At 63.5% G+C, this 55,872-nt stretch carries 55 protein-coding genes (2 of these 55 only partly in view); 29 read left to right on the top strand and 26 right to left on the bottom strand.

Annotated features, from left to right (window positions below):
* Positions 1-980: the 5' portion of an aldo/keto reductase gene (locus A1D30_RS10850; protein WP_063460668.1), read on the bottom strand. 133 nt of this gene lie to the left of the window's left edge; 980 of the gene's 1,113 nt are visible here — the first part of the coding sequence; its start codon is at positions 978-980; its stop codon lies beyond the left edge, outside the window.
* Between the two features lie 137 nt (positions 981-1,117).
* Between A1D30_RS10850 and A1D30_RS10845 the strand changes: the two genes are divergently transcribed.
* The 9 genes from A1D30_RS10845 (at position 1,118) to A1D30_RS10805 (ending at position 11,111) form a co-directional block, all read left to right on the top strand.
* Complete coding sequence (locus A1D30_RS10845) at positions 1,118-2,137, top strand: amidohydrolase family protein (protein WP_063460667.1); 1,020 nt, start codon at positions 1,118-1,120, stop codon at positions 2,135-2,137.
* A complete protein-coding gene (locus tag A1D30_RS10840; protein WP_063460666.1) occupies positions 2,134-3,027 on the top strand; it encodes a DMT family transporter in 894 nt (297 codons plus the stop codon). Before A1D30_RS10845 ends, A1D30_RS10840 begins: the two co-directional genes overlap by 4 nt.
* Positions 3,028-3,186: 159 nt before the next feature.
* Positions 3,187-4,587: an aromatic ring-hydroxylating dioxygenase subunit alpha gene (locus A1D30_RS10835; RefSeq protein WP_063460665.1), complete on the top strand. Its 1,401-nt coding sequence runs from the start codon at positions 3,187-3,189 to the stop codon at positions 4,585-4,587.
* Between the two features lie 37 nt (positions 4,588-4,624).
* Positions 4,625-5,194, top strand: a complete 570-nt coding sequence (locus A1D30_RS10830; protein ID WP_063460664.1) for a 3-phenylpropionate/cinnamic acid dioxygenase subunit beta — start codon at positions 4,625-4,627, stop codon at positions 5,192-5,194.
* A 33-nt stretch (positions 5,195-5,227) separates the two neighbouring features.
* Positions 5,228-6,508: a cytochrome P450 gene (locus A1D30_RS10825; RefSeq protein ID WP_060987181.1), complete on the top strand. Its 1,281-nt coding sequence runs from the start codon at positions 5,228-5,230 to the stop codon at positions 6,506-6,508.
* Positions 6,509-6,661: 153 nt separating this feature from the next.
* Complete coding sequence (locus tag A1D30_RS10820; RefSeq protein WP_060987180.1) at positions 6,662-7,972, top strand: amidohydrolase family protein; 1,311 nt, start codon at positions 6,662-6,664, stop codon at positions 7,970-7,972.
* A 60-nt stretch (positions 7,973-8,032) separates the two neighbouring features.
* A complete protein-coding gene (locus A1D30_RS10815; protein WP_242421852.1) occupies positions 8,033-8,947 on the top strand; it encodes a zinc-binding dehydrogenase in 915 nt (304 codons plus the stop codon).
* A 184-nt stretch (positions 8,948-9,131) separates the two neighbouring features.
* A complete protein-coding gene (locus A1D30_RS10810) occupies positions 9,132-10,532 on the top strand; it encodes an aromatic ring-hydroxylating dioxygenase subunit alpha (RefSeq protein ID WP_063460928.1) in 1,401 nt (466 codons plus the stop codon).
* Positions 10,533-10,574: 42 nt separating this feature from the next.
* A complete protein-coding gene (locus tag A1D30_RS10805; RefSeq protein ID WP_063460663.1) occupies positions 10,575-11,111 on the top strand; it encodes a 3-phenylpropionate/cinnamic acid dioxygenase subunit beta in 537 nt (178 codons plus the stop codon).
* Positions 11,112-11,125: 14 nt separating this feature from the next.
* On the opposite strand, the gene A1D30_RS10800 is transcribed toward A1D30_RS10805, so the two are convergent.
* A complete protein-coding gene (locus A1D30_RS10800; RefSeq protein WP_063460662.1) occupies positions 11,126-11,866 on the bottom strand; it encodes a DUF2889 domain-containing protein in 741 nt (246 codons plus the stop codon).
* A gap of 122 nt (positions 11,867-11,988) precedes the next feature.
* Between A1D30_RS10800 and A1D30_RS10795 the strand changes: the two genes are divergently transcribed.
* A complete protein-coding gene (locus tag A1D30_RS10795; protein ID WP_060987175.1) occupies positions 11,989-12,789 on the top strand; it encodes an SDR family oxidoreductase in 801 nt (266 codons plus the stop codon).
* A gap of 17 nt (positions 12,790-12,806) precedes the next feature.
* Here the strand turns inward: A1D30_RS10795 and A1D30_RS10790 are convergent, their stop codons facing one another.
* Complete coding sequence (locus tag A1D30_RS10790; protein ID WP_063460661.1) at positions 12,807-14,438, bottom strand: ATP-dependent acyl-CoA ligase; 1,632 nt, start codon at positions 14,436-14,438, stop codon at positions 12,807-12,809.
* A 143-nt stretch (positions 14,439-14,581) separates the two neighbouring features.
* Between A1D30_RS10790 and A1D30_RS10785 the strand changes: the two genes are divergently transcribed.
* Positions 14,582-15,361, top strand: coding sequence for a TetR/AcrR family transcriptional regulator (locus A1D30_RS10785; protein WP_199726994.1), 780 nt, complete (start codon positions 14,582-14,584; stop codon positions 15,359-15,361).
* Between the two features lie 35 nt (positions 15,362-15,396).
* Here A1D30_RS10785 and A1D30_RS10780 read toward each other — a convergent pair whose 3' ends face one another.
* A complete protein-coding gene (locus A1D30_RS10780; RefSeq protein WP_063460926.1) occupies positions 15,397-16,416 on the bottom strand; it encodes a universal stress protein in 1,020 nt (339 codons plus the stop codon).
* A 218-nt stretch (positions 16,417-16,634) separates the two neighbouring features.
* On the opposite strand from A1D30_RS10780, the gene A1D30_RS10775 reads away from it, so the two are divergent.
* The 10 genes from A1D30_RS10775 to A1D30_RS10730 all read left to right on the top strand — a co-directional run bounded on the left by A1D30_RS10775 (position 16,635) and on the right by A1D30_RS10730 (position 24,833).
* The gene (locus A1D30_RS10775) at positions 16,635-17,723 is read left to right on the top strand and encodes an amidohydrolase family protein (RefSeq protein ID WP_060987172.1); all 1,089 of its coding nucleotides are present in this window, start codon (positions 16,635-16,637) and stop codon (positions 17,721-17,723) included.
* Positions 17,720-18,565 (top strand): fumarylacetoacetate hydrolase family protein, encoded by an 846-nt coding sequence (locus tag A1D30_RS10770; protein ID WP_060987171.1) that lies wholly within the window; start codon positions 17,720-17,722, stop codon positions 18,563-18,565. Before A1D30_RS10775 ends, A1D30_RS10770 begins: the two co-directional genes overlap by 4 nt.
* 19 nt (positions 18,566-18,584) lie before the next feature.
* Positions 18,585-19,490 carry a 3-hydroxyacyl-CoA dehydrogenase gene (locus A1D30_RS10765; RefSeq protein WP_063460660.1) on the top strand — a complete coding sequence of 302 codons (906 nt, stop codon included), beginning with the start codon at positions 18,585-18,587 and terminating at the stop codon, positions 19,488-19,490.
* Positions 19,487-20,662 (top strand): thiolase family protein, encoded by a 1,176-nt coding sequence (locus tag A1D30_RS10760; protein WP_063460659.1) that lies wholly within the window; start codon positions 19,487-19,489, stop codon positions 20,660-20,662. The genes A1D30_RS10765 and A1D30_RS10760 overlap by 4 nt, the downstream gene beginning before the upstream one ends.
* On the top strand, positions 20,659-21,192 hold the full coding sequence (locus A1D30_RS10755) for a carboxymuconolactone decarboxylase family protein (RefSeq protein ID WP_242421851.1): 534 nt from the start codon (positions 20,659-20,661) through the stop codon (positions 21,190-21,192). Before A1D30_RS10760 ends, A1D30_RS10755 begins: the two co-directional genes overlap by 4 nt.
* Positions 21,189-21,737, top strand: a complete 549-nt coding sequence (locus A1D30_RS10750) for a glutathione peroxidase (protein WP_063460658.1) — start codon at positions 21,189-21,191, stop codon at positions 21,735-21,737. Before A1D30_RS10755 ends, A1D30_RS10750 begins: the two co-directional genes overlap by 4 nt.
* A complete protein-coding gene (locus tag A1D30_RS10745; protein ID WP_242421850.1) occupies positions 21,724-22,920 on the top strand; it encodes an MFS transporter in 1,197 nt (398 codons plus the stop codon). Before A1D30_RS10750 ends, A1D30_RS10745 begins: the two co-directional genes overlap by 14 nt.
* A gap of 67 nt (positions 22,921-22,987) precedes the next feature.
* Positions 22,988-23,566, top strand: a complete 579-nt coding sequence (locus A1D30_RS10740; protein WP_063460924.1) for a glutathione S-transferase — start codon at positions 22,988-22,990, stop codon at positions 23,564-23,566.
* A 60-nt stretch (positions 23,567-23,626) separates the two neighbouring features.
* On the top strand, positions 23,627-24,403 hold the full coding sequence (locus A1D30_RS10735; protein WP_060987167.1) for an SDR family oxidoreductase: 777 nt from the start codon (positions 23,627-23,629) through the stop codon (positions 24,401-24,403).
* 1 nt (position 24,404) lies between these two features.
* Positions 24,405-24,833: a dihydroneopterin aldolase gene (locus tag A1D30_RS10730; RefSeq protein WP_060987166.1), complete on the top strand. Its 429-nt coding sequence runs from the start codon at positions 24,405-24,407 to the stop codon at positions 24,831-24,833.
* Here A1D30_RS10730 and A1D30_RS10725 read toward each other — a convergent pair.
* The 8 genes from A1D30_RS10725 to A1D30_RS10690 all read right to left on the bottom strand — a co-directional run bounded on the left by A1D30_RS10725 (position 24,827) and on the right by A1D30_RS10690 (position 32,707).
* On the bottom strand, positions 24,827-26,047 hold the full coding sequence (locus A1D30_RS10725) for an MFS transporter (protein ID WP_063460656.1): 1,221 nt from the start codon (positions 26,045-26,047) through the stop codon (positions 24,827-24,829). The two genes, A1D30_RS10730 and A1D30_RS10725, sit on opposite strands and share 7 nt — an antisense overlap.
* A 55-nt stretch (positions 26,048-26,102) precedes the next feature.
* Complete coding sequence (locus A1D30_RS10720) at positions 26,103-26,939, bottom strand: SDR family NAD(P)-dependent oxidoreductase (RefSeq protein ID WP_063460655.1); 837 nt, start codon at positions 26,937-26,939, stop codon at positions 26,103-26,105.
* Positions 26,936-27,361, bottom strand: a complete 426-nt coding sequence (locus A1D30_RS10715; RefSeq protein ID WP_063460654.1) for a hypothetical protein — start codon at positions 27,359-27,361, stop codon at positions 26,936-26,938. Before A1D30_RS10715 ends, A1D30_RS10720 begins: the two co-directional genes overlap by 4 nt.
* Positions 27,362-27,620: 259 nt before the next feature.
* Positions 27,621-27,803, bottom strand: a complete 183-nt coding sequence (locus A1D30_RS26415) for a hypothetical protein (RefSeq protein WP_242421849.1) — start codon at positions 27,801-27,803, stop codon at positions 27,621-27,623.
* A gap of 182 nt (positions 27,804-27,985) precedes the next feature.
* On the bottom strand, positions 27,986-29,017 hold the full coding sequence (locus A1D30_RS10705; protein WP_060987162.1) for a hypothetical protein: 1,032 nt from the start codon (positions 29,015-29,017) through the stop codon (positions 27,986-27,988).
* Positions 29,018-29,037: 20 nt separating this feature from the next.
* Positions 29,038-30,327 carry a cytochrome P450 gene (locus A1D30_RS10700; protein ID WP_060987161.1) on the bottom strand — a complete coding sequence of 430 codons (1,290 nt, stop codon included), beginning with the start codon at positions 30,325-30,327 and terminating at the stop codon, positions 29,038-29,040.
* Positions 30,328-30,374: 47 nt separating this feature from the next.
* Positions 30,375-31,952, bottom strand: a complete 1,578-nt coding sequence (locus tag A1D30_RS10695; protein WP_060987160.1) for an NAD(P)/FAD-dependent oxidoreductase — start codon at positions 31,950-31,952, stop codon at positions 30,375-30,377.
* A 29-nt stretch (positions 31,953-31,981) separates the two neighbouring features.
* Entirely contained in the window at positions 31,982-32,707 is a 726-nt protein-coding gene (locus tag A1D30_RS10690; RefSeq protein WP_063460653.1) for a TetR family transcriptional regulator, read from the bottom strand.
* Between the two features lie 337 nt (positions 32,708-33,044).
* Between A1D30_RS10690 and A1D30_RS10685 the strand changes: the two genes are divergently transcribed.
* Genes A1D30_RS10685 through A1D30_RS10675 form a run of 3 tightly spaced genes read left to right on the top strand, consistent with a single transcriptional unit; the run spans position 33,045 to position 36,103 of the window.
* Positions 33,045-34,316 carry a cytochrome P450 gene (locus A1D30_RS10685; RefSeq protein WP_063460652.1) on the top strand — a complete coding sequence of 424 codons (1,272 nt, stop codon included), beginning with the start codon at positions 33,045-33,047 and terminating at the stop codon, positions 34,314-34,316.
* A 10-nt stretch (positions 34,317-34,326) separates the two neighbouring features.
* Entirely contained in the window at positions 34,327-35,313 is a 987-nt protein-coding gene (locus tag A1D30_RS10680; RefSeq protein WP_157891323.1) for a tripartite tricarboxylate transporter substrate binding protein, read from the top strand.
* 10 nt (positions 35,314-35,323) lie between these two features.
* Complete coding sequence (locus A1D30_RS10675; RefSeq protein WP_063460651.1) at positions 35,324-36,103, top strand: SDR family oxidoreductase; 780 nt, start codon at positions 35,324-35,326, stop codon at positions 36,101-36,103.
* Here the strand turns inward: A1D30_RS10675 and A1D30_RS10670 are convergent.
* From A1D30_RS10670 to A1D30_RS26220, 10 genes are all read right to left on the bottom strand, one after another.
* Entirely contained in the window at positions 36,100-36,513 is a 414-nt protein-coding gene (locus tag A1D30_RS10670) for a VOC family protein (protein WP_063460922.1), read from the bottom strand. The genes A1D30_RS10675 and A1D30_RS10670 overlap by 4 nt on opposite strands.
* 119 nt (positions 36,514-36,632) lie before the next feature.
* Positions 36,633-36,953 carry a 2Fe-2S iron-sulfur cluster-binding protein gene (locus A1D30_RS10665; RefSeq protein ID WP_060987152.1) on the bottom strand — a complete coding sequence of 107 codons (321 nt, stop codon included), beginning with the start codon at positions 36,951-36,953 and terminating at the stop codon, positions 36,633-36,635.
* Between the two features lie 27 nt (positions 36,954-36,980).
* Complete coding sequence (locus A1D30_RS10660) at positions 36,981-38,105, bottom strand: acyl-CoA dehydrogenase family protein (RefSeq protein ID WP_063460921.1); 1,125 nt, start codon at positions 38,103-38,105, stop codon at positions 36,981-36,983.
* A 29-nt stretch (positions 38,106-38,134) separates the two neighbouring features.
* Positions 38,135-38,950 carry a crotonase/enoyl-CoA hydratase family protein gene (locus tag A1D30_RS10655; RefSeq protein ID WP_060987151.1) on the bottom strand — a complete coding sequence of 272 codons (816 nt, stop codon included), beginning with the start codon at positions 38,948-38,950 and terminating at the stop codon, positions 38,135-38,137.
* A gap of 11 nt (positions 38,951-38,961) precedes the next feature.
* Complete coding sequence (locus A1D30_RS10650) at positions 38,962-40,059, bottom strand: acyl-CoA dehydrogenase family protein (RefSeq protein ID WP_063460650.1); 1,098 nt, start codon at positions 40,057-40,059, stop codon at positions 38,962-38,964.
* Between the two features lie 10 nt (positions 40,060-40,069).
* Positions 40,070-41,239 carry an acyl-CoA dehydrogenase family protein gene (locus A1D30_RS10645; protein ID WP_060986061.1) on the bottom strand — a complete coding sequence of 390 codons (1,170 nt, stop codon included), beginning with the start codon at positions 41,237-41,239 and terminating at the stop codon, positions 40,070-40,072.
* A gap of 39 nt (positions 41,240-41,278) precedes the next feature.
* Positions 41,279-42,586 carry an amidohydrolase family protein gene (locus A1D30_RS10640; RefSeq protein WP_060986060.1) on the bottom strand — a complete coding sequence of 436 codons (1,308 nt, stop codon included), beginning with the start codon at positions 42,584-42,586 and terminating at the stop codon, positions 41,279-41,281.
* Positions 42,587-42,951: 365 nt separating this feature from the next.
* Positions 42,952-44,751, bottom strand: coding sequence for an EAL domain-containing protein (locus tag A1D30_RS10635; RefSeq protein ID WP_063460649.1), 1,800 nt, complete (start codon positions 44,749-44,751; stop codon positions 42,952-42,954).
* Between the two features lie 147 nt (positions 44,752-44,898).
* On the bottom strand, positions 44,899-45,633 hold the full coding sequence (locus A1D30_RS10630) for a tripartite tricarboxylate transporter substrate binding protein (RefSeq protein ID WP_082836398.1): 735 nt from the start codon (positions 45,631-45,633) through the stop codon (positions 44,899-44,901).
* Complete coding sequence (locus A1D30_RS26220) at positions 45,634-45,870, bottom strand: hypothetical protein (RefSeq protein ID WP_131798447.1); 237 nt, start codon at positions 45,868-45,870, stop codon at positions 45,634-45,636. It abuts the gene before it with no gap.
* Between the two features lie 160 nt (positions 45,871-46,030).
* On the opposite strand from A1D30_RS26220, the gene A1D30_RS25500 reads away from it, so the two are divergent.
* Positions 46,031-46,477 (top strand): hypothetical protein, encoded by a 447-nt coding sequence (locus tag A1D30_RS25500; RefSeq protein WP_131798446.1) that lies wholly within the window; start codon positions 46,031-46,033, stop codon positions 46,475-46,477.
* 129 nt (positions 46,478-46,606) lie between these two features.
* Here the strand turns inward: A1D30_RS25500 and A1D30_RS10625 are convergent, their stop codons facing one another.
* The gene (locus tag A1D30_RS10625; protein ID WP_082836396.1) at positions 46,607-47,443 is read right to left on the bottom strand and encodes an IclR family transcriptional regulator; all 837 of its coding nucleotides are present in this window, start codon (positions 47,441-47,443) and stop codon (positions 46,607-46,609) included.
* A gap of 275 nt (positions 47,444-47,718) precedes the next feature.
* Between A1D30_RS10625 and A1D30_RS10620 the strand changes: the two genes are divergently transcribed.
* The gene (locus A1D30_RS10620) at positions 47,719-48,003 is read left to right on the top strand and encodes a ferredoxin (protein ID WP_347336234.1); all 285 of its coding nucleotides are present in this window, start codon (positions 47,719-47,721) and stop codon (positions 48,001-48,003) included.
* A gap of 118 nt (positions 48,004-48,121) precedes the next feature.
* Positions 48,122-49,069 carry a VOC family protein gene (locus A1D30_RS10615; protein WP_063460648.1) on the top strand — a complete coding sequence of 316 codons (948 nt, stop codon included), beginning with the start codon at positions 48,122-48,124 and terminating at the stop codon, positions 49,067-49,069.
* Positions 49,070-49,122: 53 nt separating this feature from the next.
* On the opposite strand, the gene A1D30_RS10610 is transcribed toward A1D30_RS10615, so the two are convergent.
* The 3 genes from A1D30_RS10610 to A1D30_RS10600 all read right to left on the bottom strand — a co-directional run bounded on the left by A1D30_RS10610 (position 49,123) and on the right by A1D30_RS10600 (position 51,737).
* Positions 49,123-49,860 carry an SDR family oxidoreductase gene (locus A1D30_RS10610; protein ID WP_063460647.1) on the bottom strand — a complete coding sequence of 246 codons (738 nt, stop codon included), beginning with the start codon at positions 49,858-49,860 and terminating at the stop codon, positions 49,123-49,125.
* 11 nt (positions 49,861-49,871) lie between these two features.
* Positions 49,872-50,726 carry an SDR family oxidoreductase gene (locus tag A1D30_RS10605; RefSeq protein ID WP_063460646.1) on the bottom strand — a complete coding sequence of 285 codons (855 nt, stop codon included), beginning with the start codon at positions 50,724-50,726 and terminating at the stop codon, positions 49,872-49,874.
* 66 nt (positions 50,727-50,792) lie between these two features.
* On the bottom strand, positions 50,793-51,737 hold the full coding sequence (locus A1D30_RS10600; protein ID WP_063460645.1) for a LysR family transcriptional regulator: 945 nt from the start codon (positions 51,735-51,737) through the stop codon (positions 50,793-50,795).
* Between the two features lie 114 nt (positions 51,738-51,851).
* Here A1D30_RS10600 and A1D30_RS10595 point away from each other — a divergent pair, with 114 nt between their 5' ends.
* Both A1D30_RS10595 and A1D30_RS10590 read left to right on the top strand, forming a co-directional pair.
* Complete coding sequence (locus A1D30_RS10595) at positions 51,852-55,337, top strand: indolepyruvate ferredoxin oxidoreductase family protein (RefSeq protein ID WP_063460644.1); 3,486 nt, start codon at positions 51,852-51,854, stop codon at positions 55,335-55,337.
* Positions 55,338-55,380: 43 nt separating this feature from the next.
* Positions 55,381-55,872: the 5' portion of an electron transfer flavoprotein subunit beta/FixA family protein gene (locus A1D30_RS10590; RefSeq protein WP_063460643.1), read on the top strand. It continues 264 nt past the right edge of the window; only the first 492 of its 756 coding nucleotides appear in the window; it begins with the start codon at positions 55,381-55,383; its stop codon lies off the right edge, out of view.

Below are 55,872 nucleotides of genomic sequence, written 5' to 3'. Positions count from 1 at the left end.
CTCACCTGATCAAGCCGGGTACGGAGTTCGGAAGGCAACTCGAAGTCCAGCGCGCCCAAGCTGTCCTGCAGCTGTTCGAGCCGGGTGGCGCCCAGGATCACCGAACTGAGCGCCGGGCGGCCCGACAGCCAGTTGATGGCCACCCTGGCCATGGGCTGCCCCAATTCATTGGCGACGGATTCGAGCGCCGCGACGATCTCCCAGTTGCGCGGCGTCAGCTTGTTCAGCGCGGGTGTCGCCACCGCGGCGGTGGCCCTGATGCGCCCAGCCTGCTGTGCTTGTGCCTCCACATTGGGCTGGTACTTGCCGGACAGCAGGCCGCCGCCCAAAGGACTCCAGGCCACCAGCCCGAGGCCCACTTCCTGGCACATGGCGGGAAACTCGTACTCGATGCCGCGCTGCACCAGCGAATACTCGAGCTGCACCGCGCAAGGACCTTCGAGGCCATGGTACTGCGCCAGGGTGGTGATGCGCGCGGCATACCAGGCGGGCACGTCCGAGAGCGCCCAGTGGCGGATCTTGCCGGCGCGCACCAACTGATCCATGCTGCGCAGAACCTCCTCCGCCGGCGTGATGCCATCCCATGCATGGAGGTAGTAGAGATCCACATAGTCCGTCTTCAGCCGCGCCAGCGAGGCATCCAGGGAACGGATCAGATTCTTGCGGCCGTTGCCCGCGGCGTTCGGGTTGCCTTGCGGGTTCTGGTGATTGAAGCTGTACTTGGTGGCCAGAACGACGCGATCGCGCATACCCGTTTCCGACATAAATTCGCCCAGCCAGGTCTCGGCGGTGCCTTGCGTGTAGATGTCCGCCGAATCGATGAAATTCCCCCCGGATGCCAGGTAGGTGTCGAACATCGCGCGTGCGGTCTCCCGATCGCAGCCCCAACCGTTCTCGGTGCCAAAGGTCATGGTACCCAGGGACAGGCGCGAGACGCGCAAACCGGTACGGCCAAGCAGGTGGTATGTGGTGGGTTGCATCGGGTCTCTCAGGTTCTTGCTGAAATTGAAACACATTGACAATAAGTGTTCAAACATTAGACTGTGCTGGCTCGGCTGATGTCAAGTCCGGGCGGCTGTCCCGGGGGCCATTCCCCGTCCCATCACCCTGACGACCTATGCTGATCGACGCCCACGCACACCTGCTGACTCCTGGAATGCTCAACCGCCACGATTTCTGGGGGCCTTTCATGAAGATGCAGGGGTTCACCGTCGGGCACTTCGCGCTGGGAACCAAGCAAAAATCGAAGGCCGCCTCGGACCAGCAGGCGGAGGCGAACCTGCTGGCAAAGATGACGCATGCCGCGCGCCGCGAACTGATGGCCCAGCGCGGCGTGGACCAGATAGTGGTGTCCACGCCCTCGCATGCATTCATGTACTGGGCGGACGACTTCGGAAGCGAATACGCGCGCATCTGCAACGACGAGATGTCCGCCTACTGCGCCCAGGACCCGGCGCACTTTGCTTTCTGGGCACACGCCAACCTGGCCGATCCGGTCGCGGCTGCACGCGAGATCGAGCGCGCCGTCACGCAACTCGGGGCCAAGGGGGTCTGCGTGGGGGGCGCCAATTTCAAGGGCCTGCAGGCCTATAGCGAGGAATTGTTCCCCGTTTGGGAGGCTGTCACGCGGCTGGATGTGCCACTGATGGTGCATGGTTACAACCAGTCCGTATGGTGGGGCGACAAGCATGCGGAAGACCGTTTCGAGACCACCTCGATCGTGGGCGATTGCGTCGATGAAACCCTATTCTTCTGGTACCTGATCTGCGGCGGCGCGCTGGACGTGTTCCCCACGCTGAAAACCTACATCAACCACGCCGGTGGCATGGCTGTGTTCCAGCTCGGGCGCCTGGCCGAGCTGAACAAGTCGATGGCGCCCGACGCACGCAACAAGCGCCCGTTCATGGACTACCTGTCCAACTTCTGGTTCGACCTGGACGTGCACCATCCGGCGCTGCGCCGCGCCGTGGTGGAGGTGGTGGGTGCCGATCAGATCCTCTACGGCACCAACTTCGGGGGGGCCTACGACAATGGCGACCTGACCGCCGGACTGGGCCTTTCCGACGCCGACGTGGCCAAGATCCGCAGCCGGAATGCGCGCCGCCTGCTGAAGCTCGATACCTCCGTCGCGGCATGACGGGTTTTGTCCTGAGCCGACGCCAGGTCTGGCTGCTCGTGTTCGTCACCCTGTTCTGGGGGGTGAATTGGCCCATCATGAAATCAGCCGTCGGCGCCTATCCCGCGATGGCGTTCCGGGCCTGGTCCATGGTATTGGGCCTGCCGTGCCTGTGGGTGGGACTGAAGCTGCTGCGGGTGCCCCTGCAGGTACCACGACGGTACTGGGGCGAGTTGCTGCTGCTGGCAACCACCAACATGGTGGCCTGGCACCTGTGTCTGATGTGGGCTTTGCCGGGCCTGAGTTCCGGCCGGGCGGCGATCATCGGCTACACCATGCCCGTGTTTTCGGCGCTCTGGGGCATGTTGCTGTATCGCCAGCGCCTGTCCCGGCCGCAATGGGTGGGCGTGGGAAGCGCTACTGCAGGCGTGGTGTTGCTGCTGTGGCATGAATTCTCGCGCCTCAGCGGGGTTCCCTTGGCCGGGCTCACCCTGCTGGCCGGAACCGCGGTGTGGGCCCTGGGAACCCAGCAACTGCGGCGCAGCGCCATGGATGTGCCTGTGCTCGCGATCGGGTTCTGGATGACGGCGATCACGACAGTCGCGGTTCTGCTGTATGTGGGGAGCACCGATGGCCTGCCCGCGAACCAGCCTTCGCCACGGGTCTGGGCAGCGATCGCCTACAACGCACTGTTGATTTTTGGGTTTTGCCACGTGGCGTGGTTCGCCCTGGCCCGCGCCTTGCCGCCAGTCGCAGCGAGTGTCAGCATTTCCCTGATCCCCGTGCTCGGGCTGCTGTCGGGCGCGCTGTGGCTGAACGAGGCGCTGCATTGGCAAGACGGGGCCGCGGTGCTCTTGATCATGCTGGCGATTGGCGTTGCCTTGCATCCGGCGGGAACGGAGACTTCTTGAAGGCGCCTTTCACGGCCATCCCCCCCTGGTAATTTGCGATAGATCAACAGGGCAGGCGTTTCGGCTTCGGGTAAACCTCTAGAAGTTGAACACAAATAGAAAAACTGTCCTAAATTGTCTCCATGCCGGCAATCGTGCCGGTCCCAAGGAGACGATGAAATGTTGACGCGTAGCAATCCGGTGTTGTCCGACGGAACCAGGATCTCGGACCTCATCAATCTGGACACCCGTGAAGTGAAGATGCGGGTCTTGTCCGATGCCGAGCTGTACCAGCTCGAGATGGAAAAGATCTTCGCCAAGACCTGGGTCTTCCTGGCCCATGAAACGGAAATACCCAACTCGGGAGATTTCGTCCAGCGGGATATGGGTTCGGATTCGGTCCTCGTCACGCGTGACCGCGAGGGCCAGGTGCACGTGGTGCTCAACGTCTGCACCCACCGGGGCATGAAGGTCTCCACGCTGGACGTGGGCAACACCCAGGCCCACATGTGCATCTACCACGGCTGGGCATTCAAGCCCAATGGGGACTTCATCGGCGCCCCCGTCGACAAGGAGTGCATGCACGGGAAGATGATGAGCAAAGAGCAACTCTCGCTCACCAAGGCCCGCGTGGCGGTCTACGGCGGCATGATTTTCGCCACCTGGAACCTCGACGGCCCTTCCTTCGACGAGTTCCTGGGAGACGCAAAGTTCTACTACGACACCATGTGGTGCCGTACCACCAGTGGCATGGAGGTTTTGGGGCCGCCGCAGCGCTTCATCATCAAGGCCAATTGGAAGACAGCTGCCGAGCAGGGGGCATGCGATGGCTATCACACGCTGACCCTGCACCGCTGGCTGGGTGAGATCGGCCCCTATGCGAAGAAGCCCAATGCCGAAGGAGGTGGGGCGGACCTGACACCGGAAATGTATGGCGTTGAAGTCTGGACTGACCATGGCCACACCATGCGTTGTATCGATCTGGGCCGTAAGGTTCACCGGATCACAGGCAGGGATCCAGCCGAGCTTTCGGCCCAGGAAAAGCTCACTGTCCTGCCCCCCCCGGGCTTGACGGCCGAGATGATCCCCGATGTGGTGAGCCGCCTCTCGCCTGAGCAGATCGAGATCATGAGCTCCAACCCGCCGCAAGTGGGCAACTTCTTTCCCAACGGACTGTTCGAGTTCATCTACCTGCCGACGGCCGATGGCAAGGTGACGGGCGCGATGGCCCTGCACACCTATGTGCCCATGGGGCCGGATAAGTTCATGTTCATGAACTGGATCCTGGCAGAAAAGGATACGCCGCCCGAGCAGAAGGCCGCGATGCTGCGCATTTCCTGCCAGTTCCTGGGCACTTCCGGCATGGTGGAGCAGGACGACTCGGACACCTGGCCGCACCAGACCATCGTCTCCAAAGGGGCGATGAGCAAGAACATCACGCTCAAATACCAAGCCAAGTATGAGACCGGCAAGCCTGACGGCTGGCCGGGTCCCGGTCATGTTGGCAGCGGCTTCACCAAGGACGACACCAACTGGAGCTTCTGGCAGTACTGGCACGAGCTGATGACTCGCGAGTCTTGAGCCGCCGATGCCAACCCTTCACCACCAGGAGATCACCATGCTTGCCAACCTGCTCGAACCCACACCTCTGCCATCCACCGTGCGCGGCAACCGCATGCCTGTCGGCAGTCCCCTTTACAACGAATGCGTCGAATTCCTCATTGACGAGGCGGAGATGCTCGATGAACTGCGCTTTGACGAATGGCGCGCGCTGCTGGCGCAGGACATCGAATACAACGTCCCGCAGCGCTTGACACGCCCTGTGCGCATGCAGGACGGCACGACCATTCGAACCGTTCAGCACATGCACGACAACTATGCCTCGTTGATGCTGCGCGTGCGCCGTATCACGGAAACCCGCAGCGCCTGGTGCGAAGACCCTCCCTCGCGCACGCGCCGGATGGTCAGCAACGTGCGCGTCTACAAGACCGACAAGCCGAATGAATTCAAGGTGCAGAGCTACATGCTTCTCACCCGGAACCGATTCGATTTTGACTATTTTGACCTGATCCCCTGCGACCGCCATGACGTGTTGCGCAAGGAGGGCGGCGCCTTGCAACTGGCGCGGCGCGAGGTCCTGATTGACCAATCCGTGCTCGGCACGCCCAACCTCGGCATTTTTCTGTGACCTGCGGTGTCGCCTTCCACCTTTGAGGAAAAAATGAAAACCACCTATCGTTCCGAGAAGCTCGAAGAGGCTTTCGCTGCACTTTCGGCCAACTACCGAGGGACCGACATCGACCTGTACGCGGTGTGCCGCGACAGGCGCGCGACGTCGCCGGTCGCGACCGGCGACTTCATGAACAGCATCGGCGTGCCCACGCATGCCGGTGCCAACCACGGCCACCCGACCTTCACCCTGTTCAAGTACAACGACGTCAAGAACGTGCTGCAGGACTCCGCCACCTTCAACAGCCGCTTCATGGCCAAGGGCTTCGGCAGCTTTTTCAGTGCCGACGGACTGGTCATCACGGCCATGGATGGCGAGGCGCACCGCAAGGCCCGCGGGCTGCTGCAGCCGGTGTTTGCACCCGATGCCGTGCTGCCCTGGCGCGCCGCGATAGAGCACCAGATCCGCGACGAGTTCATCCTGCCCCTGGTGCCCGACAAGCGCGCCGACCTGCTGGACTTCGGCCTGTACTTCCCGATCCGCGTCATCTACGGATTGATCGGCTTTCCCGACGAGGAACTGGGCAATTTCTACGAGTACGCGGCGATGGGCCTGACCGTGCTGGCTGGCCCGAAGATCGACCCGGCCGAGGAGGCCGCGTCCCGCGAGCGCGCGATGAAGGCCACCAACACCTTGTATGAGACCGTGATGGCGCTGGTCAAGCGCCGCCGCGCCGAAGGAGCTCCCGGAGACGACCTGGTGTGCCGCCTGCTGCGCGCCGAATTCGAGGGGCGCAAGCTCGACGACCACGAAATCACGACCTTCGCGCGTTCGATGGTGGCCGCCGGCGGCGAAACCACCACCCGGACCTTCAGCTCAATCATGACGCTGCTGCTGCAGCGTCCCGCCCTGGTCGAACGGGTCCGCAACGATCGCAGCCTGGTGTCCAAGCTGATCGACGAGGGGGTGCGCTTCGAGCCCGTGTCCACCGTCAAGGTGCGCCAGGCCGTTCGCGATGTCGAGATCCGGGGCGTGCAGATCCCAAGGGATGCGATGGTGCAGTGCGTGGTCGCCTCCGCCAACCGCGACGAAGAGATCTTCGATAACAGCGACACCTTCGACATCGACCGCCGCCAGAAGCCGTCCTTCACCTTCGGCTTCGGCCCGCACATGTGCATCGGCCAGTACCTGGCGAAGATGGAGCTTTCCATCGCCATCAACGCGGTGCTCGACCTGTTCCCCAACATCCGGCTCGATCCGGATCGCCCCGCGCCCGTGATCGCCGGCAGCATGCTGCGCGGCGCGTCCTCTGTGCCCGTGATCTGGGACTGAAGCCCCAGGCCGTCAAATCAGCCGCACGGTATTCCCCGCCGGACGTGCCCGCCGCGATGTGCGGCGCGGCCGGCGCGGCGCAGATTCCCGATCGTCCCAGGCGCGATCGGGGTTTCATCTTTTGTTTGCATATTCCTTTATCTGGAGTCCATCATGAAACTCGACGACCTCATTCTTGTCAGCGTTGACGACCACGCGATCGAGCCGCGCGGGGCTTTTGATCGCCACATGCCAGCCAAATTCAAGGGCCGCCAGCCCAAGGTGGTTCAAAGCAGGGGCCGTGACGTCTGGGTCTTCGAAGACCGCGCGACAGGCTACATGGGCCTGAACTCCGTGGTGGGGCGCCCCAAGGACGAATACGGCATGGAGCCTTTGGGCTACGAGCACATGCGCCGCGGGACGTGGGACATCAAGGCCCGGGTGGACGATATGAACGCCAATGGTGTGCTGGGCTCCATCTGCTTCCCGACCTTTCCCGGTTTCGCGGGGCAGCGCTTCCAGCAGTACAGGGATGCGCGGGAGGTTTCGTTCGCCGCCATCCAGGCCTACAACGACTGGCACCTGCACGACTGGTGCAATGCAGCGCCGGGGCGGTTCATTCCGCTGAGCCTGATTCCATGGTGGGATGGTGAACTGGCTGCCCAGGAGATCCGCCGCATGGCCAAGCTGGGGGTTCACGCGATCTCCCTCTCGGACAACCCCGCGCTGCATGGGTTCCCCTCGATCCACTCCGACCATTGGGATCCGGTGTGGAAGGCTTGCGCGGACAATGACGTGGTGATCTGCTGCCACATCGGCACCGGCGTCAAGGCCGAGCATGCCTCGGACCTCACGCCGATCGATGCCTGGATCACCTCGATGCCGATCTCGATCGCCAACTCGGCCGCCGACTGGATATGGGCCCCCATGTGGAAGAAGTACCCCAATCTGCGCATGGCCCTCTCCGAGGGCAGCATCGGATGGATTCCATACCTGCTGGAGCGTGCCGACTTCACCTACCGGCACCATCACGAGTGGACCATGACGGACTTCGGCGGCGGCAAGCCCAGCGACGTCTTCAGGCAGCACATCATCACCTGCTTCATCGAAGACGAGTTCGGCTTGCGCAATCTGGCCGACATCGGCGAAGACAAGGTGACCTGGGAGTGCGACTACCCGCACTCCGACTGCACCTGGCCGGGTTCGCCGGAGATCTTCCATGCGCAGACCCGGCACCTGACGGACGCGCAGATCGACAAGATCGGCCACCTCAACGCCATGCGCGAGTTCTCCTACGACCCGTTCTCCATCCTGGGACGCGAGAACTGCACCGTGGGAGCGCTGCGGGCGCAGGCCAAGCACGTGAGTGTCGAACCGATGCTGGGCATGGGGGGGGCCAAGCCGGTGCGGCAGACGGGCAAGCCGGTGACCTCGGGCGACATCAACAAGATGTTCGCTGATGCGGACGCAGAGACCGCGCTGTAGCCTTTGGGAGCATCAGATGAGCCATCTCTACGATCTGGGGGCTGCATGATGCGGGCGGCCGTGATTGCCGAGCGCGGACTGCCGCCGGTTCTGCAGGACTTTCCCGAACCACAGGCTCGCGAGGGCGCGACCTTGATCAAGGTCGATACCGCGGGGCTGGGAGGCTGGGATGTTCTGGGGGCCTACCGCCTGGGCGTGCAATTCCCGTGCGTGATTCGGGGCGAGGGGGTAGGCCACGCCCCGGACGGGCGCCGGGTCTATTTCGGCGAGCGCTCGGTGGCGCCCTTCGGGGCCTGGGCCGAACGCACCTTGGTACCTACCGAAGAGGTGTGGGACGTTCCCGACGATGTCGACGATGCGCTGGCCATCACCATGGGCATCGCGGGCACCGGCGCACTGCTGCCGCTGGAACAGGCCCGCATCCAGCCTGGCGAAACCGTGCTGATCTTGGGGGCCACGGGAACGCTCGGGCAGCTCGCCCTGCAGCTCGCGCGCATTCTGGGCGCTGGCCGTGTGGTGGGGGCGGCCCGCGATGCGGCCGCCCTGGAGCGCTTGCGCGCGCGGGGCCTGGCCGACGCGGTGGTGGCCCTGGGCGGCACCGACGATGCCGTGGCCCTGAAGGCCGTGGCGGGCGAGGGGTTCGACGTGGTTCTCGACGGCGTATGCGGTGCGCCCATGCTCGCGGCGCTGAAGGCCACGCGCTGGGGCGCGCGCATCCTCACCGTCGGCACGGGGGGCGGGCGCGAAGTGAAGCTCGATATCGCCGACCTGCTGTTCCGCACGCTCAGTTGCGTGGGTACGGGGCAGCGCTCGGCCAGCGATCGCGAGGCCACCTGGCGCCGGCTCCTGCGGATGGCGCACGAGCATCGCATCACCTTTGACCATGTCGGGTATCGCTTCGACCAGATGCCGGACGCCTGGGCAAGCCAGGTGGCGGGGCCACATGCCAAGATCACCGCTTCTCTCAAGGCCTGATCGGAATTCGGCACGAACCAGAAGGATGGCGCGGATGCCAGGCTGGGAGGGTATGCGCGAACCTAGTGTTAACCCTGGTTTTTGGCCGCATTTGGGCCACTGGAACGGGCTTTATATGTACAGACTTTGCTAGGTTGTTTATATTTCGTCCCCACAGCTGCCCAAACAGATGAAGGAGACGCGCATGCTAAGCCCCACCCCCCCCACGCTTTCCGATGGAACCAAGGTCGTTGATCTGGTCAATGTGAACACACGGGAGGTGCAGATGCGCGCGCTCTCGGACCCCGAGCTCTACGAGCTGGAGATGGAGCGGATCTTCGGCAAGATCTGGGTTTTCCTCGGCCATGAGTCCGAGATTCCCAACTCGGGGGACTTCGTCACTCGCGACATGGGTTCCGACTCGGTGCTGGTCACGCGCGATAAGTCGGGCGAGGTTCACGTGCTTCTCAACCTGTGCACGCACCGGGGCATGCGGGTTTCGACCCTGGATGCGGGCAACACGCAGATCCACACCTGCATCTACCATGGCTGGGCTTTCCGTCCGAACGGAGCCTTTCTCGGCGCGCCGGTCGAGAAGGAGACGATGCACGGCAAGATGATGAGCAAGGAGGAACTGGGGTTGAAGAAGGCCCGGGTCACCTTGTATGGCGGGCTGATCTTTGCAACCTGGAACATCGATGGCCCCTCGTTCGAGGAATTCCTTGGCGACGCCAAGTGGTACTACGACATCCTTTTCAAGCGCACCGACAAAGGCATGGAAGTGCTGGGGCCGCCGCAGCGCTTCACGGTGCGTGCCAACTGGAAGGCAGCAGGGGAGCAGTCTGCCGCCGACGGCTACCACACGCTGACCCTGCACCGCTGGCTTGGCGAGGTCGGCAACTATTCCAAGAAGGGCGAAGGGGAGGGCAGCGGTGGCGACCTGAGCCCAGAGATGTACGGGGTGGAAGTCAGTTCGCCGCACGGGCACGCGTTGCGATGCATCGACCTGGGGCGGAAGATTCGCCGCATGACCGGGCTCGATCCCGACGTGCTGAGCGTGGACGAAAAGCTCAATGCGCTCCCGCCAGCCGGCATGACGAAGGAGATGGTCGAGCAGCTCAAGCGCAACCTCACGCCCGAACAGCTGCATGTGCAGACCAGCATGCCGCCGCAGGTCGGCGGCATCTTCCCGAACGTGCTGTTTGGCTTCGTCTACATCCCACAGGCCGATGGCTCGGTGGTCGGCTCGATGACCATGCATGCCTACGTCCCGAAGGGGCCCGACAAGCTGGAGTTCGTGAACTGGATCTTTGCGGAAAAGGACGCCCCGCAGGAGTTGCGCGACAAGATGCTCAGGCAGACCATCCAGCTGTTTGGCACATCAGGCATGGTGGAGCAGGACGACTCCGACACCTGGCCGCACATGACCCTGGCCGCCAAGGGCGCGCAGGGCAAGAAGATGACCCTGAAGTACCAGGCTGTCTATGAAACCGGGGCGCCCAAAGGCTGGCCCGGCCCGGGCATCGTCAACGAAGGCTTCACCAAGGACGACACGCAGTGGCACTGGTGGTTGTACTGGCGCCAGCTCATGGGCGACGCGGTCTGATCCTTCCTTGCAACTCGATACCATCCAATCTCGGAGACTCCCATGAGTGAAGCCCAAGGCGCCCTGGTGCCTATCGGATCGCCGGTTTACAACCAGATCCTTCAATTTCTGTACGTCGAGGCGCGCCTGCTTGACGAAATCCGCCTCAAGGAATGGGGCGCCCTGCTCGCGCAAGACCTGATCTACTCCGCTCCCTTGAGGGAAACACGGCCGGTCAACCAGCAGGCGGCATCGGTGGTGCGCACCATGCAGCACTACCACGACGATTGGCGCTCCGTGATGGGGCGCATCGTGCGCCTTACCGGCACCAAGAGCGCCTGGGCGGAAGATCCACCATCGCGCACGCGCCGACTCGTGACCAACGTTCTGGTCGAAGAGACGGACAAGCCCCAGGAATACAGTGTGCGCAGCTATCTGCTAGTGACGCGCAGCCGGTTCAACTTCGATGAATACGACCTGATCAGCGCGGAACGCAGGGACATCCTGCGGGCTGATGGCGAGGGGTTCAAGCTGGCCAAGCGCGAGATCCTGCTGGACCAGGCCGTGCTGGGTACGCCGAATCTGGCCATCTTCCTTTGACCTCGCGCTTGCCTTCAAGCCTTGAACGCGAGCCATTCCTGGTCATCGCGGCATAGCTGGCCGGGCTGCCACGTGAAATTCCAGGTCGAGCCCACTTGGCGCAAAGCCAGAGGGGCTCTTCCAGGCTGCTGCGCATAGCAGGCCCCGGTCGTTCTGGCATGGCGCTGTGCATCGAGGGGACGATTCTTCCCCATGGAAATCACGGCACATCGCCGCAATACCAGTGCTGCTTCGGCCATGTCTTCGGTCAGGTGGGCAAACGCCCAGCGCGCCATGCCCTGGCGCAACCCGATGCCTTCGTAAGGGGGAGGCCCTACGATGTCCAGGTCCTGGATATCCCAGGCCAGCAGCCGGATGCCGTCGCGATCGAGGGTCGCGTATGTGCGTCCTTCGATTCTCAGTGGCACCTCGATGTCATAACGGCGTCGCGGCAAGGCCCGGGACGCGGCGGCCGCGGCCAGGCCGCTGAGTTCCAGCATGTGGGTGCATTGCTCGCTGGGATCGACTTGGCGCATCACGCCGTGAGCGCTTGTCGCAGGGGGAGTGCCGACCAGCTGTTGGAGTTGGCCAGCCGCCGAAGGACACAGGCTGTAAGGGTGGCGAGGAGCTTCGCCACGCACGAAGGCGATGAGCCCATCCCGGACGACGAGTTCGACCCGGAAATGATGGAAGTCATCCTCCAGCGCGGCCCGGCAGCGAAAGCCGGCTTCCACGGGATCGGTTGCGATCAGAATGCGGCGTCGGAATACAGGCATGGGTACTTTCTTTCGGGGCCTCTGCCGTCGGCTGGCAACGCGCGAAGCCTGATTTTTCCGGCTGACACGAAGTGTCTTAAAGTGTACGATAAAAAGAATTCTGTCTAATATAAGGAGATTCAATGGGCTTGCTGAAAGACAAGGTGGCGCTGATCACCGGAGCGGGCGGTGGTATCGGACGCGGCATTGCACGCTGCTATGCGCGAGAAGGCGCTGCGGTACTGATTGCCGAGCTCGATCCCGTGACCGGCGCCGAGGCCGAGGCCGAACTCCAGCAGATGGGCGCGCGCGCCCTGTTCGTGCCCACCGACGTGCTCCGCAAGGACAGCGTGGAAGCCGCTATTCAGGCCGCAGCGGATAGCTTTGGCGGGCTCGACATTCTCATCAACAATGCCTTCGTCCCATCCGAGAACGTGTTGCTGGAGGACAAGACGGATGCGATGCTGGAGCGTACGCTGACATCTACCGTCTGGGCGTCCTGGTGGGCCATGCGCGCTGCCTTGCCGCACATGCGTGCGCGCGGTGGTGGGCGCATCATCAATTTCACGTCGATCGACGTGGACATCGGAGCCTGGCAGCATGCCGACTACAACACGGGCAAATCCGGTGTCGTCGGACTGACGCGCAGCGCGGCGGCCGAATGGGGCCGGTTCAACATCACTTGCAACGCCATTGCACCGACAGCCATGGGGGCGACATTCCATAAGCTGGCCGCCGAAATCCCCGGTTTCGCCGAGCGCTCGGCCGCCGCCCGGCCCATGGGTCGCTCGGGTGATCCGGAACTGGATATCGGGCCAGTGGCCGTCTTTCTGGGCTCGGAGATGGCGCGGTTCGTGACTGGAATCACCATGCACGTGGACGGTGGGCTGCATTTGCCAGGCTACAACTCGCGCCCGGCCCATGTGCCGGTGCGCGAATACTGATGCACCGGAGACAGGCTTCAGCGCTTGGTGACCTGTATGCCGCTGGTTTCCTGGTCCCAGGTGGCCGGTGTGCAACCTTGGTCGCGCAGTTCATACTTCAGAACCCGCCCCTGGGGGTTCTTGGGAAGGCTGTCGCGGAATTCGATGTAACGCGGCAGGGCGTAGTAGGGGACGGCGTCGATGGCCCACTGGAAAAGATCCTCGGGCGCCAGCGCCATGCCAGGGCGCAGCATGGCGGTCACCTTGACGTCGTCTTCCCCCTTGTCGGACGGGACGGCGTGCACGGCGACTTCGGCCAGGGCCGGGTGGCGGGCGAAGGCAGCCTCCATCTCGAAGCTGGAGATGTTTTCGCCGCGTCTGCGCAGGTAGTCTTTCTTGCGATCAACGAAATAGAAAAAGCCTTGCTCGTCGAACTTGCCAATATCCCCGGTGTGCAGCCAGAGGTTGCGCATGATCTTCAGCGTGTCTTCCGGCCTGCGCCAGTAGCCCATGAACATGATGTCCGGGCGCAGCGGCCGCACCACGATTTCGCCAGAAGTCCCGGTCGGCACTTCCCGGTCGAGGTCGTCCACGATGCGCACGTCGAAATCGGGAATGCGCTTTCCAGACGAACCGGGTGCGGCATACTCGCCACCGGCCAGCGAAGTGATCACTGCCGCTTCGGTGAGGCCATAGCCGTTGCCGCCCACCTGTTTCGCGCCGAAGCGTTCGCGCCAGATGGATTTGACTTCCTCCGTGAACGGATTGCCCCGCACTGTATGGATCTGCCCCTTGCAGCGCCGCCCGGCCTCGGTATCCGGCGCGTTGGCCAGCATCGCCCCCATGCTGCCCAGGATGGAGGCGATGGTGGCACCGCTGCGCTCCACTTCGGGCCAGAAGTTCGACACCGAAAAACGCGGAACGAAAGCGACGCGGGCGCCGACCAGAATCGATGCCAGCACGCCCACGCACATGGCGTTCATGTGGAACAGCGGCAGGGGCGTGATCGTGACGTCGTTTTCGTTGGCCGGCCCGGCGCGCAGTTGCAGACGCGCCAGATTGCACATGTAGTTGTAGCTGATCATGCAGCCCTTGGACGGTCCGGTCGTGCCCGAGGTGTAGATGAGGCAGGCCAGTTCCCAGGGCTGGGGTTTGCGCTCGAACGCGCTGTCATCGCTGCCGCGGTGTTCGTCGAGCGAGGCCAGGGGCAGGGTGCCGCACTGCCTGTCGCCGGGCGTTCCCCGGGTCAGGACCTGCTGCACGTCCGGCAACCCGTCCGAAACCGCCGCGATGCGTTCGGCATACGCAGCCTCGCAGACCACGAGCGCCGCGCCAGCATCGGCAATCTGGTGGCGCAGGAATTCACCCTTGAGCGCGGTGTTGATGGGTACGCTGACGGCGCAGAGCTTATTGATGGCGAACCAGCACAGCACGGCATCGATGTTGTTGTCGAGCATCGTCACGACCGTCTGGCCGGGTTGCACGCCCAGCGCCGCGAACGCATGGGCCAAACGGGTCGACTGGCGATCCACTTCGCCGTAGGTATGGAGTTCACCCGAGAAGTCGAGCAACGCCCGGTCGGAATGTTTGGCTACCGCGCGTTCGAGCGCCGCAATGACCGTATCTTGTTGACCGAGGGACCACGTGTCGGGATTGCCGATTCCTGCCATGCAAAACGCTCCAAGCCACACCCAAGGATGCAAAAAATTCTAGATAAAGATGAGAATTCTATATTTAGATTTTTCACCGCGCGTGCTGGTAAACCCTTGGCCGCATCGCCAAGCGCCGAATCTCTCACTGAACCTCAGAAAGCATGGAAATGACCCTCAAGAGCACGAACAAGCAAGCCGCAGTCGCATCGAAAGCGGTTGGCAAGCCCCGTCGCAGGGTGGTGGATCGTGGCGTTGCGGCGCCTGTTGTGCAGAAACCTGCGGCGGCTGTCGCCATGGTGGAGAAGAAGAGCCCGGTGGCCGCAGAGACAGGGCCGGTTGGCGTACGCCGTGGGCGCAGCAACCGGCGTTCCGAGCAAACGATTGCGAACATCCTGATGGTCACCGAGAACATCGTGCTGAAATCTGGCGCCGAGCGGATCTCGATACTCGATGTCTGCCGCGAGGCGGGTATTTCCCGCGGCACGTTCTATCGCTATTTCGCGTCTCAGGATGAACTGCTGGATGCGTTTGCCCGTCACAAACGCGAGCAGTTCCATGTCACCTTGGCAGAGGCCGTCCAACCCTACCAGGACCCCGACGAGCGCTTCGACGCGTTGATTCGCTACCTGGACCACTACTTGGAGCATGGCCGCGCGCGCCGGTTGCTGGTCGCCGCACCGGAATACGCCCTTGGTTTCTTTCGCCGCATCTTCCACGATTCGGTGGTCCGGTTCCAGGACGTTCTCGGCTCTGTTTTCGATGCCTGGGAGGCTCGTTTTGGCGTCAAGGTGGATCGGGAACTGGTATGCGAACTCCTGATCCGCTATGTGTTGAGCGAGCAACTGGTGCCGGGGGATGCTGATCGCAAGACGTTGCCCCGGCGCATTGGCCGAATGGTGGAGGCCCTGGCCACAGGTGCACCCCCCCGCGCTAGGCGGTGAATTGTCTCCTGCGGCAGTGGCATGCACCCGTCACCCTATTGCAGGGCGGTAGCGATGCGCGCGAACAATTGCCTCATCGGCATCTCGGGGGAGTGGCTGAAAAGGGGGTCGTGGTGCGCGGAAAAGGCTTTGTAGACAACTGACCAGTCGGCGCTGGTCAGATGCCGGCGTGCAGCCGGGAAAATGACGGTCTCCTCCAGGGACATGTGCTCCCAGACCGCGCCGCTCAGGCGCTGGACGGCAGCGGTGACTGCTTCCGCGGCGTCTGCATCTCCATGCCCGTGACGGGCGAGGGCGGTGAACAAGGCATCGATCAAGGTGTTTTCCAGCACATGCTGCCGTTCCAGTTCGTCCAGCACTGCATTGTGTTCGCTCGTGCGCTGCCGGAGCAGGCGGAAGATGAAGGCCTCTTCCTTGGGGTGGTGCAGCCTCGTCGGAAACTGGCGCAGGTAGTCAGCCATTTGCCGCATCAGCGCCACGTCGGGAATCGTGCCATCGATACGCCCTGCGCGATCCAATTGCTGCAGGCCGGTGAGTACCGCAGCGATGGAACGATGTTCTCCCGCCACGATGGCGAGCGCGCGGTTCGCGTCGGCCTGCTCGTCATTCGACTCGATGCTGGCCACATGCACGGGAAGGTTGGCGATTTGCAGCAGCTGGCGGGTCACGCTGCTGTGCAGCCAACCCCGCAAGCCAGGCACGCGGCCGTGGGAACTCACGAAGAGCAGATCGCAGGCGTGCCGTTGCGCCGCTTCGAGAATGGCCTGGGCCGGATGGTCGCTGACGAGCGCATCCGTCGAGCATTCGACGCCGCCGATCCTCGCGGCCGTGGCCGCCTTGAGCAGCACCGCATGTCGGGGCATGTCGCTTTCGGCGGTGAAGGCTTGGCGGTCGAGCGAATGCAGCATGGAGCCTTCGCCGGTGGCGGCCAGATCGGGGGCCGCGTGGAAAAAGGTGATCCGGGCCCCCAGTGCCCGCGCAAAGCTGACCGACTGGGTGACGGTTGCCATTCCCAGCGGGGTGTCGTCCAGGGCGACGAGTAGGTGTTTGTACATAAAGAGCTCCATGCAAGACAGTCTTCAGGGTGCCTGTAGCGGCTGTGTCGTCGCCTCAGTGTTTGCGATAACTTGAACAGAATCTCTGTTTTTGATTAATATCGCATTGACGCAGTGCAAACGCATGCCGGATTTCTGGCGGCTGTCACTGCTTCAGTAGCACGCGAACGACATCTGCACCGGCCCTTGGGGCCGTGCCCGAACCTGAAAGAATCATCATGCTGATCGACCTCCACGCCCATGCCCCGCTACCGGGGTACTACAACCAGCATCCGTTTTGGGGGCCGTTCTTTGAGCGGCACCCGGATGGCGACGTCAAGCTTCGCGTTGGCCATTGGGTGCTGCGCCTGGGCTCGCCCGAACGCAAGGCAGCGGTTCGTGCCGGGAAGGGACCGAGCGTCGAGGAATACATGGCCCGTTGGGCGGATCCGAAGAACCGCCTCAATGGCATGGATGCCGCAGGGCAGAATGCGCAGGTGCTGTCGGTGCCTTCGCACTGCTACATGTACTGGGCCGACCCCGAGTTCTCGGTGCGCTTCGCCACCAAGGTCAACGATATCCTTGCCGACTACTGCTCGGCCGCGCCGGATCGCTTGATGTTCTGGGCCCATGCGCCGCTGAATGCGCCGCACGACGCAGCCAAGGAAATCCGCCGCGCCTGCACCGAACTCGGCGCGAAGGGCCTGGTGGCCGGCGGCGCGAACTTCGGCGGGTTGGAGGCGGATTCGCCGCAGCTCGACGTCGTCTGGAAAACGATGTGCGACCTCGATCTGCCGATCTTCATCCACGGCTACAACCAATCGGTCACCTGGGGCATGCAGGCCGACCATGACCAGTACGAAACCACGGCCATCGTCGGCATGAACTACGACGAGACGCGCTTCTTTTGGTATCTGATCAATGGCGGCGTTCTGGATCGCTTCCCCAATCTCAAGGTCTACATCACCCATGGCGGCGGGTACATCCCGTACCAGCTCGGCCGCCTGGCCCAGACCAACCGCAATCTCGACGTGGCGTTCAACAAGAAGCCGGTCGAGGAGTATCTGAAGAACTTCTGGTTCGACGTCGAATTGCACGAAGTGCCGATGCGCCAGGCACTGATTGACATCATTGGTGCCGATCGCGTTCTGTATGGCAGTAACTTCGGCGGCAGCGACGCCGTTCGCCACGACCTGACCGATGGCCTGCGCCTGTCGGACGACGATCTGCAGAAGATTCGCTGGAAGAATGCGTGCGAGCTGCTGCACCTGGATCCTGCCAAGCTGGGCAAGCCCGCCGTCCAACCTGCTGCCAGAGTCGCTGCATGAAGCTCGCACGCTGCACCGATGGCGGTGCCCCGTTCTGGGCGCTGGTCGATACCGAACGCGACGAACTGCGCCCGATCGAGGGCGGGGTCTCTGATTGGGGTCCGGCTATCACGCGCGGCGAGGGGGAGGCTGCGCTGCGCTTCCGTGGCGCCGTGCGTGCGCTCGACTCGGTGCGGCTTCTGCCACCCATCGAGAAGACCAACCGGGTGGTGGTCGCTGGGGCCAACTACGCCAAGCATCTCGCGGCCGACTTCGGCATCAAGAGCCACAGCCAGCCTATCGCCTTCCTGAAGGCCCATGGCGCGCTCATCGGGGCGAACGACGCATTGCGCTACCCGCCCCTGACGCAGGAGCTGGATCACGAGGTGGAACTGGTGGCCGTGATCGGCGACACGGTCAACCGCGATGACCCCATCTCCAGCGTGCTGGGATACACCGTGGGCAACGACGTGAGCTCGCGCGATCTGCAGCGCAGCGGACCGCCCGGTGTCGGAATGGATCTGTTTGCGGCCAAGAGCGGTGACCAGACCACGGGCCTCGGCCCGTGGATCGTGACGCGCGATGAGTTTGCGCGCGAGGGAAAGCTGTCGCTGCGCCTGCTGCTGCGCGTGAATGGGGAAATTCGCCAGGACGGCGACACGGCCGAGATGACCTGGGATGTCGCGGAACTGGTGAAGTTCGTGGACGAGCGCTCGCGTTTCGAGAGCGGCGATGTCATGTTCACCGGCTCGCCGGCCGGCACGGGGCAGGGTTCCGGCAAGTTTCTCAAGCCCGGTGACGTGGTCGAGGCCGAGATTCCCGGCATCGGTCTGTTGCGCAACATCGTCACGACAGCCCAATAAGCAATCAGGGAGACAGTACATGAGCATTACGCAAAACAAGGTGGTCGTCGCCGGTGGCGGCCTGATGGGAACCGGCATCGCCCATGCCTTCGCCAGCTCCGGCTTCGTCACCGTGCTGGTGGACAGCAACGAAGCTGCGGCCGCCAAGGCACTTTCCGCCGTGGCCAAGATCCTGGACGACGGGGTTCGCCTCGGCAAGCTCGATGCGGCGGTGGCCGATGCGGCGAAATCCAGGCTTACGACGCAAGCCGATCTCGCTGCCGCATCCGCGGGGGCTGCACTGCTGGTCGAGACCGTCACCGAGAACATCGCGGTGAAGAAGCAGGTGGTGGCCACGGCCGCCGCCCACATGCTGCCCGACGCCATCATCGCCACGAACACCTCCGCGCTGAGCGTGACCGAGATCGCCACGGCCGTGCCCCAGCCTGAACGGGTGGTGGGCATGCACTTCTTCAACCCGGTGCACAAGATGAAGCTGGTCGAGCTGGTGCGCGGCATCGCCACCAGCGACGAGACCGTGGCCAGAACCCGCGAATACAGCGACGCGCTGGGCAAGACGTCGATCATCGTCAACGAGTCCCCGGGCCTGACCACCAGCCGGATGTCGGCCATGCTGGGCAACGAGGCGATGTGGATGCTGCAGGAGGGCGTGGCCACTGCCGAGGACATCGACACAGCGCTGCGCATGGGCTTCAACCATCCGATGGGGCCCCTCGAACTCGGAGACCTGACCGGATGGGATACCCGGCTGTCGGTGCTTCGTTACCTGCACTCGACGCTGGGCGACAAGTTCCGTCCCTGCCCTCTGATAATCAAGATGGTGGCCTCCGGCCGCCATGGGCGCAAGACCGGCGCGGGCGTGTACCAGTACGACGAAAAAGGCCAGCGCATTCCTGGCTCCGGCCTGAAAGCGAGCGTTCTGTGAGTCGCCCGGATGTGGTGATCGTCGGCGCGGTTCGCACGCCCGTCGGAAAATTCAAAGGCAGCCTGGCGCCCGTGCGCGCCGATCACCTGGGTGCCGTCGTCCTGGACGAGCTCATTACCCGTTCGGGGCTTGAGCCGGAATTGGTGGACGACGTCATCTTCGGCTGCGTCACCCAGGTCGGTGAGCAGTCGGCCAATATCGCGCGCACGTCACTGCTAGGGGCCGGCTGGCCCTGCACGATTCCTGGCCTGACGATCGACCGCAAATGCGGTTCGGGTGAAGAGGCCGTGCACGTGGCCGCGGGCCTGATTGCGTTCGGGTCGGCCGAGGTGGTCGTGGCCGGCGGTGCCGAGAACATGAGCCGGGTGCCCATGGGCAGCAACCGCAGCATCCATGGGGAGGCCTTTGGCTGGATGGTCGCCGAGCGCTACGAAATGACGAGCCAGGGTGAAGCGGCCGAGCGCTTGTGCGACCAGTGGGAGCTGGGCCGGGAAGACCTCGATGCGTTCGCCGTGGAAAGCCATCGGCGCGCTTGCGCGGCTGCCTCTGCCGGCCATTTCGAGAAAGAAATCGTGCCGGTGCCCGTGATGCAGGTGCGCGAGAAGGGCGCAGAGGGCGAGGCGCACTTGTTCTCCGCGGACGAAACGATCCGTCCCGGTACGGCCGTCGAGAAGCTGGCGACCCTCAAAACCAGCTTCCGCGCGGACGGTCGCCTGACTGCCGGGAACTCTTCGCAGATCTCGGATGGGGCGGCGGGTTTGCTGCTGATGTCTTCGGTCAAGGCCCGGTCGCTGGGCCTCAAGCCCCGCGCGCGCATTCTCGCCATGACCACGGTGGGCTCCGATCCCACGCTGATGCTGACCGGGCCGGTCGCGGCCACCCGCAAAGTGCTGGCGCAGGCGGGGCTCACACTGGACGACATCGACCTCTTCGAGATCAACGAGGCGTTTGCCTCGGTTCCCCTGGTCTGGATGAAAGAGCTGGGCGTGTCTTCCGAGCGTTTGAACGTCAACGGCGGTGCCATCGCGCTGGGGCACCCCTTGGGGGCGAGCGGAGCGCGCATCATGACGTCGATGCTGCACGAGCTGGAGCGTCGGGGCGGACGTTATGCGCTGCAGGCGATCTGCTGCGCCGGCGGCATGGGGACCGCCACCCTCATCGAGCGGCTGTGACCGTGGCGCGCCTGCCGCTGGTGCCGCTGGCCGATTTTCCGGCGCAACTGCGCGAGGCCGTGCGGCGGGGCGTCGAGACACGCATGCTCAGTTCCACCGTGCCGGTGCAGGTCTGGGCCCACCGGCCGCAGGCCGCGCTGGCATGGCTGGCGCTGCTGGACCAGTTCCACAGCCGCGGCGTGCTGGACGGGCGGCTGCGGGAACTGGTGCGGCTGCGCATCGCCAGCATCACGCAGTGCCAAGCCTGCCAGCTGGCGCGCAAGAGCGACCGCGTGGACGCGCAAGACCTGGAAGCCCTCAATTGCCAGCAGATCGGCAGCGCCCACTTTTCGCCCGCCGAGCGGGCCGCGCTGGCGTATGCCGAGCTGTTCGCAGCCGATGCGCATGCCATTGGAGAAGGGCATTTCACAGCGTTGGCCGAGCACTTTTCGACCGCCGAGAGCGTTGAACTGCAGATGTTCTGCGCTTTGATGCTGGCGGGCGGCCGCATGACTTTGGTTCAACAAGCCTACCAGGAGGTATCACCGTGAGCACATCGATCTTCGACATTCCCCTTCAGGCCCTGAACGGCTCCGATACGAGCCTCGCCCCCTTCAAGGGACAGGTGATGCTGGTCGTCAACGTGGCTTCCCAATGCGGGCTGACCCCGCAGTACGCCGGCCTGCAGTCCCTGTACGACCGCTTTCGCGACCGTGGCCTGCACGTGCTGGGATTTCCCTGCAACGATTTTGCGGGCCAGGAGCCGGGAAGCGAGGACGAGATCCGCGACTTCTGCGACATCAACTACCGCGTGAGCTTTCCGCTTTTCACCAAATTGCGGATCAACAGTGAGCCCAGACACCCGCTCTATGCCGCCCTGATCGCTGCGCAGCCTCATGCCGTCGCGTCCGGCGATCCACGGCTGCGCGACACCTTGTCCAAGCATCAACTGCTGCCCAAGGCAGATACCGATGTGATGTGGAATTTCGAGAAATTCCTGATTGGCCGTGATGGGGCCGTGGTGGCCCGTTTCGCTCCCGACGTGGCACCCGATGATGCAAGGCTGATCGCGGCCATCGAGGATGCCCTCGGTTGATTCCATGGCGCGCAGCGGGCGTTTCAGTTTCGGATGGACGCTGCTGACGCTGGTCGCCGCGCAGGTCGGATTGCATGGCTGCCTCAACGGCATGCGCATGACCGTCCCCTTGTTGGCGGTGAGCGAATCGCGGGGCCCTGCCGTGATCGGGTTGTTGATGGCGCTGTTTGCCGCCTTCCCCTTTGTGCTCGCCATTCCTGCCGGGCGCCTGGTGGATCGTCGGGGGTACCACCTGGGAACGCGCATTGGTGCCTTGCTGGCGCTGGCGGGGGCCGCTCTTGCCGCTTCGGCGTCCCATGTCTGGGCTCTGGGAGGCGCCGCGGCCCTGGTGGGGGCGGGCTCTGCGGTGGGCATGATTTCACTGCAGCGCACGGCAGGCCGGCTGGCCCGGGGCGAGGCGGAACGCCTGCGGATCTTCAGCTGGGTGGCACTCGCGCCGTCCATCGCGACTTTCATGGGCCCGGTCCTGGCGGGCATGCTGATCGACCATGTGAGCTATCGCGCGGCTTTCGTCGGACTGGCTCTGCTGCCTCTGGGGACGCTGCTCGCCACCACCCGAGTCCCTGCCGAGGCGCCTCGGGCGCCCGCGAAACGGACCGATACTCCCCCGAAGGCTTGGGACCTGCTGGGCGACCGCGATCTTCGGCGACTGTTCTTCATCAATTGGCTGATTGCCGCCTGCTGGGATGCACACGCTTTTGCGTTGCCGATCCTGGGTCACGAGCGGGGCTTGAGCGCATCGGCCATCGGCACGGTGCTGGCCAGCTACGCCGTCACCTCAGCGGCCGTGCGGCTGGCGATCCCCTTTTTGGCGGAGCGTCTCCAGCCCCGGTGGGTGATGACCGGTGCGCTGACCTTGACGGCATCGGTTTTCCTGCTCTATCCCTGGTTGGACAGCACGTGGGCCATGGCGGCTTGCGCCGGCACCATAGGCCTGGGACTGGGGGCCATCCAGCCCGCTGTCATGTCCAGCCTGCACACCTTTGCACCGCCGGAGCGCCAAGGCGAGGCCCTTGGCCTGCGGTCCACCGTCATCCATTTCTCCACCTTGGTGATGCCCTTGGGTTTTGGCGCCGCCGGCGCCGCGCTGGGTGTTGCCCCGGTGTTCTGGATGACCGGTGCGGCGCTCTCCGCGGGTGCCTGGGCTGCTTTTGGGTTGCCGACCCAGGCCAGGCACGACTGATAAAGAACGATGACGCGGTTTTGCACGGGCGTCGATCACATCGCCTATCTCGCTACAAGGACACATGATGCTGAAGCTGTATCACGCACCCGGCTCCAATTCGGCGCGCATTCTGTGGCTGCTGGAGGAATTGGGCATGGAACGGGAGGTCGTGGTGGTGAAATACCCGCGCAACGATGGCAGTGAAGCCGATCCGCGCAATCCGCACCCGCATGGGTTCACGCCCGCGCTGGAGCACGATGGCCACTTGGTATCCGAGACGGCTGCCATTGCGCTTTACCTGACCGATCTGCATCCCGAGGCCGAGGTCGGCGTGCCGGCGGGGCATGCGTTGCGTGGAGCCTATCTCACCTGGCTCTTCTATCAGGTGGGTTTGACCGAACCCCTGGTCTACATGGAGGGGAAGGGCCTGCTGGCGCAGGATCCGGCGATGCGCGGCCTGAATCAATCAATGATGCAGCACATCCGGCACACGCTGTCACGCGGCCCCTACCTGCTCGGGCAGCGTTTCACCGCTGCGGACATCCTGTTCATGAGCTTGTTCGAGACTGCGCGCCCGCTGCTGGGCGGCTGCCCGGTCATCGAGGCCTATCTGGCCCGCGCCGATCGCCCTGCGCGGCGCCGGTCCTTGGCGCTGGATCGCTGAGCCGCGGTACGGCGGCCCGCCGCTTTTCTGCCTGGTATTTTTTATTGAGAGCCTGAACCGATGTCCCGTTCTGTCGTGCTTGTTACCGGCGGTGCTCGCCGCATTGGACGCGTGATCGCGCTTGATCTGGCTGCGGCTGGATGGAACGTGGCGATCACCTACCGGCACTCGTCGGAGGAAGCTCAGGACACGCTCAGGGAACTGCGCCGCAGTGAAGGACAAGCGGAAGCGCTCTACGCCGACTTGAGCGATGAGACCGGTTGCCGAGCGCTGGTGCCCGAGGTGGTGAGGCGATTCGGCCGCATCGATGCCGTGGTGAACAATGCGTCCGTTTTCGAGTACGACAACGCCGAGACCTGCGGATTGGCGGCGATGGAGCTTCACTGGAAGGCCAACACCGCGCCCGCCATCTTGCTGGCGCAGGCCTTATACCAGCATCTGCTGGATACCGGGAGGACAGGGTGCGTGGTGAATCTGCTCGACCAGAAGCTGTGGAACCCGAACCCTGACTATTTTTCCTACACCCTGTCCAAGGCGGCGCTGGAAGCAGCCACAAAAATGTTGGCCATGGCCATGGCGCCGCGCTTGCGCGTAGGAGGTGTGGCCCCGGGGCTCGCCCTGCTGTCCGGGCCGATGAACGAGCGGGAGTTCGAGTTGGGCCAACGGCTCAATCCGCTGGGGCGAAGCTCCCCGCCGGAGGATATCGCCGACGCGGTCCGCTTCCTGCTGACATTCCCGGCTTCGACAGGCTCCACCATCCTTGTCGATGGAGGCCAGCACCTGACTCGCCAGCCGCGCGACGTGATGTTCCTGGCACGCGAGATGGGAGCCCGCTGAAATGTCCAACACCCTTCTGACTCCTGCATTGGCGCGGTGTCGCCGCCTTTTCCTGCGCAACCATGTGGTGGACATCAACATCGGGGCGCATGCCTTCGAGCAGGGTCATCCGCAGCGTGTGCGTATCAATGTGGATCTGTACGTTCCCCTGGCGTGCAGCACACCGGTGGATGACGATCTGGGGGAGGTCGTGGACTACGATTTCGTGCGTGAGGCGGTTCGGGAGCGCGTGGGCCGCGGGCATATACAGCTTCAGGAGACGCTGGCGGATGATCTGCTGCGCGCGCTGCTCGCGCATCCCCAGGTACTGGCAGCACGCGTCTCGACCGAGAAACCCGATGTCTACCCCGACTGCGAAGCGGTCGGCGTCGAGGTGTTTGCATTCAAGGACGGCGTGACTGCTGGCACCCTGGGGCCGCAAGCTCAGTGACGGGCGCGCTCTTCCAGGCTGGCGCCACGGGTCCACAGCAGTAGCAGCAGGCTGGCAATCGCCGATGCCGCCAGGGATGCACCCACCGAGGTGCGTTCCGCGATGGTGCCCCACAGAATGGCCCCCGCCGCGCTGCCGCCCATGATGCTCATCTGGTAGATCGCCATGCCCCTTGCGCGCAAGGTGGCCGGCAATGCCAATTGCGCGCACATGGTGAGCGTGTTGGCCACACACAGCCAGACCGCACCGGACAGGGCGAGCGCTGGCGCGAGCGTCCACGCGCTGGGCGCCCAAACTGCGCCCAGCGTGGCCAGCGCGTGCAGCCACACGCCCCCATCGATGATCCGGTTGCGCGCCGCCAGTGCCGGGAGGCGGGGCAGGGCCATGGCGGCGAGCACGGCCCCCGCGCCCATGGAGGCCAGCAGGGTGGTGTAGGTGGTTTCGTTGGCGCCGATGTCCTTGGCGACCAGGGGCAGCAAGGCCACCAGCGCTACGGCCTGGGTGAAGAAGATGAAAGCGCGGAACAGCACCGCCCGCAGTATGGGAGAGGTCCGGGCATGGCTCACGCCATCGCGCATGGCCTGCAGCAGGCGCGGGCGTTCGGCGGAGGGAACATGGGGGGCAATGGGAGCGCGCCAGATCAGTACGCCGGCCAATATGGACAGCACGGCGTTGAGTGCGAACACCATCGCCGTTCCCTGCCAGGCCAGGACGATGCCCGCGACGATAGGGCCCAGCACCCGCGTCAGGTTGATGGCCAGGGCGTTGAGGGTCAGGGCAGAGGCAAGCAGGCGCCGCTCCACCAGGTCCGGCACTAGGGCCGAGAACACCGGAAACCGCAACGCCAGTCCAACGCCATTGAGCAGGCACAGCAGCAACAGCGTTCCTGGGGTCAGGGCATCGATGCCTGCGAGCACCGCCAGCACGGCCGCCACAACGGCGATCCAGGCTTGCGCCACGGCGAGGAAACGCCTGCGGTTGAGCAGGTCGGCCAGCGCGCCGCTGGCCAGGCCCAGCACGAACAGCGGCAAGGTGCCGGCCGCCTGTACCCAGGCCACCCACGCGGGACTGTCGGTGAGCTGGGCCATGCGCCAGGCGGCGGTTACCTCGTGCATCCACATGGTCATGTTGCCGGACAGCCAGGCCAGCCACAGGTAACGGAAGCCCGACCCTCGGAACGGGGCGAGCAGCGAGTCGGCGGGGGTGTGTGGCATCAGGCCGATTTGTCCAACGCCTTGCGCCAGCCGCTATGGAAGAGGTTCACGTGGTTCAACTGCTCTTCCTGGACTTGGCCATATCGACGAGGTCGGCCATGGTCGGGTTGTGCGCCAGCATGCCGCCGTCGGCGATGTACGTCTGCCCGTTGATGTAGCGCGCCTCGCCTGAGGCCAGGAAACACACCAGCGCTGCGATGTCCTCGGGCTCGCCGAACTCGGGCACCAGCAGGTGGCGCTGCATTACGTCGATCACGCTCGCGGCCGCGCCACGCGTGCCGGGAGTGAGCACCAGGCCGGGCGCGACGGCATTGCAGCGCACGCCCTGGGCGCCATGGTGGGTGGCAATCTGGCGGGTCAGGCCGATGATGGCTGCCTTCGACACGCTGTAGGCCATGCGCGTGATGTCACCCGAGAAGCCGCCGGTCGACGCGGTGTTCACGATCGCGCCACCGCCTTGGGCGATCATGGTCGGCAGCGCGTACTTGCAACCCGCCAGGTAGCCGCGCAGGTTCACGGCCATGACCTGATCCCAGACCTCGAATTCGATGTCGATGGCGTTCTTGTCCTTGGCATGGATGGCCGGAGAACTCAATGCGGCATTGTTATGCAGCACGTCCAGTCGCCCGAAGCGCTCGACCGTGCCCTGAACGAGTCGCTCGATGCTTCGCACGTCTGCGGCGTCGAAGACCTGCGCACTGGCACGTGGGCCCAGCTCCGAAGCCAGCGCTGCGGCCCGTTCGGCGTTGACGTCGGCCACGACCACGGTGGCGCCTTCGGCGACGAGGCGACGGCAGGTGGCCTCGCCGATGCCGGAAGCGCCACCGGTGACGATGGCAACCTGGTCCTTGAAGCGGCCCACGTGGGGGCCGGGAAGCGCGGGCTTGCTCATGGGGTGTCCTGCGACGGGGTGGCGGCGAAGCCGCGGAACTGTTCCAGGTTCACGACGGCATCCTCCGGAGGCTTGAGGAAGTAGCGCACGTGCAGGCTGCCGGGACCGAACCGGTAGGTCTCGATGCTCTCGATCACCTGGTTCGTGCCGAGGATGCAGTTGCGGTGGTGCACAGCGGCCTCGTTGCCGTTGATGATGGTGCTCACGACCTCTAGGCGGAACTGGTGGTTGTGCTTGTCGTACATCTCTTCGATGACGAGCCAACCATCGGCCTGCTGCGTGCGGCCCACGTATTCGATGTCGAGGAGGTCTGGGGCCGCTTCGCGGTACAGGGCCAGCAGGCCGGCCTTGTCGTGGTTGTTCCAGCAGCGGACCTGGCCGCTCATGAAGCGCTTGATCTGTTCTGAAGGGATCTGATGCATGGTGATTTATCTTTGTGAAGGCAGCACTCATGTCGGCAGCCCATGGAAACGGGATGAGATCGCAATGATTTCCGGGATCTGCAGTTTCGGCAGAGCACTTTCGCTATAGGCCCAGCGGGCAACCGTCACGCGCGGCTAACGGTCTGCCTCGCAGGGGCTCAAGCACCGGCTGTGGAGTTGCTCGTTCAGCGATGGTGGCAGAGCTGCGGAGCGCGCTTGCCAAGGCTTTCGGGTCGGGTGCAGGGCATCTTTCACTGCTTCAAGGCTGGTGAATGAAATAGCGCACGGTCAGCCTGCCATTGTCGAAGTGGTATAGCTCGATGGTCTCGATGGTCAGCGAATTGCCCCGCACCTTGTTCCGGTTGTGGCATGCGACCTCGCTCCCATTGATGATCAGGGCCACTTCTTCGATCTCGATCTTGGAATTTTGCTGCGCCCACATGCCTTCCAGGATCGTCCAGCCTTCGGCCGCAGGACCTCGACCGACATACTCGATTTGTAGGCTCTCGGGGCTACGGAGCGGTAGGCAGCGAAGAAGCCTTCCTTGTCGCCGGCGTTCCAGGCCCGCACCTGGGCGTGCAGGAAGTGTTCGATGGTGGTTTTGTCCATGACATGGTCTCCAGTTCAGATTTCGGTGCCACGGACGTTGCGTGCCGTGCCATTGCGCTTGTCGCTTTCGCCCCAGGCCATCCAGCGGTCGGGCTCGCGCGTATCGCCTACCCGGCGCCATCGCCCTTCCTGCTGGGCTGTGATGGGAAAACCGCCCACGAAGTCGAGCATCCGGCCTTTGGGGTCGGGCAGGAACTCCCATTCCTCTTTGCCTTCCAGGATGATGCGCGCGTCCTCGGCGAACCAGCCGTCCTTTTCATGGCGTACCGTGCCTTCGATATCCGTGGTGCAGCGAACTTCGCCCTTTTCGTTCTGGACAATGGCGTAGCCCAGTTTGTCGTGGCCGACCAGGAAGGAGCCGACATCCCAGCTCCCGTCCTTGTAGATCGTGGCAAAGTTCCACCAGATGACATGCATCTTGTTGTTGACGACCAGGTCCTTGTGCATGTGGATGGCGCCGCCTTCCGCCATCCAGGCCTGGTCCAGGGAAATCATGCCCTTGACCTTTCTGCCCTCGCAGGTGCCCTGCACGTCGTAGAGCTGTGCGACGTAGAAGGTGCCCCAGTCCACCCCGGGCAAATACCACTGCATGCCATTGCCGATGAGTTGGCCGGTGAGGTCGAGCAAGCCTTCTTCCCGCCAACTGAACCCGGTGCCAGAGGCGGTCAGCCGCCAGGGCTGACCGGGATCCTCTGGATGGCTGGACCACCAGGCGGTGTCGCCATCGAGCCCGCGTGCGGGAAACAGGGTGAGCGCTCTGGGGGCGATCTTTTCCTTGTCGATGCGGATGTTCTGGCCATCCAGGCGGGTGCTCTGGTAGATGAACTTGGTGGGGTTGGGCGTGCTGTCCGGCGCGTTGAGAGCCCGCACCACCGAGTAGATGTGGCCTTCATCGTCGCGCACGCTGCCAAACGGCATGTGCTTGGTGAGCTTGAGGCCGAAGTGGTCGCGCAGATCAGCCAGCCTGGCGCCGCTGACCTTTTGCGGGCCGACCAGGCATTGGTAGGCGAAGTCGGAGCGCTCGGGGATCGTATCGAAGGTTCGCATGATCGGAGGGGCCTTCCTGATCAATCCCAGATGACGTGCACGCTCTTGGCCCCGCGCAGATGGGCGCCTTCGATTTTGGGCGCGGGTTGCTCGGGGTCGAGCCGCACGTTGGGCATGAGGTCCAGAATCCCGTTGATCGCGCAGTTCAGTTCGAGCTTGGCCACGAACTGGCCAATGCACATGTGCGGGCCAAAGCCGAAGCCGAACGACGGCTTCTGGCGTCGATCGATGTCGAACACGTCGGGATTCTCGAAGGCGCTTTCGTCGCGGTTGGCCGAGGCGACCATGCACTGGACGAAGGAGCCCTTGGGGATCGTCACGTCACCGATCTGTACGTCGGCGGAAGTCTCGCGCACCTTGAACGTGGAGGAGGGCTCGAAACGCACGGCTTCGTCGATCAGCTTGGGCACCAGATTGCGGTCGTTGCGCACGCGGTCGAGCAGGCCGGGGATGGTCAGCAGGAACGTCATCGCCGCACTGAAGGTTCGTGTGGTGGTCTCACCGGCAGCGGGCAGCAGCGAGCGGGCGAAGGTCGCGACCTCGTGGTCGTCGAGCTTGTGGCCCTCGTATTCGGCGTTCATCAGGCGGGTAATGAGGTCATCGCCCGTTGCACCTTCGGCGCGGCGCCGCTGGACCTGCTCCATGAGCGCGTCGTACAGGCTCTTGACCGCAATGGCGGCGACTCGGCGGCCTTCCTCGGCCTTGGCTTTGTCAAGCTGGTTGGCCGCCAGCATCGATAGCGCCCAGACTGCATATTGGTTGTACTGATCGGGGTTGTCTTCCGGGAAGCCTACGAGGGCATACATGGCACGCACCGGAAAGTTCAGGCCCATTTCCATGAGGTCGGCTTTCTTGTCGGGCAGCAGAGGCATGATGAAATCCTCGCGCGCGACGCGGTCGATCTTCGGGCGCCACTTGTTCACGTTCTCCGGCATGAACGCCGGCTGCAGCAGGGCGCGCACCTTGCGGTGGGCCTCGCCGTCCATGCCCAGGATCATCAGGCCATCCCACACCTTGCCCATGCCTTCGAGGATGAATCCGCTGGTGAAGGTGTTGGCGTCTTTGAGCACATTCATCACGTCTTGATACTGGAACACGGCGTAGGTCGGACGGGTCTGCAACCCGGCGTTGGTCGGAACCCCAAGGAACTTGGCAATGAAGTCGCCTTCGTAGACGCGTGTGGTCTTGCGCATCTCGCGGCAGGCGGCATACAGGTCGTCCGTTTTGCCGCGATAGAGGTCGGACACGCTGGCATAGGCCGCTTCGAGCTTCTGGGCGTTCTCGGTGGTGGTTTTGGTCGTGGTATTCATGGAGCGTCTCCTTTAGGGATGGATATGGGAAAGTGGGGATAACGGACTTACTTCAGATAGCGTTTCACGCGGCCAGCGGCTATGCGGCCCGGCAGCCCATTGATGCCACCGCCGGGATGGATGCCGGCGCCGCCGAAGAACAGCCCCTTCACCGGCAACGTGTCGCCGCCGAGCCCGAAGGCCGGCCGCATGAGCCCTGTGCGCGAGGCACCGGTGTCGATGTGCACCACGCAGCCGTTGGGAACATTCAGCCGACTGGCGAAGTCGGGTGCTGCTTCGGCGCGGCGGCCAATCTCCTGTGACTTGAGCCCTGGCAGGTACGCGTCCGTTTGGTCGATGACCATTTGTGTCACCGGGGCACGGATGGCATCCCATCCTTCGCGTGGTTCGAGGGGCATGGCGATCGGATACAGGTAGGCGATGTCCTGGCCTTCGGGGGCCTGCGTGGGGTCCACGGCACTCGGTGCCGTGGCCCACAGATAGGGCAGTCGGGAGACATCGCCACGCGCTGCGCATTTGAAGTTGTCGAGCACCGCTTCCACGGTGCCGATCAGCAGCACGCTCTTGCGAAGACTCAGTCCGTCGGCGCGCAAGGCTTCGTGGCGGCTGGCGCGAACCTGGCCGCGAAGTGCGACGTCGATCTTCATGGGCGAGCCGCCGTGGGCATTGGCTGGCGCCAGATCGACCCGCGTCAGGTAGCGGCGTTCTATGGCGCCAGGTGTCACCATATTCAGGGCAATCTTGGGGTGCACCGCCGCGACAACGCTGCGTGACTCGAGCACTTCGCCGCTGGCAAGCCGGACGCCCTGGGTTTGACCGCCACGGGCCACGATCTCAGCAGCAGGAGCATTGAGCCGAATCTCGCCCCCCAGTTCCGTCAGGCGGGCCGCCAGGGCGTCAGACAGAGTCTGCATGCCTCCCACGGCGCGGCCCAGGCCGAAGCGCTGGATGAAACCCAGCAGCGCGAAATAGACCCCGGTACCCTCGCCTGTGATAGGGCCGGCGGCACCCAGCAGGCAGCACAGGGCGGATTGCGTGACCGGGTGCTCGAACCGTTCCATGATGGAGGTGTAGGCGGGGCTTTTCATCAAGCCCATGAGTTCCGGCCTGAGGTGCCGGTTCTTGATCAGCACCTTGAGCGCCTGCCATTTCGCTCCTAGGTTCATCTGCGCGGGATCGACCCGCATCATGGGGATCGCCAAGTCGATGAAGGTGTTTACCAGTTGCATCAGGGCCAGGAACTCCGTGGCGTCTGCCGTGCTGAAACGGCGGATCTCAGCGGCGGTCTGCTCCGCGCTGCGGCCGAATACGAGTGAGTTGCCATCCGGATGCAGATAGACATAGCCAGGCTCCATTTCGGTCTGACGAAAGCCGTGGCGCTCCAACTGGAGCTCCTGCGGCATCATGGGATGCACGCGCAGAGACATCAGATCGAGGGCGCAGGGGTGCACCAGATGATTTGGGGCTTCGGGTATCAGATAGCCGGAGGAGGCCATGCCACCGACCTTGCCGAGGGATTCGACGACGATGACCTTGCGGCCCTCGGCGGCGAGATAGCAGGCGCTGGCCAGCCCGTTGTGGCCTGCGCCGATGACGATGGCGTCATAGAGAGGTGTAGTGCTCATACAGATTCCTGGAAAAGAAGAGGGCGGGCTTAGGCGGGCGCGACTGGCTTCCACCAATGCAAGTGTTCGGACGCATCCTGGAGCCGCTGCCAGGCGATGGCCACGGCGATCCTGGCCGCCGGGAGCTTCATGCCCAGGCCGAGCAGGATCATGACCACGGTCTCGCGGATGCAGGCCCCATTGAGCTGTCCCGTACGGGAGATGCGCCGAGCCCCTTCGACACTGGTGCCTATCACCAGATCGAAGGCGGCCTCGATCGAGTCGAACTGGAAGACGCCTTGCTCGCGTCCATAGTTCAGGCTGCGGAAAGCCAATTGGCGGCGCGGATCGTCGCCGTTGATGCGATCGACCAAGTCCGCATGCGAAACTATGGCGCCGTGGGCAGGATCCATCGCCGCACGGGCCAGCGCCATCAACGGGCCCGTGGCGAGCATCACTGCGCCGTCATCCAGGGGCTCGAACAGGCGTTCGAAACTCTGCAGCATTTCGCTCGCTGTGGTGCGGCCGATCTCCGCAAGAACTTCGTCCAGCGTGTCGAAGTATTTATAGAAAGTGCCGCGGGAGACATTGGCCGCACGGATCACGTCATCGATCACGGGGCGGCGTTTTCCCGCGTTCTTGCGGTAGGCGTCCATGGTGGCCGCAATCAGGCGTTCGCGCATGCGCTCGCGCCGCTCCCGCGCCACCCGGCGGCGGTGATCACCCAAGGGATGTTGATCCTTTATGGGGTCGATCGGAGGCAGATGCGCGTCCATGATCGGGCGGCCTACAGCGCATTCATCGAGGTATTGGCCATCCGAGAGGGTTCTGTCAACCTGCCTCGCCGCTCCGGCCACACGGCCAGTGCTTTCGCCGACTCCTTGGGCCTTTGGACGGCGAGCCTCAGAGAGAGGCGGGCTTGAGGAATGGTTGCTCATGAAATAATTGAACACTTTTTTTGATTGTGATCATATGTTGATCGAAGTGACATAGGTGTTTACTATGTGCCTTCACGGGTTTACGAGTTATTTGATATGTGTTAAATGATGCACAATTCGAAAAAATGTCTATAAATCACCGAGCGCGATGCAAAGTTTGCGAAGGAAACCTGCGATGACCAGCACCAGAACTTCATCCCTCGAACGGGCATTTGCGGGGGTCGCGGACAACTACCGCGGATCCGACGTCGATCTCCATGCGGTCTACGCCGCCATGCGCCGAAATTCCCCCGTGGTGGCGGAAAACTTCATGGCCGGGCTCGGTGTGCCCAATATCGCGGGCCAAGATGCGAACCGTCCGACGTTCACGGTCTTCAAGTACCGTGACGTGATGGCGGTGCTTCGGGATCCGACCCGCTTTACCAGTGGCTTCATCGCGGAAGGCCTGGGCGCTTTTTTTGACGGCTTGATCCTGACAGGGATGGACGGAGAGGAGCACCGCCGGGCACGGGCACTGCTGCAACCGGTCTTCATGCCCGACGTGGTCACCCGGTGGAAGCCTAAGATGGACGCCATCATTCGCGATGAATACCTGCTGCCGCTGGTAGCCTGCAAGCGCGCTGACCTGATGGACTTCGCGCTGCACTTTCCCATCCGACTGATCTATTCGCTGATCGGTTTTCCGGAAAATGATCCAGAGCGCATCCACCAGGTCGCCGCCTGGGCCCTGGCCATCCTCGCGGGACCCCAGGTCGACCCGGAAAAGGCAGCCCGGGCGCGCGGAGCGGCCATGGAGGCCGCCAAGATGCTCTATGACGCAGTCAAGGAAGCGGTGGTTCAGGTGCGGGCCGAAGGCGCGACGGGGGAGGATTTGATCAGCAGGCTGATTCGCGCTGAGTACGAGGGCCGCCAGTTGGACGACCATGAGATCTCGACCTTCGTGCGCTCGCTGCTGCCGGCCGCCGGTGAGACCACCACGCGCACCTTCGGGTCGCTGCTGGTATTGCTGCTGGAGCGGCCGGAACTGCTCGAGCGTGTGCGGAATGATCGCGCGCTGGTCGGCAAGGCGATCGACGAAGCGGTTCGGTTCGAGCCCGTCGCGACATTCAAGGTGCGCCAGGCGGCTGAGGATCTGGAGATCGGTGGCGCGCAGATCCCGAAGGGCGCGATGGTGCAGGCGATCGTGATGTCGGCCAATCGTGATGAGGAGGCCTTCGAGCAGGCCGATCGGTTCGACATCGACCGCAAGCCCAAGCCCTCGTTCGGCTTTGGCTTCGGTCCGCACATGTGCATCGGCCAGTTCATCGCCAAGACCGAGATGCAGGTGGCGCTCAATGCCGTGCTGGATCTATTGCCCAACCTGCGGCTGGACCCTGCGAGGCCCGCTCCCCGGATCTCCGGGGCCCAGTTGCGTGGCCCCCATGAAGTGCACGTGGTGTGGGACTGAAGGAGTTCCCATGAAGAACCCGTTCCAGATGTCTCGTCGCCGTTGGCTGCTCGTGAGTGCGGCCGGCATTGCTTCCAATCCGCTTGCTGCCCAGGATGCCTTTCCTCGCCGGCCCGTGAACCTGGTGGTACCTTTTCCGCCTGGAGGCCTTGCCGACAGCGTGGCGCGGCAGTTCGCGCCGTCGCTGGAGCGGGTGCTTGGCCAGCCCGTGGTGGTTCAGAACCGCGCGGGCGCGGCCGGTGCGATCGGCGCGGCCGCCGTCGCCAGCGCCAAGCCTGACGGCTATTCGATCCTCTTCACGCTGTCGAGCTTGTCAACCTTGCCTGAGCAAGCCCAAGTCAACCAGCAAAAGCCGGCATTCCTGCTGAGCCAGCTCAAGCCGGTGGCGCGCATCAGCACCGATCCGCTCGCTATCGTGGTGAGGGCCGATAGCCCTCTGCAAACCTTGAGCGACCTGATGGTCCGTGCGCGTTCGCGGCCCGGCGAGATGAGCTATGGCTCGTCAGGGAACTATGGCACCGTGCACATTCCGGTGGAGATCTTTGCCCATGAGGCCGGGCTCAAGCTCAACCACATCCCCTATGCGGGAGGCGCGCCCCTGATGGTGGGGCTGCTTGGCGGCCAGGTCGATTTCACGATGTTGCCGCGTTCCTTGATCGCTTCCCATGTCCGGGCGGGTAAGCTGCGCGTCCTGGCCACCGTGGGGGCGGAGGCGTGGCCACAGTTCCCGTCCGCTCCAAGCACCGAGGCCTCGGGACTGAACGTGGGCGTGCTGCCGTGGACGGGGGCTTTCGTACCGTTTGACGTGTCACCGACCGTGATGGAGCGGTTGCAGTCGGCGTTTCGCATCGCCGCCGAGAATCCCGAATTCAAGCAAGCGTTGCTCAAGGCAGAGGGAACTCCCGCTTACCTCGACGCGGACGAGTTCCGGGCATTCTGGAGTCAGGACGCTGCACGCATGAACCAGGCGGTTCGGCGCATGGGCAAGCTCGAATAGGAAGTGACCGATGGATCTGGGCATCGCTGGCCGCAAGGCCATCATTTGCGCTTCTTCGAGAGGACTCGGGAAGGCATGCGCCTTGGCGCTCGCGCGGGAAGGCTGCATGGTGGTCATCAATGGCCGCAATGCGCAGGCGCTGCATGCAGCCGCTGCGGAGATCGCGGCGGTGTCGGGCCAGCCTCCGGTCGCCGTCATGGGGGATGTCGGCACCGATGCGGGGCGCGCCGCGCTGCTGGCCGCCTGTCCGTCCCCTGACATCTTGGTGACCAACAACGGCGGGCCAGCGCCAGGCGAAGCCGGGCAATGGGACCACGCAACGTGGATCGCGGCCGTCGAGAGCAACATGCTCAGCGGCATTTTGCTGATCCAGGCGGTGGTGCCCGGGATGCGGGAGCGCCGCTTCGGGCGCATCGTCAACATCACGTCGGCCATGGTGAAATCGCCGAAGCTGATGCTCGGACTCTCGACGGCCTCGCGAGCGGGCCTGACCGCCTTCTCGAAGGCCATGTCCATCGAGGTGGTGCGGGACAACGTCACCATCAACAACCTGCTGCCCGAACGCATCGAGACCGACCGCATCGCATACATGACTGGGCAACTGGCCCAGCGCAGGCAGATTTCCCAAGAGCAAGCCCGCGCGGAGTTGCTCAAACCGGTCGCTGCCAGGCGGTTTGGGCGACCTGAGGAGTTCGCGGATGCTTGCGCTTTCCTGTGCTCGGCCCAGGCGGGCTACATCAGTGGCCAGAATCTGCAGGTCGACGGCGGCAGCTATGAAGGCCTGATCTAGCGGCGGCTGCTGGAAAGTGTTTTCCAGTCTTTGGGCGGGGCTTCGGTTTCGGCGAAGTCCAGTTCGACTTCAACGCCATTGGGATCGGAGAAAAACAGTTGCCATGTCCTGACCGATCCTGGCGCACGGATGAGTCGCAGCCCCACATTGTGCGAACGCAAGGTGGCGGCGGTCTCCTGCAATCCCTCGGCCCAATAGGCCATGTGATCGAGCGCGCCACGACGGGGCATAGGCATTCGATCCACAGCGACCACATGCAGGATGGGCTGATTCCCCGCATAGAGCCATAACCCCGGAATCGGAAATGGAGGGCGCGGGCCCTCGCGCATGCCGAGCAGATCCACGTAGAAAGCCCGCGTCGCCTCCAACTGATCCGTCACGATGGTGAAGTGGTCTGGGCGCTTGATCATGATGCTTCCCTTTCGCATGCGGGCCGTCTGGCGGGACGCGGGGAGATGGGCGTGCAGTGCACGAAGCGGTGGCGAGTTGGTGGGGGGCGCTCCGCACCGGGCTCCCCCGTGCCCGCCCGCTACTGCGCCGCGGGCAAGCGCACCACCATACCATCCAGGGCCGCCGTGACCATGATCTGGCACGACAGCCGACTGTGGGGTTGACGGGGCTCGCCTGTGCAGTCCAGCATGGCATCTTCGGTGTCGTCGATAGAGCTGAGCTGCTCGGCCCAGGGTTGCTCGACGTATACGTGGCAGGTCGCGCATTGGCAGGCGCCGCCGCAGTCGGCGTTCATGCCTGGAAGCCCATTGGCGAGCGCGGCTTGCATGACGCTGGTGCCTTCGGCCACGTCCAGCTCGGTACGTTTGCCATCGGGTGTGACATAGATGATTTGCGGCATGGGGTCTCCTTAAAATTGAATCGGTAATCAGAGCGATCGGCTGATGATTTCTTTCATGATTTCACTGGTTCCGCCGTAAATGCGCGCCACTCGGGCATCGACCCAGGCGCGGCTGATCATGTACTCGCTCATGAAGCCGTAGCCCCCGTGCAGTTGCAGCAGTTCGTCCAGGATCTTGCCCTGCATTTCGGAGCCCATGAGCTTGCACATGGCACCGACTTCCGCGCTGAGTTCTCCACGCATCGCCTTGGCCAGGCAGTCGTCGACGAACACGCGCAGCATGGTGGCCTGGGCCTTGCATTCGGCGAGCTTGAATTTGGTGTTCTGGAAGTCGAACACTGTCTTGCCGAACACCTTGCGGTCGCGGGTGTACTGGATCGTCTGTTCGATGAGCGAGTCGATCGATGCGGCCGCGCGGATGCCGATGATGGTGCGTTCCCAGGCCAGTTGGTGGGTCAGGTACTTGAAGCCCTGGCCTTCTTCGCCGAGCCGGTTTGCCATCGGAACCGAGACGTTGTCGAAGAAGAGCTCCGACGTGTCCTGGCCCTTGAGTCCGATTTTTTCGAGCCTGCGGCCCTTGGAAAAACCAGGTTGGTCGGTTTCGACGCAGATTAGCGTCAGCTCCTTGGCTGCCGGATCCAGCTTGGTGGCCGTCACGGCCAGATCCGCGTTGCCCCCGTTGGTGATGAAGGTCTTCTGGCCGTTGATGGTATAGATGTCTTCGCCGCGCACGGCGGTGGTGCGCATGCTGCGCAGGTCGCTGCCTATACCGGGCTCGCTCATTGCGATCACGCCAATCGTCTCGCCGCTCACCATCTTGGGCAGCCACCGCTGTTTCTGCTCTTCCGTGCCGTAGGCCACGATATAGGGCGCGACGATTTCCGAGTGTGTGGTGAATCCGACCGCGGTGGCGTTGACCCGCGCAAGTTCTTCGATCATCACGGCCGAATGGCCGAAATCGCCGCCCGCGCCGCCGTACGCTTCAGGGACGGTGGAGCACAGCAGGCCGGCTTCGCCAGCCTTGAGCCAGACGCTCTTGGGCACGATACCCTCGGCCTCCCAGGCGTGCAGGTGGGGCACGATCTCACGTTCAATGAAGCGGCGGGCCTGTTCGCGGAACTGCTCGTGGTCTTCTCGGAATACGGGGCGCATGGAAATGTCCTGGTTCTGGGGGCTCGCCATCAGCGTCCGGTGAACTGCGCGGGGCGCTTGTCCAGAAAGGCGTTGACGGCTTCGAGGTGGTCTTCGGTGTGGTGGGACAACGCTTGGTAAGCCGATGAGAGCTCCAGCAGCGTGTCAAGGCGCACATGCTGGCCTTCGCGCAGCAGGCGCTTGGTTAACCGAAGCGCATGCGACGGGTTGAGGGCGATGCGCTGGGCGAGCGCCTGTGCCTGGCCCAGCAACTGGTCGGCGGGAAAAACGTCGGCAACCAGGCCCCAGGACAGCGCCTTGGCGGCATCGATGGTGTCGCCGGTGAAGGCCAGGAGGCTGGCCTTGGGCATGCCGATCACGCGCGGCAGCAGCCAGGCGCCACCGTCCCCGGGCACGATGCCGACCTTGACGAAGCTCTCCGCGAACAGGGCCTTGTCACTCGCAATCCGGATGTCGCACATGCAGGCCAGATCCAGGCCCGCGCCAATCGCAGGACCATTCACCGCTGCGATCACCGGCACGTCGAGCTCGTAGAGCGCGAGGGGAATGCGCTGGATGGTGTCGCGGTAACTGTCGCGCACCTCGTAGGGGCTGCCCGCGAAAATGCCGCCGCGCTGCTGCATGTCCTTCACATTGCCGCCAGCGCAGAAAGCACTGCCTTCGCCGGTCAGCACCAGGGCCTTGATGCTGTGGTCTGCACGAATCTGGCGGCACAGGGCCACCAGTTCATCCATGTGCGCGGGATCGGTCAGGGCGTTGCGCGTCTCGGGACGGTTCAACCGGGCGGTCAGCACGGGGCCGTCGCGTTCGATCAGCAAGAAGGGGGTAGGGCTTTGTTCGCTCATGGGGTGGGAATTCATGTGGAGGACAGGGCTGCCAGGCGGCCACTGGTTACGGCAGGCCACAGCGAGGCAGAGCCGCCTTGGGCGACGGCCCTTCCCAGCCGCTGTGTCCAGTGCCCCTGGTTGCCGAACTCGCTGCGCCAGGCCCAGAGCCGGCGGGTGCCCAACTGCAGCGCATGCTCGTGCGTAAAGCCGATGGCGCCGTGCACTGCATGGGCCATGGCGGCCACCGCACCGGCGGCTTCTGCGCCGCAGACCTTGGCCGCGGCAATCTGCCAGGCCGCCAGTTGGCTGCCCGATTCCGCGAAGGCGGCCTCGGCGCTGACGAGCGCGCTGCCCGTGTGCTGAGCCATCTGCGCCAACTGGTGCTGAATGGCCTGAAATGCGCTGATGGGCTTGCCGAATTGAACCCGCTCGGTGGCGTAGCGGGTGCTCAGATCCAGCGTGGTTTCGAGGGCTCCGGCCATCTGGGCCGTGCGCAGCATGGCCCCTCCCCACCAGATCACATCGTCGGGCCAATCGGCGGGGACATCCGCGATCGCGATGGGCGTGGTGTTCTTGAAGCTGAGGTCGTCCCGCGGCTCGCCGGCGGTGTTCTGCTTGGTGCTCACTTCCGCGTCGCGGCGCGACAGCAGGATCAACGTCGTTCGTTCGCCGGGGACGAGAGCGACGACGTGCTCCACATCGCGCCCCCAGGGTACGTCGCACAGCGTGCCTGTGACGAGGGTTTCCGCAGGCGCAACCCAGGGTGCGTCGAAGAAAGCTCCTTTTGCGGCATGGTTGAGCGACAGCGTGCTGCGCATGGAGATGCCCAGCGGTTCATTGCGGGCCTCGATCCCGCACTGGCCCAGCAACCAGTTCGCGAACATGGTCTCGGGCAGGGGCAGGGGCAGATTGTGGCGTCCTGCAGCCTTCACGACCCCGTACAGGTCTTCCCAGGAGGCGCCAGCGCCGCCCAGGTGTTCCGGCGCGGCGGCCACAGCGAACCCGGATGATTCGAGGGCTGCCCACAGGTCGGCCGGCCAGTGGCCCGCCTCGCAGTGGCGGATCAGTTCCGGGGTGACGAGATCGGCCAGCAGCCGCTCGATGGTGGATTCAAACAATTCACGCATGCTTGTGTTCTCAACGCAGCCCGAGACCGCGGGCGATGATGCCGCGCAGGATTTCGCGTGTGCCACCACGCAGCGAGAAAGAAGGTGCCATCTGCATCAAGGCCGCCAGCACTTGCGCATGGTCACTGCCCCCGCCGACGGCGGGCGCCACATCGAGCACCTGTTGGGCGAGTTCAGGGATCTCCTGCTCAAACGCAGCACCCAGATCCTTCAGGCAGGAGGCCGCCCAGGCGGGGTTGCCTCCTGCGGCCAACTCGGCCGTGACCGCCAGCGACATCTGGCGCAGCACGACAAGGCGCGCGCTCAGGCGACCCACGGCATGGGCCTGCAGGGCATCCGGTTGTGCTCCGACGGCGTCGATCAGCGTGTGCAGCAGCGCCATGCTGCTCAGGAAACGCTCTGGCCCGCTGCGCTCGAAGGCGAGTTCCGCGGTGACTTGTTCCCAGCCCTGGCCTTCGGTGCCGATCAAGGCATCGGCATCCAGGCGGACGTCGTCGAGGTAGACCTCGTTGAAGTGTTCACCGCCCGCCAGGTCACGGATCGGGCGCACCGTGACGCCGGCGGCCTTCAGGTCAATGATGAACTGCGACATGCCTTCATGGCGCGCAGCCTTCTCGCCCGTAGCAGCACCCGTGCGCACCAGGGCGATCATGTATTGCGCGTGGTGGGCATTGGTGGTCCAGACCTTCTGGCCGCTCAGCCGCCAGCTGCCATCGCCCGCCGCTTCATCACGCACCGCGCGGCTGCGGATCGAAGCGAGGTCCGAGCCCGAGTTGGGCTCGCTCATGCCGATGCAGAAATAGACCTCGCCCTTGCAGATCCCAGGCAAGTACTTCTGGCGCTGGGCTTCCGTGCCATAGCGCAGGATCAGGGGGCCGCTCTGGCGGTCGGCGATCCAGTGGGCGGAGACGGGGGCCCCGGCCGCCAGCAGCTCTTCGATCACGACATAGCGCGCCCAAGGGCTGGCGTCGTGGCCGCCATACTGGTGTGGCAAGGTCATGCCAAGCCAGCCGCGGCACCCCAATTCCCGGCTGAAGGCCGGGTCGGCGCCCATCCACGAGTCCGCGCGGCGCAGGGCGCTCCGATCCTTGAGTGCGGTGGCGAGAAAGCGCCTCACCTCGGCCCGGAGCGGCTCGACGTCTGCGGGGATGCGGTGGTATTGGAAAGATGCAAGCGCCATAGGGTACGGCCGGTTTCCTGGGTTGATGCCGATGGCGGGTTACAAGGCGGTCTGGGCGTCGGCGGCGGCAAACATCTTGTTGATGTCGCCCGAGGTGACCGGACGCTCCGGGTCACGGAGCGGAGCCGCGCCACCCATGCCGCAGGCCGGCTCGATGCTCACGTGCTTGGCCTGCGCCTTCAGCGCGCCGACGGTGCAGTTTTCGCGGCCCAGGATGGCGAAGGGGTCGTAGGAGAACTCGCGCATCGCATTCAGGTGCGTGATCTTGTTGATGACCTCGTCGCTCAGGTGCTGAGATTGCTTCCAGAACACGTTGGCGGATTCCGGCCATGTGCAGTCGGAGTGCGGGTAGTCGCATTCCCAGGTGACCTTGTCGACATTGATGAAGTCCAGATTGCGCAGGCCGAACTCGTCCTCGATGAAGCAGGTGATGATGTGCTCGTTGAAGACGTCGCTGGGCTTCTTGCCGCCAAAGTTGGAGTTGGTCCAGGCGTTGTGGTGGTTGTGGGTGAAGTTGGCGCGTTCCAGCAGGTAGGGGATCCAGCCGATGCCGCCTTCGGACAGGGCCATACGCAGCTTGGGGAATTTCTTCCACATGGGGGCCCAGATCCAGTCGGCGGCGGAGTTGGAGATGGAGATGGGCATCGACGTGATCCAGGCATCGATCGGCGACTCGTCGGATGCATGGGCCGCTTTGACGCCGGTGCCGATGTGGCAGCAGATCACCACGTCGTTGTCCGCGCATGCCTTCCACAGGGGATCCCAGTAGCTGTTGTGGATGGACGGGTACCCATGCACGGTAGGGTTGTCGGAGAACGTGAGGGCATGCACACCCTGCTTGGCCAGGCGCTGGACTTCCGCCGCCGCCGCCTGCATGTCGAACCAAGGAGCCATCATCAAGGGAATGAAGCGGCCCGGTGCAGCGTTGCACCAATCGTGCAGATGCCAGTCGTTGTAGGCCTGGATGGCTGCGAGCGAGACACCGCGGTCTTCGTAGCTCTGAAACCGCTGTCCCGCAAAACCCGGGAAGGTCGGGAAGCAGATCGAACCCAGAACGCCATTGGCATTCATGTCATCGACACGGGCCTTGATGTCCCAAGTGCCGCGGCGCATCTGTTCGTAGCCCAGCGGCTCCATGCCGTATTCCTCTTTGGGGCGGCCGACCACCGAGTTCAGGCCCATGTAGCCCGTGGCTTTTTCCTCGAACACCCAGACGTCGCGACCTTTGTGGTTCTCGACGCGGGGCTCGCGCCCCTTGTACTTCGCGGGCATATGGCGGGCGAATGCATTGGGTGGCTCGATGGCGTGATCGTCAACGCTGACGAGGATGAGATCTTCCAGTTTCATCTTGTCTCCAGAGGGTGAGGCGATGGGGCTTGGCTCGGGGTGGCCGAACCAACGGCATAGGGTGGGATGCTAGATCAAATACTGTACAGATTCAAGAATAATGTTCATATTTGGCAAGGAATACATGCGATTCTAGGGAATACCACTAGCCGAACCGGCTAGGTGGGCGCCTCCCTGGAACATTTCGGCGCCATGCGGATGAGGGGCCTGGAGTCCGGCAATCCAGTGCACATCTGAGCCGAGGTAATTTCGGCTTGCGCCCTAGATCAAAGTGATTTTTTGCTATTAATTTGGAAGCTGTATGCGCTTGCCACGCTTTGTTTTCTTGGGGTTGGTGCCGCAATTGCACGCCTTTTCCGGAGGCGTTATGGCAGCCATCCAGGCTGGCTGCGCAGGAACTGTCCGAGTTCACCTGACGGCAGCGGGCGGCTGAAGTGGTAGCCCTGGGCTTCGTCGCAGCCCTCCTCGCGCAGGAACTCCAGTTGCGCTTCGGTTTCCACGCCCTCGGCTGTGGTCTGCATGCCCAGGGCCTGGGCCATGCGGATGATGGCGCTGACGATGGCACGATCGTTGTTGTTCCGATCCAGATCCTGGACGAAGGACTGGTCGATCTTGAGCTTGTAGATCTGGAAGCGCTTGAGCTGGCTCAGGGAAGAGTAGCCAGTGCCGAAATCGTCCATCGACAGGCGCACACCGCGGGCTCGCAGCTTGTCCATCGTGGCAGCGGCTTGGTGCGGATCATTGATGGCCACGCCCTCGGTCAGCTCCAGTTCCAGCGAATCGGGAGGGATTCCGGTGTCCTGCAGTATGGAGTTGATGATTTCAGGCAGTTGCGGCTGGCGGAACTGAATGGCAGAGAGGTTCACGGCCACCTTCAAATCGCGCAGTCCGTCCTGGCGCCACGTCTGCAATTGCCGCATGGCAGTGCGCAGCACCCATTCGCCGATCTGCAGGATTTGGCCGCTGTCCTCGGCGATGGGGATGAATTCGGCCGGCGAGACGCGGCCCAGTTCGGGATGGTCCCAGCGCAGCAAGGCTTCCACGCTGTGGACGCGGCCGGTGCGTAGCGTGACTTGGGGCTGGTAGTGCAGCGAGAGTTGGTTGCGATCCAGTGCGCGGCGCAGCGCGTTTTCCACTTGCAGCGCGCGCCGCGACTGGGCCTGCATCTGCGGCGTGAAGAAGCGGTAGGTGTCGCGGCCGGCCCGCTTGGCGTGGTACATGGCCGTGTCGGCGGCCTGGGTCAGGGAGTCAATGTCATGGCCGTCATCGGGATACAGCGCGATCCCGATGGAGGGGGCGATCATGAGCTCGTGGTGGTCGATCCGATACGTCAGGTGCGATGCCTTCTGCAGTTTGGCGGCGATGCGCTCGGCGCCCTGGGCATTGGCGTTGGGTAGGAGCAGCACGAACTCGTCGCCGCCGATGCGTGCCACGGTGTCACACTGGTTCACGACTGTGCGCAGCCTTCGAGCAAACTCAATCAGCAGCGTATCGCCGACGCGGTGGTTCAGCGAGTCGTTGACGTGCTTGAAATGGTCGAGATCGAGAAACATCACTGCCAGTTGCCTGCCGCTGGCTCGGGCCAATTCAATGGCTCGCTCGGTGTGCTCGGCCAGCAGTGTTCGGTTAGGCAGGCCCGTGAGCGCGTCGTAGTGCGCCATCCAGTAAATGCGCTCCTGGTCGAGCTTGCGGTCGGTGATTTCGCGGTGCAGGTTCTCCACGGTGGCCCTGAGCCCCCGCTGAGGCCGCTGCTTGAACTGCTCGTGCGCTTCATTCAGGGCCTGTTGCGCGAGCAGGTTCTCCCCCATGTCACTGACGATCCAGATTGAGCCCTCGTGCAGGTTGTCGGCGTTAATGAGGCGGCCCGTAAGCTCTCCCCAAAACAGGCTGCCGTCCTTGCGCCTTAGGCGACGCTGTGTGCGATAGGCATGGCCCGCGCTGAGCGTGGTGTAGGCCTCGCGCCCAAGGCTGCGCAAGTCGCCTCGGCTGGGATGCAGTTGCTCGCTGCCCACGCCGACCAGCGCGTGCTCGTCTGGGTATCCGAAAATGTCCGCGCATCGCCGGTTGCAGCGGACAATGACACGTTGGCGGATGAAGACGATGCCGACGCCCGCAGTGTCCAGCGCGTGCTGTTCCCGCAGGTTGCACTCGACGGAGGCGGCCATTGCTGACGGATAGTCCAGGGTATCCCTGCGGGTTGGGTCCCGCCAGGTTATTTCACCGTGCTCTGGGCCGGAGCCTGGAAACCAACCAGTGGTAAAAGGCTGACAAGAGGTGTGCATCTGATGGTGCTCTTCATGAGATCCAGCCGCTTACTCGGCTTGGATGCCTGCGGCCCTAATGATCTTTCCCCATAGATCACGTTCTTTTGTTTGGTATTTCCCAAGCTGGCCCAGGGGCTGGATGAACGCTAACGTGCCCGATGCCTTCATGGCTGCTTGCACTGCCGGCGTCTCATTGGCTTGAACCAGCAAGCGGTACATCTTTTGAACGATCGGCTCGGGAGTCATGGCTGGCAGATAGGCTGCCAGCCAGAAACCTATGTCCATGCCATCGATTCCGCTTTCACGGAAGGTTGGCAGGTCGGGTGCGAATGGGCTGCGGACTTCATCGGTCACGGCCAGTGCTTTGATTTTTCCGGAACTGACGTAAGTCCAGGCCGAAAAGTCGGTGAACATGAAGTCGATTTCTCCACTGATCAGATCCGGCATCATCGAGTTGCCGCTGCGATAGGCTGCCCCTACCACTTTCACTGCGGCGGTCTGCTGCAGTACCTCGGCGGGCAAGCGGCTGGTGATGCTCGTGTAGCCGAAAGTGAACCGGCCTGGATTGCTCTTGATCTGCTGGAGGAACTCCTTGGCAGATGCCGCCCTGACCTTGTCCGGATTGACATACAGGTACATCGGGCCCTTGGAGAGTGTCGTCAAAGGGACAAAGCCGTTGACTGGGTCGTAGGGCAGGTTCTTGATCACGTGGGGGTTGCCGGTGAATGCCACGTTCCCCGAGATCAGAAGGTTGTATCCATCGGGTTTCGCCGAACCGATCAATTACGCCGCAATGCCGGAACTGCCGCCAGGGCGGTTTTCGACCACAACAGGCACTCCTGCAGCTTTGGACATCTCGCTTGCGAGGGCTCGGGTGTAGACGTCTGGGGCCGAACCCGGCGTGAAGGGAGTCACGACCTTGATGGGTTTTTCCGGGAAGCCGGCGGCCCCGGATGCATCGGCACCCGCCAAAAAGCACATGAGCATGAGCGCCGTGACCCAAGCTGGAGCCTTCTTCATAGTTTGCATAAAGAATTAAATTCTGTATCTAGAATTTTTTGATTCTGATCGGCCCGCGCTGCTTTGGGTATTGGGGTTCACCCTGGCTGGCCATTCCTTTCTGTTGTCCTGATTGGCTTGGGCTGTACTTACAGGTCCCGACGGACCGCAGGCGATGCGCATGAATGCGCGCCTGGGGCGGGTAGTGCTGGTGACGGAGAGGTCCTTGATCAAGGGCGGGAGCGGCCCAGTGGAGTGGGGCAGGCGGTCGTCGCGTCCCAGGCTGCTGGATTGGGTTGGGATCGGTGTTTTCCCTGGTTTTGAGCGGAAAGAGGCGCATGGAGCGCTTTCTGTTTTGACGCAGGAAGTTGGAATTTGTACATTTATGGGAAAAGTGCCTTTGATTTCCTGTGTGCACAGCCGTCCTGCCATCAGAGGATCGAACCATGGAGACAAAATGCCTTCCTTGATCTTTACGACCGTCTCGAGCCTTGCGGTGGTTGTTGCTGTGCTGTGGCATTTCGCCGATGCCGCTGTCCACCAGCCCAGTCATGTTGGTCATCTGCATGCCCACACGCCCCCTATGGCGAGCGATTTTTGGACACTGATGTCTCACGGCTTCCGCTAGATTTCAGCGCATCACTTGGGGGGCGAGCCTTGTGGGCTCGTGCGAACGTGAGCAGCCGCCGCTAGATGCGGGATTGGGGCATGGCTGCAGTGGTGGCTGGTGTTTGAGCCTGTTTTCCAGGCCTGGGTCTCAAAAAAGCACAGATTCCAGCCGGGTGCCCAATTCCTTCAGCGACTGTCCAAGCGCCTTGATCCGTACTTCGGCATCGCTGTGCTGGCTGCGGATCATGACAGCCGAAACGGTGTAGGCAATGCTGCGCGTGGTGTCGCGCACAGGGGCGGCGATCGCAAGGACGCCGTCGGAGAAATACCCGTCGTCAACGGCCCATCCGTGGCGTTGAGCTAGGTGAACCTGTTCCAAATACTCCTCAAACGATAGCGCGCGTGCCCAGCGAATACGGGCGAATTCAGCGCGCAGATCGTTTTCAGAGAGATTCATCTGCCCAACGAAAAGCCGGCCGCTGGCCCCCATCAGGACAGGCAGGCGCTGGCCCAGCGGCATGTAGATGTGCAGATCCGTAGGGCTGGATTCGGAGCTGACGAGCACGATCCTGTCATTGCCCATCCGGCGCCAGAGCGTGACCGTGATTCCGCGCGCGATGGCAAGTTCGCGCATGAGCGGCAATGCCAACTGGACGCGCTGGCCCTGTGTCACCAACTGCTCTGCCAAGCGAGCCAGCCCAAGGCCTGCAGAGTACGTTTTGGACAGCGGATTGAAATCGACGACATCTTCCGAGACCAGGGTTCGGAGGATGTTGAAGCAGGTGCTTGGATTGATTTCCAGGTGCCTCGCTATGTCCGCTGCTCGCTCAGGAGCCCCCTTGTGCGCGAGGTATCGAAGGACTCCGATGGCATTCACCACGGGCTTCACGATGACGCCGTGGCTCGATCCTGATTTCTTGGAGTTGTCGGCCAAAGTCGGAGCTTTGCCCGGCGCGGAGCTGTCTTCGGTCACGACGGATTCCATGTTGTCCAGTGGTCAATTGAATGCAGGTCACTGCCTCGGAAGTGTTGGAACGAGGGGGCGTCACAAAACTTCCACCTGTCTGCAGCAGCGGGCATTCTAAGTGGCGAAGTGCATTCTGTATGGAGTTTTATCTATCGTACGTCTGTTCAGGGACGTCCTGTGGGGACGGGAGTACCGGGTCGGCTCGTGGGTCGTTGCGCGCAGGTGCAAAGTGTGGGGGCGCGAAGGGCGGTTTAGGGAGAACCCTGAAGTAAAAATCAACACTTTATCGAATAATGTGCATATGTCTCTACGCGCAGCAACATCGAACCCGCTGCATCGAAAGGAAAATTATGAGTACCCACGGGAAAACCCCCACACTTCGAGTGATCGTGGATCGCGGTCGTTGCTGCGGCTACGGGCTGTGTGCCCAACTCTGCCCCGAGGTGTACAAGCTGGATGAAAACGGCTTGGTATATGTCGAATCCGAGCTCATCCCTGGCGGGCTTGAGGAGGAGGCGAGGGAAGGGGCCGCGGCCTGCCCCGCGGAAGCGCTGGTCATCGAAGCGATTCAGTCGTGATTGGCCGGGGGGCAGCAGGGTCTGCCGTCGGCGGGCGCTGGCGCATCCCATGGCTGGTTGTCGCCGATGACTCGTTCTGCGGGGCATCGGTTTTTTTAGCTTACGGGAAAGCATCAACATGGACATCATAGGTATTGGATACCTCGGCTTCGAGACAACCAAGGTGGACGAATGGCGGGAGTATGGACCGCAGGTCATGGGTTTTCAGGTTGGCCAGTCTCCGGCGTCAGATCCGGACTCTCTCTACTTCCGCACGGACGATCGGCGGCACCGGTTTGCCTTCCATCCCGGCAAGATCGATCGCTTGGCCTACATCGGCTGGGAGGCCAAGGGAAAGATCGAGTTCGAGGCGGCGTTTGCCCGATTCCAGGAACACGGCGTGGAAGTCACCATGGGCGATGCGGCCCTGTGCGAGCAGCGTGGCGTCAAGGGAGTGTTCCGTTTTCGTGACCCGGTCGGCTACCAGCATGAGATGTTCCATGGTCAAAAATGGATGCCCCGTTCCTTCACGCCAGGCCGCCCTCACGGGGGCTTCGTGGCCGGCGTGCGGGGGTTGGGGCATCTGGTCGTGATCACTCCGCAATGGCCACCCGAACTGCAGGATTTCTTCGTCAAGCTGATGGGCTTCCATTACTACGGCCCAGGGGCCGGCAAGGGCCAGACGGCGTTTTACCGCTCCAAGCTCAACAGCTACACTAGCCACGATATCGCCTATGGATACGGGCCTGGGAAGATGGGTGTCCAGCATGTGGGCCTGTTTGTGAAAAGCCTGCGCGACGTCGGCGAGACCTACGACATCGTGAAGCAGCGCGGGATCCCGATGATGATGACGCTGGGACAGCACTCTCAAGATCCGCACGCTTCCTTCTACCATTTCTCGCCGGGCGGCTTTGCACTCGAGACCATCACCGAGCTCGAACCCTGGCATGACGACGGCTTCGAACTCAATCCCGAGAAGCTTAGCACCTGGGGTCATGAAGTGGTGGGCCCGATCCTCGGCCCGAGCGTACGGACGCCCGAAGAACTGCTCGAGCCCGAGTTGCTGGCCAAGTACAAACAGGGATGACGCAGCCCGCTTGCCGACTTCCGCGCTGGGCCGCCAGCACGGGAGTCGGCGTTTCAGACTGATTCCGAAGACGAGACCATCAGCATGCGCGCCACGCTAACGTGCTTTGGCTGCTCGAGCATGTAACGCACGGCGGACGCGACATCCGACGACTGTAGGGCCGGTGTCTGGTCCGCCCGGACCGGCTGGCCCGAGGCGCGCAGCCGGTCAAAGATCTCGGTTTCCGTGGTGCCGGGCGCGATGGTGCCCACACGCACGCCACTGCCTTTGAGTTCGACACGCAGCGCAGTGCTGAACACCTCGACGGCCTGCTTCAACCCGGCGTACACGCCCATGGAAGAATGGCTCAGGTATGCCCCCACGCTGGACACGTTGATGATGGCGCCCGCGCCCTGTTGCTTGAATGCGCGCGCAAACACATAGGAAGTCCGGACCACGGCATCGTAGTTGGTGCGCGTCATCTGCATCAGGCCATCGAGATCGATGGTTTCGAGTGTGCCGGTGACCAGCATGCCGGCGTTGTTGACCAGGATGTCGGCGCGGCCGTAGGTTCGGTGGGCCAACTCCAGCAGAGCCTGCGCCGTGGCGGGCTCATCGATCGCTGCGCTCAGGGGGACTGCCGGGCCGGGGAGCTGGGCGCACAGCGCATTCAAGCGCTCGGCGCGGCGCGCGGTCAGCACCAGGCTGCAGCCCGCGGCGCTGAGCTCATGGGCAATGGCTTCGCCGATACCTGACGATGCGCCGGTGACGACGGCGACCTTGCCTTGCAGGTGTCGTTTGGCCTCGTTCACGTAGCCGGGCCTCAGGCTTGGGTGTCCGGGCTGGGATAGCGCAAGGCCATGGCCGCGCCGAAGTCCCTTTTGAGGGTCGGGTAGTAGGCAATCTGTCCGCCCATGCCGCCGGCAATGTCGATGGAGGCCGCGCTGATGAAGCTGGCGTAGTCGCTTGCGAGGAACAGCGCCATGCCGGCGACGTCTTCCGGCTTGCCAAAACGCCCCAGGGGGACAACTTTGAGGACCATGGCGTCGAATTCCTCGCGCGGCGTGCCGGGCGGCATCTCACGGTAGTGGCGGTCCCACTGCCCGGTGTCGATCCAGCCCATGTTGAGGGTGTTGACCAGGATGTTGTCTTTGGGCAGTGACATGCCCAGCGATTTGGACATGGCGATGCAGCCCGCGCGGTTCACCACGGAGGGGATGCCGTCCGGGGTGATCTGGGTGCCGGCCAGCGCATTGATCTCGACGATGCGCCCCCAGCGCTGCTTTCGCATGTGCGGGACCACGGCCTGGATGAAGCGGAAATGGCCCATCTGCAACACGTTGGCGTGCTCCAGGATCTGCTCTGGCGTGAGGGTGTCGAGGTTGCCGCCGCGGCCTTGGCCCGCGTTGTTGATCAGGACGTCCACGCCGCCCCAGGCGGCTGCGATCTCATCCACGAAGGCTTTCACGCCCGCGGTGTCGGTGACGTCGACCGCGCGCGCGATCACGGCTTGCGCCGTCGTCGCCAGTTCGGCTCCCACCGCTTCGATGTCGGCCTGCGTGCGGGCGCAGACCGCAACGCGGGCCCCTTCTTTAGCAAAGGCACGGGCAATGGCCCGGCCAATTCCGCGCGAGGCGCCCGTCACGATGACGCGCTTGTGGCTCAAATCGATAAGCATGTACTGTCTCCTGGTTATGCAGAATATCTGGCAGATTGTAGGCAGAAATTAAAAAATAGTTCATATCTAGGTTCTTGCCGTTGCCTGTGCGCCGTTAGCGAATGATCGGCCCAGGAACTGCTCCAGCGCTGCTGCGCAGGGGCTCAATGCACGGCCTGCGGACCAGGCCAGGCCGACTTCCATGACCGGCAGCCGTGCGTCCATGGGAACGGCGTGGATGCGCCGCCCATCCAGGGACCATGGCCGGAACACCATGTCCGACAGGATGGTCACGCCCAGGTTGAGAGCGACCATCTCGCGCAGCGCCTCCATGGAAGACGTCTGGATAATCTTGTGGGGTGTGTGCCCCGCGTCGGCCCAGTACCGCCGGGCATTGCGGTCGCCTTCGTCCACCATGGGCAGGATGTAGGGGAGCGCCGCAAGTTCTTCGAAACTCACGCTCCCCCGGCCCGCGTATTCATGGCCCGCAGCCATCCAGAGCTGACGCCTGGACCTTTCCAGGACGCGGGTTTCCAGGCGCTCCGGCGCTTCCAGGTTGGACAGCAAAAGTGCGCCCATTTCCAGTTGGCCGCTCGCCAGGCGGACCTCGATGTCCTTACGCGGCATTTCCTCGAGCGAGAGTTCTATCCGGGGATACAGCTCGCAGAAACGCGCGAGGGCGGGCAACAGGAAGTACCCCAGGACGGTGTAGGTCGCGGCCACTTCCAGCTTCCCGTGGAGGTCGCGCCCATGTATCGGAAAGCGGGCCGCCTCGTTGGCCATGCGCAGAACGGATTCGGCGTGCTGCAGAAAGCCTTGTCCCTGCAAGGTGAGGGTGACGCCTTGGCGTCCGCGATCCAGCAAGGCCGTGCCCATGGCCTGTTCCAGGTCCGCGATCGCCAGGGTCATGGCCGACTGCGACAGGCCGATCTCTGTTGCGGCAGCCGAGATTTGCCCGCAGCGCGCCACGGCCACGAAGTAGTGCAGTTGGCGCAGCGTGAAGCGCGGCAGGGCAGGCAGACCGATTGTCATTGGAAAGGCAAATACCTGGGGTTCAAAAATTGAATTTGACTATGCCATAAATATGAACAAAATATAGATAAATGTTTAAATAAAAGGTTGCGCGAGCAACCTGGAGATATCCCCATGACCCCTCCCGTTTCCCTGGCGGACAAGTACGAATTGCCCGCCGGCCGTGTCTACATGAACGGTACGCAGGCGCTGGTTCGGCTGCTGCTGGCGCAAAAGGCGCGTGACGAGGCCGCCGGGTTGAATACCGAAGGTTTCGTCTCCGGCTATCGTGGCTCTCCCCTGGGCGCCGTAGACCAGGAGCTGTGGAAGAACCGGGCGCTGTTGGACAAGCACAAGGTGCGCTTTCAGCCCGGTCTCAACGAGGAGCTGGCGGCAACGTCGGTCTGGGGCACGCAGATGGTGAGCCTGGATCCGAAGGCACGGGTCGATGGTGTGTTCGCCCTCTGGTACGGGAAGGGACCGGGCGTGGACCGCAGTGGCGATGTCTTCAAGCACGGGAACATCGCGGGTGGCGCTCCGCATGGCGGCGTGCTGCTGGTGGCGGGAGACGACCACGCATGCAAGTCATCCAGCCTGCCGCATCAGAGCGAGCATGCATTCATCGCTGCGATGATTCCGGTGCTGCATCCTTCGGGAGTAAACGAATTCATCGAATTCGGACTCCACGGATACGCCATGTCGCGCTACTCCGGATGCTGGGTGGGCTTCAAGGTGATCAGCGACACGGTCGAGTCCTCGTCGTCGTTCGACATCGATCCGATGTCGGTCGAGATCAAGATTCCGCAGTCCTACCCCGTTCCCGCCGACGGCTTCTCGATCCGCTGGCCCGATCCTCCGCTGGAGCAGGAGAACCGGCTGCAGCGCGAGCGCCTGTATGCACTGCTCGAATACGTGCGCCTGAACAAACTCAATCGCCAGGACTGGGCAGTCCCGGACGCACGCCTGGGTATCTGCACCACCGGCAAGAGCTACCTGGACGTGCGCGAGGCGCTGTCGCTGCTGGGCTTGGACGAGGCGGCCGCACAGGCGCTGGGTGTGCGCCTGCTCAAAATCGGCGTGGTCTGGCCTTTGGAACCCACCTGCGTGGTTGAGTTCGCACAGGGCCTCGACGAAATACTGGTCGTGGAGGAAAAGCGCCAGGTACTCGAATACCAGATCAAGGAGCACCTCTACAACGAACCCCATCGCCCCCGCGTGGTCGGCAAATACGATGAATCGGGCGAATGGGTTCAGGTTCCCAGCAGCGGCATCCTGCTGTCGCCTAATGGCGAGCTCACGCCAGCCGGCATCGCTGATGTGATCGCTGCGCGCCTAGTCAAGGTGTACGGGCAAGGCGTGCTGCCGGAGTCGGTGCGGGTGTGGTTGGAGCGTCAGGCGGTGGTGGCAACTCGTTCCCCATCCGATGCGCCTGTGCCCCAGCGGCTTCCTTACTTTTGTTCGGGCTGTCCTCACAACACCAGCACCCAGGTGCCGGAAGGGTCGCGCGCGCTGGCGGGGATCGGCTGTCACTACATGTCGATGTGGATGGATCGCCGCACGGAAACGTTCAGCCAGATGGGCGGCGAAGGGGTGCCGTGGATAGGGCAGGCGCCCTACACGGATACGCCACATGTGTTCGCCAACCTGGGCGATGGAACCTACATGCACTCGGGCTCCCTGGCCATCCGGGCTGCCGTGGCTGCCGGTGTCAACATCACCTACAAGCTGCTGGTCAACGATGCTGTCGCCATGACGGGAGGTCAGCCAGTCGAAGGCGCACCTTCGGTGCCCCAGTTGCTGCGGCAGCTTGCCGCCGAAGGCGTGAAGGAACTGCACCTGGTGAGCGACGAGCCCGAGGCCTTTCAGGCCTTGGACGACTTCCCCAAGGATGTCAAGGTGTCGCACCGTGACGGCATGGACGCGCTGCAGCGTGCGCTGCGCGACGTCAAGGGGGTGTCGGTGATCGTCTATGCGCAGACCTGCGCGGCCGAGAAGCGCCGCCGGCGCAAGAAGAAGACTCTGGCCGATCCGGCGCGTCGAGTGGTCATCAACGAGGCCGTGTGCGAAGGCTGCGGCGATTGCGGCGTGCAGTCCAACTGCGTCTCCATCCTGCCACTGGAAACGCCCTTGGGGCGCAAGCGGCAGATCGATCAGAGCGGCTGCAACAAGGACTTCTCCTGCGTGCGCGGATTCTGCCCAAGCTTCGTGGTGCTCGATGGCGCCGAACTGCGAAAGCCCCAGCGTGACCGCGTGGCGCCGCCCACCGGCATGGCGCGACCCGAGCTGCCAGTCTTGGCGCGCCCCTGGAACATTCTGGTGGCCGGGGTCGGCGGCACCGGCGTGGTGACCATCGGTGCCCTCATGGGGATGGCCGCGCATCTCGAGGGCAAAGGGGTGCTGGTGCTGGACATGGCAGGTTTGGCGCAGAAGGGCGGGGCCGTGATGTCCCATGTGCGGCTGGCGGCGGATCCCGTCCAACTGCATGCCGCGCGGGTAGCGCGCGGACAGGCGGACGTGGTGCTCGGCTGCGACCTGATGGTGGCCGCGGCCGGAGATGCGCTTGCTTCCATGGCGTCCGGGCGCACTCGCGCCGTGTTGAATACGGACGTGGCCCCCACGGGCAGCTTTACACGGGATCCCGACTGGCAGGCGTCGCCCGATGCGATGCTCGAGCGGGTCGGTTCGGCCGCTGCCCAGGTAGAGTCTCTGGAGGCTTCCCGCCTGGCGGTCGCCCTCATGGGGGATGCTGTGGCCACCAACGTATTCCTGCTGGGCTTTGCATGGCAAAAAGGCTGGGTGCCTCTGCAAGAGGATTCGTTGCTGCGCGCCATCGAACTCAACGGCGCCGCGGTGGGCATGAACCGCGCAGCGTTTGCCTGGGGACGCCAGGCTGCGCTGGATCCTGCTGCGGTGCGCCGTGCGGCCGGGCTGCCTTCCGACGAGAAGGTGATGCTGATGCCGAGCAGAACAGCGTCTCTTGCGAGCATTCTGGCCGATCGCACGGAGCGGCTCGCCGACTACCAGAATGCACGCTACGCGCAGCACTACGCGGCGGTCGTGCGGCGTGTTTCCGATGTCGAGAAGGCGCGTGTCGGGGGAGAGCGCCTCGCGCGCGAGGTCGCGATGAGCCTCTACAAGCTGATGGCCTACAAAGATGAATACGAAGTTGCTCGCCTGCACACCAGCAGTGATTTCCTCGCCCGGCTGCAAGAGCGCTTCGAAGGTGATTTCACCGTGAGCTACTACCTGGCACCGCCGCTGCTGGCGCGCCGCGACGCGCAAGGCCGTCCAGTCAAGCAGCGCTACGGCGCCTGGGTGCAGACGGCCTTCCGTCTCCTGGCCCGTTTGCGGTTCCTGCGCGGAACAGTTTTCGATCCGTTCGGCTGGACTCGGGAGCGGCGGGAGGAACGTGCGGCAATCGACGAATTCGAGGCCTTGGTTGAAGACCTGCTGAAAGACCTGAACAGCAACAACTTCAACGAGGCGTTGGCGCTCGCCCGTTTGCCCCAGCAAGTGCGAGGCTATGGCCATGTGAAGGCGCGCGAGCACGAGGTCGCGCAGAAGAAGGCCTTGGAGCTCCTGGCCCGCTGGCGAACGAAGACCGGCCTTTCCCAAGGCTAAGGCAGTCAGGAAAAAGCTGCTACTCATTCCAAAGGAGATACATATGAGAATTCTTGTCCCTGTCAAGCGCGTGGTGGACTACAACGTGAAGGTCCGCGTGAAGTCGGACAACACGGGTGTGGACATCGCCAACGTCAAGATGAGCATGAACCCCTTCGACGAAATTGCCGTCGAAGAGGCCGTGCGCCTGAAGGAAAAGGGCCTGGTGACCGAGGTCATCGCCGTCTCCTGCGGCGTGGCCCAGTGCCAGGAAACCCTGCGCACCGCCATGGCCATCGGCGCCGACCGCGCCATTCTGGTGGAGACGCCCGCCGACCTGGACCTGCAGCCCCTGGCCGTGGCCAAGCTCCTGAAGGCCCTGGTGGACAAGGAACAGCCCTCGCTCGTGATCCTGGGCAAGCAGGCCATCGACGACGACGCCAACCAGACCGGCCAGATGCTCGCCGCCCTGGCCGACCTGCCCCAGGCCACCTTCGCCAGCAAGGTGGAGCTGGCCGCCGACAAGGTCAGCGTGACCCGCGAAGTCGACGGCGGC

Origin of the sequence: Acidovorax sp. GW101-3H11 (assembly GCF_001633105.1) — a bacterium.
Lineage (GTDB): Bacteria > Pseudomonadota > Gammaproteobacteria > Burkholderiales > Burkholderiaceae_C > Acidovorax.
The sequence above is the reverse complement of the archived record's forward strand: the minus strand, read 5'-3'. Positions and strand labels throughout refer to the sequence as shown.

Excerpts from the sequence above, each read along its gene's own strand:
- A1D30_RS10785 (WP_199726994.1), top strand. The coding sequence starts at position 14,582 with ATGGAAATGACCCTCAAGAGCACGAACAAGCAAGCCGCAGTCGCATCG.
- A1D30_RS10690 (WP_063460653.1), bottom strand. The coding sequence starts at position 32,707 with ATGGACGCGCATCTGCCTCCGATCGACCCCATAAAGGATCAACATCCC.
- A1D30_RS10695 (WP_060987160.1), bottom strand. The coding sequence starts at position 31,952 with ATGAGCACTACACCTCTCTATGACGCCATCGTCATCGGCGCAGGCCAC.
- A1D30_RS10595 (WP_063460644.1), top strand. The coding sequence starts at position 51,852 with ATGACCCCTCCCGTTTCCCTGGCGGACAAGTACGAATTGCCCGCCGGC.
- A1D30_RS10745 (WP_242421850.1), top strand. The coding sequence starts at position 21,724 with ATGCCCTCGGTTGATTCCATGGCGCGCAGCGGGCGTTTCAGTTTCGGA.
- A1D30_RS10740 (WP_063460924.1), top strand. The coding sequence starts at position 22,988 with ATGCTGAAGCTGTATCACGCACCCGGCTCCAATTCGGCGCGCATTCTG.
- A1D30_RS10730 (WP_060987166.1), top strand. The coding sequence starts at position 24,405 with ATGTCCAACACCCTTCTGACTCCTGCATTGGCGCGGTGTCGCCGCCTT.
- A1D30_RS10705 (WP_060987162.1), bottom strand. The coding sequence starts at position 29,017 with ATGCGAACCTTCGATACGATCCCCGAGCGCTCCGACTTCGCCTACCAA.
- A1D30_RS10735 (WP_060987167.1), top strand. The coding sequence starts at position 23,627 with ATGTCCCGTTCTGTCGTGCTTGTTACCGGCGGTGCTCGCCGCATTGGA.
- A1D30_RS10620 (WP_347336234.1), top strand. The coding sequence starts at position 47,719 with ATGTGCATATGTCTCTACGCGCAGCAACATCGAACCCGCTGCATCGAA.
- A1D30_RS10680 (WP_157891323.1), top strand. The coding sequence starts at position 34,327 with ATGAAGAACCCGTTCCAGATGTCTCGTCGCCGTTGGCTGCTCGTGAGT.
- A1D30_RS10700 (WP_060987161.1), bottom strand. The coding sequence starts at position 30,327 with ATGAATACCACGACCAAAACCACCACCGAGAACGCCCAGAAGCTCGAA.
- A1D30_RS10720 (WP_063460655.1), bottom strand. The coding sequence starts at position 26,939 with ATGAGCAAGCCCGCGCTTCCCGGCCCCCACGTGGGCCGCTTCAAGGAC.
- A1D30_RS26415 (WP_242421849.1), bottom strand. The coding sequence starts at position 27,803 with ATGTGGGCGCAGCAAAATTCCAAGATCGAGATCGAAGAAGTGGCCCTG.
- A1D30_RS10715 (WP_063460654.1), bottom strand. The coding sequence starts at position 27,361 with ATGCATCAGATCCCTTCAGAACAGATCAAGCGCTTCATGAGCGGCCAG.
- A1D30_RS10845 (WP_063460667.1), top strand. The coding sequence starts at position 1,118 with ATGCTGATCGACGCCCACGCACACCTGCTGACTCCTGGAATGCTCAAC.
- A1D30_RS10635 (WP_063460649.1), bottom strand. The coding sequence starts at position 44,751 with ATGGCCGCCTCCGTCGAGTGCAACCTGCGGGAACAGCACGCGCTGGAC.
- A1D30_RS10670 (WP_063460922.1), bottom strand. The coding sequence starts at position 36,513 with ATGATCAAGCGCCCAGACCACTTCACCATCGTGACGGATCAGTTGGAG.
- A1D30_RS10685 (WP_063460652.1), top strand. The coding sequence starts at position 33,045 with ATGACCAGCACCAGAACTTCATCCCTCGAACGGGCATTTGCGGGGGTC.
- A1D30_RS10790 (WP_063460661.1), bottom strand. The coding sequence starts at position 14,438 with ATGGCAGGAATCGGCAATCCCGACACGTGGTCCCTCGGTCAACAAGAT.
- A1D30_RS10805 (WP_063460663.1), top strand. The coding sequence starts at position 10,575 with ATGAGTGAAGCCCAAGGCGCCCTGGTGCCTATCGGATCGCCGGTTTAC.
- A1D30_RS10665 (WP_060987152.1), bottom strand. The coding sequence starts at position 36,953 with ATGCCGCAAATCATCTATGTCACACCCGATGGCAAACGTACCGAGCTG.
- A1D30_RS10650 (WP_063460650.1), bottom strand. The coding sequence starts at position 40,059 with ATGCGTGAATTGTTTGAATCCACCATCGAGCGGCTGCTGGCCGATCTC.
- A1D30_RS10655 (WP_060987151.1), bottom strand. The coding sequence starts at position 38,950 with ATGAGCGAACAAAGCCCTACCCCCTTCTTGCTGATCGAACGCGACGGC.
- A1D30_RS10615 (WP_063460648.1), top strand. The coding sequence starts at position 48,122 with ATGGACATCATAGGTATTGGATACCTCGGCTTCGAGACAACCAAGGTG.
- A1D30_RS10625 (WP_082836396.1), bottom strand. The coding sequence starts at position 47,443 with ATGGAATCCGTCGTGACCGAAGACAGCTCCGCGCCGGGCAAAGCTCCG.
- A1D30_RS10810 (WP_063460928.1), top strand. The coding sequence starts at position 9,132 with ATGCTAAGCCCCACCCCCCCCACGCTTTCCGATGGAACCAAGGTCGTT.
- A1D30_RS10795 (WP_060987175.1), top strand. The coding sequence starts at position 11,989 with ATGGGCTTGCTGAAAGACAAGGTGGCGCTGATCACCGGAGCGGGCGGT.
- A1D30_RS26220 (WP_131798447.1), bottom strand. The coding sequence starts at position 45,870 with ATGAAGAAGGCTCCAGCTTGGGTCACGGCGCTCATGCTCATGTGCTTT.
- A1D30_RS10725 (WP_063460656.1), bottom strand. The coding sequence starts at position 26,047 with ATGCCACACACCCCCGCCGACTCGCTGCTCGCCCCGTTCCGAGGGTCG.
- A1D30_RS10765 (WP_063460660.1), top strand. The coding sequence starts at position 18,585 with ATGAGCATTACGCAAAACAAGGTGGTCGTCGCCGGTGGCGGCCTGATG.
- A1D30_RS10825 (WP_060987181.1), top strand. The coding sequence starts at position 5,228 with ATGAAAACCACCTATCGTTCCGAGAAGCTCGAAGAGGCTTTCGCTGCA.
- A1D30_RS10600 (WP_063460645.1), bottom strand. The coding sequence starts at position 51,737 with ATGACAATCGGTCTGCCTGCCCTGCCGCGCTTCACGCTGCGCCAACTG.
- A1D30_RS10830 (WP_063460664.1), top strand. The coding sequence starts at position 4,625 with ATGCTTGCCAACCTGCTCGAACCCACACCTCTGCCATCCACCGTGCGC.
- A1D30_RS10800 (WP_063460662.1), bottom strand. The coding sequence starts at position 11,866 with ATGCCTGTATTCCGACGCCGCATTCTGATCGCAACCGATCCCGTGGAA.
- A1D30_RS10605 (WP_063460646.1), bottom strand. The coding sequence starts at position 50,726 with ATGCTTATCGATTTGAGCCACAAGCGCGTCATCGTGACGGGCGCCTCG.
- A1D30_RS10645 (WP_060986061.1), bottom strand. The coding sequence starts at position 41,239 with ATGGCGCTTGCATCTTTCCAATACCACCGCATCCCCGCAGACGTCGAG.
- A1D30_RS10640 (WP_060986060.1), bottom strand. The coding sequence starts at position 42,586 with ATGAAACTGGAAGATCTCATCCTCGTCAGCGTTGACGATCACGCCATC.
- A1D30_RS10840 (WP_063460666.1), top strand. The coding sequence starts at position 2,134 with ATGACGGGTTTTGTCCTGAGCCGACGCCAGGTCTGGCTGCTCGTGTTC.
- A1D30_RS10835 (WP_063460665.1), top strand. The coding sequence starts at position 3,187 with ATGTTGACGCGTAGCAATCCGGTGTTGTCCGACGGAACCAGGATCTCG.
- A1D30_RS10660 (WP_063460921.1), bottom strand. The coding sequence starts at position 38,105 with ATGCGCCCCGTATTCCGAGAAGACCACGAGCAGTTCCGCGAACAGGCC.
- A1D30_RS10775 (WP_060987172.1), top strand. The coding sequence starts at position 16,635 with ATGCTGATCGACCTCCACGCCCATGCCCCGCTACCGGGGTACTACAAC.
- A1D30_RS10820 (WP_060987180.1), top strand. The coding sequence starts at position 6,662 with ATGAAACTCGACGACCTCATTCTTGTCAGCGTTGACGACCACGCGATC.
- A1D30_RS25500 (WP_131798446.1), top strand. The coding sequence starts at position 46,031 with ATGAATGCGCGCCTGGGGCGGGTAGTGCTGGTGACGGAGAGGTCCTTG.
- A1D30_RS10780 (WP_063460926.1), bottom strand. The coding sequence starts at position 16,416 with ATGTACAAACACCTACTCGTCGCCCTGGACGACACCCCGCTGGGAATG.
- A1D30_RS10770 (WP_060987171.1), top strand. The coding sequence starts at position 17,720 with ATGAAGCTCGCACGCTGCACCGATGGCGGTGCCCCGTTCTGGGCGCTG.
- A1D30_RS10675 (WP_063460651.1), top strand. The coding sequence starts at position 35,324 with ATGGATCTGGGCATCGCTGGCCGCAAGGCCATCATTTGCGCTTCTTCG.